Annotated in this window: 56 protein-coding genes, 1 tRNA gene and 1 pseudogene (1 of these 58 only partly in view); 20 read left to right on the top strand and 38 right to left on the bottom strand. The window is 67.2% G+C overall.

Annotation, left to right across the window (positions count from 1 at the left end; translation table 11 throughout):
* Positions 1-772: the 5' portion of a hypothetical protein gene (locus tag ACOOF5_RS10195; RefSeq protein ID WP_420438771.1), read on the bottom strand. The gene continues 98 nt to the left of window position 1, outside the view; 772 of the gene's 870 nt are visible here — the first part of the coding sequence; the start codon lies at positions 770-772; its stop codon lies beyond the left edge, outside the window.
* Between the two features lie 162 nt (positions 773-934).
* Here ACOOF5_RS10195 and ligA point away from each other — a divergent pair, with 162 nt between their 5' ends.
* On the top strand, positions 935-3406 hold the full coding sequence (gene ligA / locus ACOOF5_RS10190) for an NAD-dependent DNA ligase LigA (RefSeq protein ID WP_420438769.1): 2472 nt from the start codon (positions 935-937) through the stop codon (positions 3404-3406).
* 23 nt (positions 3407-3429) lie between these two features.
* Here the strand turns inward: ligA and ACOOF5_RS10185 are convergent, their stop codons facing one another.
* The 3 genes from ACOOF5_RS10185 to ACOOF5_RS10175 are packed head-to-tail and all read right to left on the bottom strand — an operon-like array spanning position 3430 to position 6154.
* A complete protein-coding gene (locus tag ACOOF5_RS10185; protein ID WP_420438767.1) occupies positions 3430-3894 on the bottom strand; it encodes a hypothetical protein in 465 nt (154 codons plus the stop codon).
* Positions 3891-4985 (bottom strand): tRNA 2-thiouridine(34) synthase MnmA, encoded by a 1095-nt coding sequence (gene mnmA, locus ACOOF5_RS10180; RefSeq protein WP_420438765.1) that lies wholly within the window; start codon positions 4983-4985, stop codon positions 3891-3893. Before mnmA ends, ACOOF5_RS10185 begins: the two co-directional genes overlap by 4 nt.
* On the bottom strand, positions 4982-6154 hold the full coding sequence (locus tag ACOOF5_RS10175) for a cysteine desulfurase family protein (protein ID WP_420438763.1): 1173 nt from the start codon (positions 6152-6154) through the stop codon (positions 4982-4984). The genes mnmA and ACOOF5_RS10175 overlap by 4 nt, the downstream gene beginning before the upstream one ends.
* 166 nt (positions 6155-6320) lie before the next feature.
* Here ACOOF5_RS10175 and ACOOF5_RS10170 point away from each other — a divergent pair, with 166 nt between their 5' ends.
* Positions 6321-7445 carry an SRPBCC family protein gene (locus ACOOF5_RS10170; RefSeq protein ID WP_420438761.1) on the top strand — a complete coding sequence of 375 codons (1125 nt, stop codon included), beginning with the start codon at positions 6321-6323 and terminating at the stop codon, positions 7443-7445.
* Between the two features lie 39 nt (positions 7446-7484).
* Here the strand turns inward: ACOOF5_RS10170 and meaB are convergent, their stop codons facing one another.
* On the bottom strand, positions 7485-8450 hold the full coding sequence (gene meaB / locus ACOOF5_RS10165) for a methylmalonyl Co-A mutase-associated GTPase MeaB (RefSeq protein ID WP_420438759.1): 966 nt from the start codon (positions 8448-8450) through the stop codon (positions 7485-7487).
* A gap of 42 nt (positions 8451-8492) precedes the next feature.
* Complete coding sequence (gene murA / locus ACOOF5_RS10160; RefSeq protein ID WP_420438757.1) at positions 8493-9773, bottom strand: UDP-N-acetylglucosamine 1-carboxyvinyltransferase; 1281 nt, start codon at positions 9771-9773, stop codon at positions 8493-8495.
* Positions 9774-9982: 209 nt separating this feature from the next.
* Here murA and ACOOF5_RS10155 point away from each other — a divergent pair, with 209 nt between their 5' ends.
* Both ACOOF5_RS10155 and ACOOF5_RS10150 read left to right on the top strand, forming a co-directional pair.
* Positions 9983-11575, top strand: coding sequence for an MFS transporter (locus tag ACOOF5_RS10155; protein WP_420438755.1), 1593 nt, complete (start codon positions 9983-9985; stop codon positions 11573-11575).
* Positions 11576-11614: 39 nt separating this feature from the next.
* On the top strand, positions 11615-12193 hold the full coding sequence (locus ACOOF5_RS10150; RefSeq protein WP_420438753.1) for an alpha/beta family hydrolase: 579 nt from the start codon (positions 11615-11617) through the stop codon (positions 12191-12193).
* A gap of 13 nt (positions 12194-12206) precedes the next feature.
* On the opposite strand, the gene lhgO is transcribed toward ACOOF5_RS10150, so the two are convergent.
* Positions 12207-13418, bottom strand: coding sequence for an L-2-hydroxyglutarate oxidase (gene lhgO / locus ACOOF5_RS10145; protein ID WP_420438751.1), 1212 nt, complete (start codon positions 13416-13418; stop codon positions 12207-12209).
* 107 nt (positions 13419-13525) lie between these two features.
* Here lhgO and glpX point away from each other — a divergent pair, with 107 nt between their 5' ends.
* Both glpX and ACOOF5_RS10135 read left to right on the top strand, forming a co-directional pair.
* Positions 13526-14566, top strand: a complete 1041-nt coding sequence (glpX, locus tag ACOOF5_RS10140; RefSeq protein ID WP_420438749.1) for a class II fructose-bisphosphatase — start codon at positions 13526-13528, stop codon at positions 14564-14566.
* A 3-nt stretch (positions 14567-14569) separates the two neighbouring features.
* Positions 14570-15037 (top strand): phosphoribosyl-AMP cyclohydrolase, encoded by a 468-nt coding sequence (locus tag ACOOF5_RS10135; protein WP_420438747.1) that lies wholly within the window; start codon positions 14570-14572, stop codon positions 15035-15037.
* Positions 15038-15080: 43 nt separating this feature from the next.
* Here the strand turns inward: ACOOF5_RS10135 and ACOOF5_RS10130 are convergent, their stop codons facing one another.
* The 13 genes from ACOOF5_RS10130 to ACOOF5_RS10070 all read right to left on the bottom strand — a co-directional run bounded on the left by ACOOF5_RS10130 (position 15081) and on the right by ACOOF5_RS10070 (position 25850).
* A complete protein-coding gene (locus tag ACOOF5_RS10130; protein WP_420438745.1) occupies positions 15081-16352 on the bottom strand; it encodes an ammonium transporter in 1272 nt (423 codons plus the stop codon).
* Between the two features lie 137 nt (positions 16353-16489).
* Positions 16490-16873: an ATP synthase F1 subunit epsilon gene (gene atpC / locus ACOOF5_RS10125; RefSeq protein WP_420438743.1), complete on the bottom strand. Its 384-nt coding sequence runs from the start codon at positions 16871-16873 to the stop codon at positions 16490-16492.
* Positions 16874-16917: 44 nt separating this feature from the next.
* Entirely contained in the window at positions 16918-18369 is a 1452-nt protein-coding gene (gene atpD / locus ACOOF5_RS10120; RefSeq protein WP_420440943.1) for a F0F1 ATP synthase subunit beta, read from the bottom strand.
* 45 nt (positions 18370-18414) lie between these two features.
* Positions 18415-19395 carry a F0F1 ATP synthase subunit gamma gene (locus ACOOF5_RS10115; protein WP_420438741.1) on the bottom strand — a complete coding sequence of 327 codons (981 nt, stop codon included), beginning with the start codon at positions 19393-19395 and terminating at the stop codon, positions 18415-18417.
* 18 nt (positions 19396-19413) lie between these two features.
* Positions 19414-20991 carry a F0F1 ATP synthase subunit alpha gene (atpA, locus tag ACOOF5_RS10110; protein ID WP_420438739.1) on the bottom strand — a complete coding sequence of 526 codons (1578 nt, stop codon included), beginning with the start codon at positions 20989-20991 and terminating at the stop codon, positions 19414-19416.
* Positions 20988-21515: an ATP synthase F1 subunit delta gene (atpH, locus tag ACOOF5_RS10105; protein WP_420438737.1), complete on the bottom strand. Its 528-nt coding sequence runs from the start codon at positions 21513-21515 to the stop codon at positions 20988-20990. Before atpH ends, atpA begins: the two co-directional genes overlap by 4 nt.
* Before the next feature lie 88 nt (positions 21516-21603).
* Positions 21604-22143, bottom strand: a complete 540-nt coding sequence (gene atpF / locus ACOOF5_RS10100) for a F0F1 ATP synthase subunit B (RefSeq protein ID WP_420438735.1) — start codon at positions 22141-22143, stop codon at positions 21604-21606.
* Positions 22144-22152: 9 nt separating this feature from the next.
* Positions 22153-22404, bottom strand: coding sequence for an ATP synthase F0 subunit C (gene atpE, locus ACOOF5_RS10095; protein WP_419554093.1), 252 nt, complete (start codon positions 22402-22404; stop codon positions 22153-22155).
* Between the two features lie 107 nt (positions 22405-22511).
* Positions 22512-23303 (bottom strand): F0F1 ATP synthase subunit A, encoded by a 792-nt coding sequence (gene atpB / locus ACOOF5_RS10090; protein ID WP_420438733.1) that lies wholly within the window; start codon positions 23301-23303, stop codon positions 22512-22514.
* Positions 23300-23767 (bottom strand): ATP synthase subunit I, encoded by a 468-nt coding sequence (locus ACOOF5_RS10085; RefSeq protein ID WP_420438731.1) that lies wholly within the window; start codon positions 23765-23767, stop codon positions 23300-23302. The genes atpB and ACOOF5_RS10085 overlap by 4 nt, the downstream gene beginning before the upstream one ends.
* Positions 23768-23775: 8 nt before the next feature.
* Entirely contained in the window at positions 23776-24186 is a 411-nt protein-coding gene (locus ACOOF5_RS10080; protein WP_420438729.1) for a hypothetical protein, read from the bottom strand.
* A gap of 144 nt (positions 24187-24330) precedes the next feature.
* On the bottom strand, positions 24331-24564 hold the full coding sequence (locus ACOOF5_RS10075) for a hypothetical protein (RefSeq protein ID WP_420438727.1): 234 nt from the start codon (positions 24562-24564) through the stop codon (positions 24331-24333).
* A gap of 23 nt (positions 24565-24587) precedes the next feature.
* Positions 24588-25850, bottom strand: a complete 1263-nt coding sequence (locus tag ACOOF5_RS10070; RefSeq protein ID WP_420438725.1) for a hypothetical protein — start codon at positions 25848-25850, stop codon at positions 24588-24590.
* 405 nt (positions 25851-26255) lie between these two features.
* Here ACOOF5_RS10070 and ACOOF5_RS10065 point away from each other — a divergent pair, with 405 nt between their 5' ends.
* Positions 26256-26963 carry a recombinase family protein gene (locus ACOOF5_RS10065; protein WP_420438723.1) on the top strand — a complete coding sequence of 236 codons (708 nt, stop codon included), beginning with the start codon at positions 26256-26258 and terminating at the stop codon, positions 26961-26963.
* Positions 26964-27200: 237 nt separating this feature from the next.
* Positions 27201-27326 (top strand): annotated as a pseudogene (locus ACOOF5_RS10060) (AAA family ATPase); the annotation flags it as partial.
* 77 nt (positions 27327-27403) lie between these two features.
* Here the strand turns inward: ACOOF5_RS10060 and glyA are convergent.
* From glyA to ACOOF5_RS10005, 11 genes are all read right to left on the bottom strand, one after another.
* A complete protein-coding gene (glyA, locus tag ACOOF5_RS10055) occupies positions 27404-28672 on the bottom strand; it encodes a serine hydroxymethyltransferase (protein ID WP_420438721.1) in 1269 nt (422 codons plus the stop codon).
* Positions 28673-28725: 53 nt separating this feature from the next.
* On the bottom strand, positions 28726-29193 hold the full coding sequence (gene rpiB / locus ACOOF5_RS10050) for a ribose 5-phosphate isomerase B (protein WP_420440941.1): 468 nt from the start codon (positions 29191-29193) through the stop codon (positions 28726-28728).
* Positions 29194-29342: 149 nt separating this feature from the next.
* Entirely contained in the window at positions 29343-30875 is a 1533-nt protein-coding gene (gene prmC / locus ACOOF5_RS10045) for a peptide chain release factor N(5)-glutamine methyltransferase (protein ID WP_420438719.1), read from the bottom strand.
* A 34-nt stretch (positions 30876-30909) separates the two neighbouring features.
* Positions 30910-32016 carry a peptide chain release factor 1 gene (gene prfA, locus ACOOF5_RS10040; RefSeq protein ID WP_420438717.1) on the bottom strand — a complete coding sequence of 369 codons (1107 nt, stop codon included), beginning with the start codon at positions 32014-32016 and terminating at the stop codon, positions 30910-30912.
* A 33-nt stretch (positions 32017-32049) separates the two neighbouring features.
* Positions 32050-33123 (bottom strand): hypothetical protein, encoded by a 1074-nt coding sequence (locus ACOOF5_RS10035; RefSeq protein ID WP_420438715.1) that lies wholly within the window; start codon positions 33121-33123, stop codon positions 32050-32052.
* Between the two features lie 97 nt (positions 33124-33220).
* Positions 33221-33478, bottom strand: a complete 258-nt coding sequence (locus tag ACOOF5_RS10030) for a type B 50S ribosomal protein L31 (protein WP_420438713.1) — start codon at positions 33476-33478, stop codon at positions 33221-33223.
* Positions 33479-33570: 92 nt separating this feature from the next.
* Positions 33571-35004, bottom strand: coding sequence for a hypothetical protein (locus ACOOF5_RS10025; RefSeq protein WP_420438711.1), 1434 nt, complete (start codon positions 35002-35004; stop codon positions 33571-33573).
* A gap of 244 nt (positions 35005-35248) precedes the next feature.
* Positions 35249-36649, bottom strand: coding sequence for a threonine synthase (thrC, locus tag ACOOF5_RS10020; protein WP_420438709.1), 1401 nt, complete (start codon positions 36647-36649; stop codon positions 35249-35251).
* 24 nt (positions 36650-36673) lie between these two features.
* Positions 36674-38017, bottom strand: a complete 1344-nt coding sequence (locus ACOOF5_RS10015; RefSeq protein ID WP_420438707.1) for a homoserine dehydrogenase — start codon at positions 38015-38017, stop codon at positions 36674-36676.
* A gap of 89 nt (positions 38018-38106) precedes the next feature.
* On the bottom strand, positions 38107-39495 hold the full coding sequence (gene lysA / locus ACOOF5_RS10010; RefSeq protein ID WP_420438705.1) for a diaminopimelate decarboxylase: 1389 nt from the start codon (positions 39493-39495) through the stop codon (positions 38107-38109).
* Positions 39496-39516: 21 nt separating this feature from the next.
* Positions 39517-41310, bottom strand: coding sequence for an arginine--tRNA ligase (locus ACOOF5_RS10005; RefSeq protein WP_420438703.1), 1794 nt, complete (start codon positions 41308-41310; stop codon positions 39517-39519).
* A gap of 145 nt (positions 41311-41455) precedes the next feature.
* On the opposite strand from ACOOF5_RS10005, the gene ACOOF5_RS10000 reads away from it, so the two are divergent.
* Positions 41456-41527, top strand: a tRNA-Arg gene (locus ACOOF5_RS10000).
* 117 nt (positions 41528-41644) lie between these two features.
* Here the strand turns inward: ACOOF5_RS10000 and ACOOF5_RS09995 are convergent.
* On the bottom strand, positions 41645-42061 hold the full coding sequence (locus ACOOF5_RS09995; protein ID WP_420438701.1) for a TIGR03668 family PPOX class F420-dependent oxidoreductase: 417 nt from the start codon (positions 42059-42061) through the stop codon (positions 41645-41647).
* Positions 42062-42293: 232 nt separating this feature from the next.
* On the opposite strand from ACOOF5_RS09995, the gene ACOOF5_RS09990 reads away from it, so the two are divergent.
* Positions 42294-43478, top strand: a complete 1185-nt coding sequence (locus ACOOF5_RS09990) for a Coenzyme F420 hydrogenase/dehydrogenase, beta subunit C-terminal domain (protein ID WP_420438699.1) — start codon at positions 42294-42296, stop codon at positions 43476-43478.
* 162 nt (positions 43479-43640) lie between these two features.
* Here the strand turns inward: ACOOF5_RS09990 and ACOOF5_RS09985 are convergent, their stop codons facing one another.
* On the bottom strand, positions 43641-44357 hold the full coding sequence (locus ACOOF5_RS09985; protein WP_420438697.1) for a hypothetical protein: 717 nt from the start codon (positions 44355-44357) through the stop codon (positions 43641-43643).
* Positions 44358-44361: 4 nt separating this feature from the next.
* Complete coding sequence (locus tag ACOOF5_RS09980) at positions 44362-45111, bottom strand: uracil-DNA glycosylase (protein WP_420438695.1); 750 nt, start codon at positions 45109-45111, stop codon at positions 44362-44364.
* A gap of 116 nt (positions 45112-45227) precedes the next feature.
* Between ACOOF5_RS09980 and ACOOF5_RS09975 the strand changes: the two genes are divergently transcribed.
* From ACOOF5_RS09975 to ACOOF5_RS09965, 3 genes are read left to right on the top strand one after another with little or no spacing between them, the layout of a single operon-like run.
* A complete protein-coding gene (locus tag ACOOF5_RS09975; RefSeq protein ID WP_420438693.1) occupies positions 45228-45866 on the top strand; it encodes an MSMEG_4193 family putative phosphomutase in 639 nt (212 codons plus the stop codon).
* A complete protein-coding gene (locus tag ACOOF5_RS09970; protein WP_420438691.1) occupies positions 45863-46375 on the top strand; it encodes a DUF3090 family protein in 513 nt (170 codons plus the stop codon). The genes ACOOF5_RS09975 and ACOOF5_RS09970 overlap by 4 nt, the downstream gene beginning before the upstream one ends.
* A 25-nt stretch (positions 46376-46400) precedes the next feature.
* Positions 46401-47174 (top strand): SCO1664 family protein, encoded by a 774-nt coding sequence (locus tag ACOOF5_RS09965; protein ID WP_420438689.1) that lies wholly within the window; start codon positions 46401-46403, stop codon positions 47172-47174.
* A 128-nt stretch (positions 47175-47302) separates the two neighbouring features.
* Here the strand turns inward: ACOOF5_RS09965 and ACOOF5_RS09960 are convergent, their stop codons facing one another.
* Together ACOOF5_RS09960 and ACOOF5_RS09955 are read right to left on the bottom strand one after the other, a co-directional pair.
* Positions 47303-48265: an electron transfer flavoprotein subunit alpha/FixB family protein gene (locus ACOOF5_RS09960; protein ID WP_420438687.1), complete on the bottom strand. Its 963-nt coding sequence runs from the start codon at positions 48263-48265 to the stop codon at positions 47303-47305.
* Positions 48266-48340: 75 nt separating this feature from the next.
* Positions 48341-49120, bottom strand: coding sequence for an electron transfer flavoprotein subunit beta/FixA family protein (locus ACOOF5_RS09955; protein ID WP_420438685.1), 780 nt, complete (start codon positions 49118-49120; stop codon positions 48341-48343).
* Positions 49121-49280: 160 nt separating this feature from the next.
* Here ACOOF5_RS09955 and ACOOF5_RS09950 point away from each other — a divergent pair, with 160 nt between their 5' ends.
* The 5 genes from ACOOF5_RS09950 (at position 49281) to ACOOF5_RS09930 (ending at position 52817) form a co-directional block, all read left to right on the top strand.
* Positions 49281-50219, top strand: coding sequence for a diacylglycerol/lipid kinase family protein (locus tag ACOOF5_RS09950; RefSeq protein ID WP_420438683.1), 939 nt, complete (start codon positions 49281-49283; stop codon positions 50217-50219).
* A 201-nt stretch (positions 50220-50420) separates the two neighbouring features.
* Positions 50421-51455 carry a hypothetical protein gene (locus ACOOF5_RS09945; protein ID WP_420438681.1) on the top strand — a complete coding sequence of 345 codons (1035 nt, stop codon included), beginning with the start codon at positions 50421-50423 and terminating at the stop codon, positions 51453-51455.
* A complete protein-coding gene (locus tag ACOOF5_RS09940; RefSeq protein WP_420438679.1) occupies positions 51407-51856 on the top strand; it encodes a hypothetical protein in 450 nt (149 codons plus the stop codon). The genes ACOOF5_RS09945 and ACOOF5_RS09940 overlap by 49 nt, the downstream gene beginning before the upstream one ends.
* A gap of 20 nt (positions 51857-51876) precedes the next feature.
* On the top strand, positions 51877-52167 hold the full coding sequence (locus tag ACOOF5_RS09935) for a hypothetical protein (protein ID WP_420438677.1): 291 nt from the start codon (positions 51877-51879) through the stop codon (positions 52165-52167).
* Between the two features lie 431 nt (positions 52168-52598).
* Positions 52599-52817: a hypothetical protein gene (locus ACOOF5_RS09930; RefSeq protein WP_420438675.1), complete on the top strand. Its 219-nt coding sequence runs from the start codon at positions 52599-52601 to the stop codon at positions 52815-52817.
* A 175-nt stretch (positions 52818-52992) separates the two neighbouring features.
* Here ACOOF5_RS09930 and ACOOF5_RS09925 read toward each other — a convergent pair whose 3' ends face one another.
* Both ACOOF5_RS09925 and ACOOF5_RS09920 read right to left on the bottom strand, forming a co-directional pair.
* A complete protein-coding gene (locus ACOOF5_RS09925) occupies positions 52993-53301 on the bottom strand; it encodes a hypothetical protein (protein ID WP_420438673.1) in 309 nt (102 codons plus the stop codon).
* A 32-nt stretch (positions 53302-53333) separates the two neighbouring features.
* Positions 53334-54101 carry a recombinase family protein gene (locus tag ACOOF5_RS09920; RefSeq protein WP_420438671.1) on the bottom strand — a complete coding sequence of 256 codons (768 nt, stop codon included), beginning with the start codon at positions 54099-54101 and terminating at the stop codon, positions 53334-53336.
* Between the two features lie 192 nt (positions 54102-54293).
* Between ACOOF5_RS09920 and ACOOF5_RS09915 the strand changes: the two genes are divergently transcribed.
* Entirely contained in the window at positions 54294-54524 is a 231-nt protein-coding gene (locus tag ACOOF5_RS09915; protein WP_420438669.1) for a DUF3107 domain-containing protein, read from the top strand.
* A 7-nt stretch (positions 54525-54531) separates the two neighbouring features.
* Positions 54532-56142 carry a sensor histidine kinase gene (locus ACOOF5_RS09910; RefSeq protein WP_420438667.1) on the top strand — a complete coding sequence of 537 codons (1611 nt, stop codon included), beginning with the start codon at positions 54532-54534 and terminating at the stop codon, positions 56140-56142.
* Positions 56143-56189: the final 47 nt, after the last annotated feature.

The following is a 56189-nucleotide window of genomic DNA, read 5'->3' as shown; positions in this document are numbered from 1 at the left end:
CGGTCGTGCGCGGTACCACCTCAACCTGACCGTCTAGCTCGACGAGCAGTACCGGACCGAGCGCGTTGCTGCTGATGTCGACCAGGTCGTCTGCAGTGAGATCGATATCGGCAGGCGCGGGACCGAGCGAGGCAATGTCGACCCGGCGCAGCAGGAACGGCTCGCGCGTCGCCATGCGATCGTGCAGGACGAAGCCATTGGGGACGAACACCACCCAGCGACGCGCCAATTGATGCAGCGACCGGAAGCCCAGCGCAGCCGAGGTGAGCCCCGTGAGCGTGGCGACAACGGCCCAGATCCATTGCTCAATGGCCCACAGCACCGCCGGCGCTGCGATGCCGACGACGACGGCCGTCCACACCAGCGGGACAGGGGCGATCGCCAACAGGAACGGGGTGCGCAGCAGCAGCCGTCGCTCGTTGCCATAGCTGAGGCCGTCGATCATGGAGTTGCCGGTTTCGGGCAGCAGCGCAATGGCAGTCGCGATGGCGGCACCCGCGATGGCGGTCGCGGCACGCGGGGCGGCCAGGTCGGCGTTCCAAGACACCGCGGCCACAACCGAGCCGATTGCCACGCCGACGCTGGCCGGCGCGGCGATGCGGATGACCGTCAATGCCCACGGCCGGCGCACCAGAGTCGCCGTCAGCACGAGCGCCCAAACGGCCCACAGTTCCGCGCTCACGATGCGTGCCGATGTCTCCGAGCAGGCACCGAGCGCATCCGCTGCCGCGGCGCCCACGCTCCACGGCATCACCAACCACAACAGCCGCATCAACCACAGGGTCGGGTGCGCTCGAAGTGTTGCTCCCACAGCCAGAGTCTCGCCTCTGAACGGCGTGATTCACCGCCCGACGGAGGTGTTTGCGATCACCCACTTCCGATGCGCCGACTGGAGGCATTGCTGTTGCACCCCCTCAGTACTCTCGGCAGTGCGATGTTGAACGACGCCAGCGACCCGGCCATGCAACGCGATCTCGACCGCATGCGGCATGTGGAGCAGCTGCTCAGCCGCTACGACGTCGAGTATCACCGAGACGATGCGCCCTCGGTGCCCGATGGGGAGTACGACGCCCTCAAGCGCGAGCTCATCGAACTCGAGGCCCGCTATCCCGACTTTGTCGACCCGAATTCGCCCAGCCAACGTGTCGGTGCAGAACTGTCGGCGCTGTTCAGCGAAGTCGTCCATGCGAGCCCGATGATGTCGCTCGACAACGCGATGGACTCCGACGAACTGCGGGCCTGGCACGGCCGCGTCATGCGGGGTCTCGCTGCGGCTCAACCGACCCTCTTCGGCGACGCAGAGTCCGATGAGCAGGACGAAAACGGCCCTGAGGTGGCCGTGGCCGAACCGGAGCTGATCTGCGAGCTCAAGTTCGATGGGCTGGCCGTCTCGCTTCGCTACGAGCATGGCCGCCTTGCCCAGGCAGCGACACGGGGGAACGGACGTGTCGGCGAAGACGTCACCGCGAATGTCGTGACCATCGCAGACATCCCCCGGGAACTGAGCACGGCATCGCCGGCGCCCTCGGTCATCGAGGTGCGCGGCGAGATATTCCTGCCGTTGGACAAATTCCGCGAATTGAATGAAGCGCAGGCCCAGGCGCGTCGCGACCTCACCGAGGCCGCAGAGAGCGCCAGGCAGCAGCTTGCAGGCGCTACCGAAGACATGCCGGCAGGCGAGCGACGGAAGCTCGAGTCGCTAGCCAAGCTCACGCCGGTCGATGTGCAGCGCCGCCATCCCGATTATGCAAATGCTCGGAATACGGCTGCGGGCAGCCTGCGCCAGAAGGATCCTTCCATCGTCGCGACGCGAGGCCTGTCGTTCTGGAGCTACGACATCGGCGAATTGGTCGGCGGCCCTGAACTCAGCGACGCAGGCGAGGTCTTCGAGTACTTGGGCCAGCTCGGCATGCCGGTGAACCCGGAGATCAGCACATTCGGCTCACTGGAAGAGGTCGAGCGCTTCTGCAGTCGGTGGGAGCGCGATCGTCACCGACCCGCGTATGAGATCGACGGTGTCGTCGTGAAGGTGTCCGACTTGGCGCTTCGGTCGCAGCTCGGTTCCACCAGTCGGGCACCACGCTGGGCGGTCGCGTACAAGTTTCCGCCCGAGGAACGCACGACGAACCTCATCGACATCATGGTCTCGATCGGGCGAACGGGCCGCGCCACGCCATACGCGCACATGGAGCCAGTGTTCGTCGGCGGGTCCACAGTGGCACTGGCGACGCTGCACAACGAGGACCAAGTGGCCGCCAAGGATGTCCGCCCCGGTGACACGGTGATCGTGCGCAAAGCTGGCGACGTCATCCCCGAAGTGGTCGGCCCCGTGCTCGCCGAGCGCCCCGAGGACTCAAGACAGTGGTTCTTCCCCGCGGTCTGTCCTGCTTGCAGTCGGCCCCTTCAGCGCGAGGGCGATGACGCCAACACCTACTGCGTGAACCGGAAATGTGGGGCGCGTGTCATCGCGGGCATCGAGCACTTCGTCGGCCGCGGAGCCCTTGACATCGAGGGTCTCGGTGAGCAGACGGTCATTGATCTTTATGACGCCGGCTGGGTTCACGACCCCGCCGATTTGTTTCGCCTGAAAGCCGAGGATCTCGCCGCTGACGACGGACTCGTTCACGCTGGGCGTGCCTTCACGCGTCCAAAGCGGAAAGCGTTCCTGGATCGGCTGCGCTCGGCGTCGCCCCCGTACGAAGTTCCAGCGGCCACGCCAGACACGTCGGCGCCAAAACGATTCGACTACGGCGGAGTGCTCATGGGATCCGTCCCAGAGTGCATCGCGGCGGCGTCTCTCTACCCGGCCCTGCTCGACGGCCTAGAAGGCTTCTCGTGGAAATCAGCGCATGATGTGATCGGCAGTATCGGCGATGCTCGTCACGCACCGCTGGAGCGCCTGTTGATCGGACTCGGGATCGAGCACTTGGGGCCGACAGCTAGCGGCATGCTTGCACAGCGTTGCGGCTCGCTCGACGCCGTCATAGCCGCCTCTGCGGAGGAACTCGCCGAGATTGACGGCATCGGGCCGACTATCGCCGATAGCGTCACGGGCTTCTTCTCCGACAAGGACAATCGGGCGCTTGTCGAGCAGTTGCGCGCAGCGCAGGTGCGCTTCGACCGAGTTGACGGCGAGCTGGATGCGCCGCAGGTGCTCGCAGGTAAATCGGTCGTGGTGACGGGCAATCTCGATGGCTGGCATCTCAGCCGCGAGGAAGCCAAGGCTGCGATCACAGCACGAGGCGGCAAGACTCCGGGCAGCGTCAACAAGAGCACGTTTGCTCTGGTGGCAGGAGCGCGTGCCGGACAGACCAAGCTCGACAAGGCCACCGACCTCGGCGTGCCAATCCTTGACGACAACGGCCTGCAAGCGCTGCTGGCCACCGGTGACGTCACCTCCGCGTAGTGGACCCGACGCCGCAATCGAGATCAGAACGTCGAGAAGCACCATTCGTAGGTGAAGTCGGTCGCTTCGGTGTCGATCGTTGGCGTTGCGGTCAACCGGGCGCATGACCGCCCGCTGCGCAGCTTCTCGATGACCTTGCCGTCGCCCGGGGAGAAGAAGTACTCGCCGAGCTGGGTGGTGCCGGCGTCGAGCTGGCCGGCAGGAATCGTCGTCTCGTTGATGACGAGTGTCAGCTTCCAGCCAGCCTCGAGCCGAGCGCCGACGGGGCTCTGGTGCGGCACTTGGGCGCCAGGCACAGGCGTGACCGCCTGCAAGCCGCTCGGATAAGCCGGTCTGGGCTCGCCGCCGCGCGTCAGCCACACTGCCAGCACGACACCGACAGCGGCGACGAGCGCCCCGAGCGTGATGGCCGTCGAGACGCCTCTGCGCAATGCCCAGGGGGTAGGGGGATCATCGCCGGCGCCGTTGGGGGAACCTGTACGCCTCATGTGAAAGGTCCCGCAGCGGTTGCACCGCCGAGCACCTCGTCGCCGTCGTAGAAGACGACGGCCTGACCAGCAGCAACACGGCGCTGGGGTTCCCTCCAGTGCAACTGGCCCTCGGCGTCGAGGCACGCCGGAAGTGCTGCGCTATGCGCACTGGTCTGTGCCAAGACGTCGCCTTCGACGGATCCGCTGGCCCAACGGTGATCGACGAGCCGGACACCTCGTGCCGCTAGCTCAGAGGCCCCGCCCACCGTGACACGGCGGGAGCCGATGTCCACCTCGACCGCATATCGCCGCTGCGGCGCACCGCCGAGATCCAGGCCCTTGCGCTGGCCAACCGTCACCAGCTCCACCGCCGGCGCGGTGCCGACGCGCTGGCCGGACGTGTCGACCAGCTCCGCCGGATGCAGGTCGATGCGCTCAGCCAAGAAGCGCTCCCTGCCGGCGGCGTCGGTGATGAAGCACACGTCTTGGCTCTCTGGCTTTTGGGCCGTTCGCAGCCCGAGTTCAGATGCGAGCGTGCGCAGTTCGTCCTTGCGATAGTCGCCGACCGGAAACCACAGGTCCGCCAGATCTGCTCCCGACAGCATGTACAGCACGTAAGACTGGTCCTTCGCGGCGTCGGTGCCGCGCTGCAGCCGTCGGTTGCCGCTTCGTGCGCTGATGCGAACGTGATGGCCCGTGACGAGACGCTCGAAGCCCAGACGACGGGCACGGTCCAGCAAAACGTCGAACTTGACGTGCCGGTTGCAGGCGATGCACGGGTTCGGCGTGAGACCCCGCCGGTGTGCGTCCACGTACGGATCGACGACATCGCGTTCAAACTCGGCCGCATAATTGAAGACGAAATGGTCGATCCCCAGTTGCTGGCACACCCTGCGGGCGTCGTCCACGTCTGAGACCGCGCAGCAGCCTTGGTCTTGAGGACCCCCCCACAGCTTCAGCGTGACGCCGACGACCTCATGGCCCGCCTCCAAGCACAGAGCGGCGGCGACCGAACTGTCAACGCCGCCGGACATCGCAACGAGCAGCGGGCCGCGGGTCGCTGCTGAGCGCAGCGGTCTGCTCGCAGCCGATCTCTCTCGCTGGGTCATCGCAGCTGCTTCACGCATTGTGGAATCGCCTCGATCGCTCGATCGATCTCCCACGGCTCGGTGCACCAGCCCAGCGACAGGCGCAACGAGCCAGCGGCTGCCTGGCGGTCGACTCCCATGGCGGCCAGCACATGGCTCGGTTCCATTGCGCCCGATGCACAAGAGGCCGCTGCCGACGCCATGACGTCGAACCGGTCGAGAAGCACCAGCAACGCTTCGGTCTCGATGTCCTCGATCAGCAACTGGCAGATTCCGGCGGCCCGGCTCGACCGCGTGACAGTCTCGGCGCAACCGTCGATAGCGCCGAGCAGCCCGACGGCCAGCCGAGCGGCCAAGGCGCCGATACGGCAGACGTCGGCGTCGCGCGTCGCTGTCAGCTCCGCGAGTGCAGCACCCAGCGCAGCGATGCCGGCGGTGTTGTGCGTGCCGCTTCGCCGGTCTGCTTCCTGACCGCCGCCCAGCAGTTGTGCCGACAGCGGCACCTCGGGTCGCACAGCCAGAAGCCCGACGCCCTTGGGTCCGCCGAACTTGTGGGCGCTCAGCGACAGCAGATCGACGGCACTGGCGGCTGCCGCGACATCGACCCAATTGACCCCTTGCACCGCGTCGGTATGGAGCGTCGCGTCGGGTGCGTGACGGCGCACGACTTCGGCGACGGCATCAAGATCGGCAACGACACCGGACTCGTTGTTGACGAGCATCACTGAGACCAATCCCACCGGCGGGCCGGCATCGGGATGCAGCTGAGCTGCCAGATGTTCGAGGTCGACCACACCGCCGGCATCCACCCGCACCTTTCGCCCCCCGACGGCTTCGACCGGATGCAGGACAGCATGGTGCTCAGTCGCCGGGCAGAGAGCCGTTGTGCCGGTGGCAGACGTGACGCCGTGCACCGCGAGATTGTCAGCCTCGGTCCCGCCGCTGGTGAACACGATGCCGTGCGGATCGAAGCCGAGCGCGTGCGCGGCGACTTCGCGAGCGTCGTCGATGGCGGCCCTCGACCGACGCGCCATACGGTGCGCCCCCGACGGATTGGCGAACTGCGTCTCAAGAAACGGCACCATGGCCTCGACTGCACACGGCCGCATCGGTGTTGACGCGGCGCAGTCGAGATAGGCGGGGCGCTGGTCCTGCTGATGCTGGGCCGTCCGGTTCTGCGCGGCGCTCATGCCGTGAGGCTACGGGTGCTGTCCGACGCGAACCGCCCGCCGCAACGCGCGACACACCGCTCAAGCAGTCGGTTCATACACTGGCCGCTCGTCGGCAGCCACGGCGTGCCAAGAGTGCAAATCGCGGCTCGCGACCACGGACGACATCGACAAGGCAATCACGAGCATGGGCATCGAGGTCTCCATTGACATCCCTGCATCGCCGCAGGAGGTTTGGGACTACGCGGCCGACCTCGCCCGCAATGTCGAATGGATGGCCGACGCCGCGTCGATCGCTTTCACCTCCGAGACGACCGAGGGTGTCGGCACGACGCTCGACTGTTTGACCAGGTTCGGCCCGCTGCGCACAACTGACCGTATCGAGGTCATCGAGTGGGACCCGCCGCACACACTCGGCATCTCCCACCAGGGGGCCGTGCGAGGCACCGGACGCTTCACGCTCACCCCGAGCCCTGAAGGCACGCTCTTCACTTGGTCCGAAGATCTCACCTTGCCGTGGTACTTCGGCTCGCGCATCGCACAGCAGCCCGCCTCGATGGTGCTCGAACGCGTCTGGAAGCGGAACCTGCGCGCGCTGCGGGCACGAATCCTCGAACGACAGCAAGGACCGACGGGACATGAGCCGGGTCCCCTGCTGGGCATGGGCCGAGACTCAGAAATGCGTGCCTATGGGCCGCACATCATCCGCGTGAGCTTGCGCGGCAGAGACGTGAGTCATGAAGCCGAGGCAATGCAGCACGTGCGCCACTACGGCTTTCCGGCACCGAAGGTCATCGAACAGCCCGACGACCACTCGGTGGTGATGGAGCGTCTCTCGGGCCCCACGATGCTCGACGAGCTCGCGGCCAAGCCGTGGCTCGTGCCGCGGCACGTCAAGGGCTTGGCACGGCTGCATCGACTGCTGGGCGACGTGCCTGCTCCCAGCGGCTGGGCCAAGGTCTCGGGCGGCAACTCTGTGGTGCATCTGGACTTGCAGCCCGACAACGTCAAGATCACGCCCGAGGGCCCGGTGGTTATCGACTGGTCGAACGCAGCGGCCGGCGACGCTGCGTTCGATGCCGCGTCGACCTATGTCCGGCTGCGGACTGCCTCGCCGGACAACCACGCCGCGGCCCGAGCGGTCATCAACGCTTTCCGGACGCGGTTCGCCCGCGCCTTCCTCAAAGAGTTCGGCGCCGACGAGATCCGAGCGCACCTGCGTGCAGCGGCTGACCTGCGCCTCCTCGACCGCAATCTGCACCCCAACGAGCGCGAGGCGGTCTTCGCCCTTGCCCGCGGCGAACTCGACTGAGCATCCGATCCCGAGGCGGCCCAGGAACTCGACTGCGAACTACTCCGCCTCGTCGAGAAGCATTTCGGCGGCGGTGTAGGGGTCCAACTCTCGAAGAGCGAGCTGCTGGCGCACACGCTGCGCCGCAGGGCCTTGAGCAAGTGCGGCGACGCGCTCGGCGATGCTGGCTCGCAGGATCTCTTCGAGCTCGGTTTGGGTGCGGGCAGCGCGACGCGCCTCGAGCTCGCCAGAGACGGTGCAGTGGTCGCGATGCGCGCGCACGGCATCCCAAAGCTCGGCCGTGCCCTCACCCGTCGTGCCGACCGAAGTCAGAATCGGCGGATCCCAATCTCCGGGGGCAGACAAGTCGAGCATCTGACGGATGTCCCCACAGGTCTCCGACGCACCCGGCCGGTCGGCCTTGTTCACCACGAAGATGTCCGCGATCTCCATCAGGCCCGCCTTGTTGGCCTGGACCGAGTCGCCCCAGCCCGGGTTCACCACCACGACGGTGGTATCGGCCGCGCCCACGATCTCGGTCTCGACCTGGCCGACGCCTACCGTCTCGACCACCACCCATGGCCAGCCGAGCGCGTCGAGCACCCGCACCGCCAACGGTGTCGCCAAGGTGAGACCGCCGAGATGTCCCCGGGTGGCCATCGAGCGGATGTAGACGCCCTCGTCGAAGGTGTGATCGGACATGCGCACCCGGTCCCCCAGAATCGCTCCACCGCTGAACGGCGACGACGGATCAATCGCCAGCACCGCCAGCCGTTCGCCGCGCTCGCGCGCCACTCCGACAACCGCCGAGTTGAGCGTGGACTTGCCGGCGCCAGGCGCGCCGGTGATGCCGACCGTGTGGGCGCTACCAGATTGCGCGAACGTGAGCGCGCCCAGCGCGCGGGCCTGCGGACCGCCGCGCTCGGTATGGGACATCACCCGTGCCAGGGCGCGGCGCTGCCCCGAGCGCGCAGCCTCCAAGAGGTCGGCCATGTCGGCACGGAGCGAATCGTGGACAGGTTCCATCGGCGCGCCGACGGTAGCGAGGCTCACAGAATGCGGCACGCCTCAGTGACGCGAAATCGCCGCGCCCAGACCGGCGAGCTTGCCGACCAGATCCTCATAGCCGCGGTCGATGTGGGCGGCGTCGGCCACCTCGGTCTCACCATCGGCTGCGAGCCCCGCCACCACGAGCGCGGCGCCGGCTCGAATGTCGGGTGCGCGTACCGGCGCTCCCGACAGGCGCTCGGCGCCCCGCACGACGGCATGATGACCCTCGGTGCGGATGTCCGCACCCATGCGCCGCAGCTCGTCGATGTAGCGGAAGCGCCCCATGAAGATGTTCTCGGTGACGATCCCGACGCCGGACGCGGTGGTCAGCATCGTGACAAGAAACGGCTTGCAGTCGGTTGCCAAGCCCGGATAGGGCAGCGTCGAGACATCGGCGGACGAGAGCCGCCCGCCTGCTGTCGCCCTGACGCCGGCGGCGTCCTCGACGATGTGGAGGCCCATCTCGGTGAGCTTGCGAGTGAGCATCGTCATATGGTCGGCCACGGCACCGCGCAAGAGCACCGAGCCACCGCACATGCCGACCGCCGCGAGGAACGTGGCTGCTTCGATGCGGTCCGCAATGACCCGATAACCGTCGTCGGACCTCACGGGCGACATGTGTTCCACGCCGTCGATCGCCAACCGGTCGCCTGCCCAGCCGACCTGTGCCCCCATCTGGTTGAGGAAGTTCATGAGATCGCCGATCTCAGGTTCGCGCGCCGGATTCACGATGAGCGTGCGGCCCTTCGCACGCACGGCGGCCATCAGCACATTCTCGGTCGCTCCCACCGACGGATACTCCAGCACGATCTCTGCCCCGCTGAGCACGCCGGCAGTGCCCGAGATGTCGCCATGAGCGGTGCTGAAGGTTGCGCCCAGGCTCTCCAGCGCCCGCAAGTGCATGTCGATCGGCCGCGGCCCGAAGTCGTCCCCGCCCGGCAGCGCCACGCGGGCTTCGCCGAAACGCGCCAGCAACGGACCCAGCACAACGATGGAAGCCCGCATGCGCTCCACGAGGTGGTAGGGCGCGGAGGTGTTCAATTCGGCCGGCACGTCGATGGCGAGCCGATGGTCGGTGCGCGTCACCGTCACGCCCATCGCCTCGAGCAACTCGCACATGAGCGACACGTCGGAGATGTCCGGCACGTTGGCCAACGAGTGCCGCCCTTCGGCCAGCAGGCAGGCCGCCATCAGCTTGAGCACGCTGTTCTTGGCGCCGGCGATCTGCACCTCGCCTTCGAGCGCGCCGGTGCGCCCGGCCACGATCGTGTCGCTCTGGGCAGGGGCTGCGGCATCCACCGACATAGCGATACCACGACCCGAGCACCCGCGGTGGCAAGCCCGCCTCGGCGCAGCAGCAGCGACTGCGTCTGAGCGAGGTTGGCTTCGCCAGCGGACCGCTGCTGCCATCGCTTCGCCGACCGGCCCCGTCTCTCGGGCGCTGGACGGGGCGCGCTGTCGTCACGCGATGCAAATGTCGGGTCCGCAGGTGTGCTAGGCCCGCCGCCGTGACCCGCTTGGTGCGCACGTTCGCTGCAGATGCCTCCGAGGTGGAAGCGCTGCTGCGCCCTCGCGACGACATCGTGGCTGAGACGGCGGCCACCGCACTCGGCGGCGGTCATCGCTTCGATCTGCAGGAGGGGCCGTTCACCAGCTACTCGCGTCTCGTCCGGGTCTCGCCGGCCGCGCAGCACGAGGCCAGCGGGTCACAAGGCCAGGCCGACGGCATCGCACCCCGTTATGACGTCACCGAGACCGTGGAGTGGCGCCTTGCAGTGCCGTGGTTTGGGCCTGCGGTCAACCTCGCCGTCCGTCATGCCATGCGCAGGGGCAGGACCGGAAATGGAACGCAGCCGGTATGGGCGCCACCCCGGCGCCTCGATGCCCGCTCGGCAACCGTCATGGCCATGCTTGCTGCTGCGGCGATGCTCAGCGGGTACTTGGCGAATGCCCCCTCGGAGCTGCACACCTACGCAGCTGACGAATTCGGGGCCGACCAGACCGCTCAAGGAATCTTGGGTGCGGTGGTGCGCATCGGAACGTTGCTGGCCATCGGCGTGTCGGTGCTCGCCGATCGGTACGGGAGGCGCCGCATCGTGGCCGGCGCCATGGTCGCAGGGGTCGCATGCGCAGCGCTGGCGGCGCTGGCGCCTTCGATGGTGTGGCTGGGTGCCGCGCTGCTGGTCGGTCGCACCGCAAACGCTGCGCTCGGCGCCACGATCGTGGTCATGGCGCTGGAGGAGATCCCGGCGGGCTGCCGGGCGTGGTGCCTGTCGGTGCTGGCCATGGCTGCCGCGCTCGGTGCCGGGGTCGTCGTGTGGCTCCAGCCCTTCTCCGACCTCGCTCCGTGGGCTTGGAGGCTGCTGTTCGGCGTGCCGCTCATCGCCCTGGCGGGCATGCGGCCGCTCTTGCGACGACTTCCCGAGAGCCGTCGATTCGAACGCCGCGGCCGGGACGTGGCTCTCAGCGGCTACTGGCGTCCGATTGCGCTCCTCGGCGGCATCTACCTGGCGTTCGGCCTGTTCTTGGGCCCGATCGATTGGTTCCGCAACGAGTACCTCCGCGACGAGCACGGCTTCAGCGCAGCGCTGGTCTCGCTGTTTGTGCTGGGCACCGCGACGCCTGCCGGTCTTGCCGTCTATGCGGCGGGCCGACTCGCGGACTCCCGTGGCCGGCGCATCATCCTGGCGGTCGCCTCCGTTGCCGGCTTGGGATCGCTCGTAGTGATGTTCAACGTGTCCGGTGCGGCCTTGTGGGTGTTGGGTCTCATCGGGGCGATGCTGTCGGCGGGCTTGCTGCCGTCGCTCGGCGTCTACCGCGGCGAGCTCTTCCCGACTGCTGTGCGAGCACGTGCGGCGACGCTGACCGGCGCGATGGGCGTGGGCGGGGCAGCTGCAGGCGTGCTCATCGCAGGGCGACTGCGAACTGCGTGGGGCAGCTTCGGCGAGGTCATCTCCCTGCTATGGGTCGGGCCATTGGTCGCGGCGTGCATCGCGGTGCTGTGGCTCTCCGAACGCAGCGGGCACAAGCTCGAGGAACTGCATCCCGCCGATGCCGCGACAGACCCCGATGGGTCATCGCCGCCGACACTGCAGCCATGACCGGCACATGAGCGCGTCGAGGATCGTGATGACGCCACCATGAGCGAAGCCCAGGGACTGCTGCTGACGCCAGGCGCAGGCGGCGGCGCGAATCACCGCACCCTCGTCGAGATCGAAGCGGCCTTGGCCGACCGGCTGCCTGTTCGCAGGCACGACTTCGCGTACCGACGCTCCGGTCGGCGCGCGCCGCCGCGGGCAGAGACAGTCACCGCCGAGCTGGTGGGCGACCTGCCACTCATCGCTGCTGAACTCGGCGTGCCGCCCGCGAGCTTGGCGATCGGCGGCCGTTCCTTCGGCGGCCGCGTCTGCTCGATGGCAGTTGCCGCAGGTGCTCCCGCCGCCGGGCTCGTGCTGCTCAGCTACCCGCTCCATCCGCCCGATCGACCCGAGCGCCTGCGCACTGCGCACTTCAGCCAGATTGACGTGCCGTGCCTGTTCGTCTCAGGCACGCGCGACCCATTCGCCACTCCCGACGAACTGAGCGAGCACACCGAGGCGATCGGGGGTCCGGTCACGCTGCGTTTCATCGACGGCGCCCGTCACGACCCCAGCACGATTGCAGCGCGCCGGGCTGTCGTCGAGCACATCGGCGAGTGGCTCGACACGCTCGGGTGCTGAACAGCCGCCCGGTTCAGCGGTCGATCCGGTCGACAATCATCTTGGCGATCTCCAGGCTGGAGGTGGCTGCCGGACTCGGGGCGTTCAGCACGTGGGTGCTGCGGCCCGCGACCGTAACCGCGAAGTCCTCCTCGAGCTCACCCGCCGGATCCATCGCCTGGGCGCGCACACCGGCCTTCGAGCGCACGAGATCATCGGCTTCGATGTCGGGCACGAGCCGCTGCAACGCCCGGGCGAACGCAGCTTTGCTCAATGACCGCCACACCTCTCCCGCGCCGGTGCGCCAGTAGCGGCGAGCGAGTCGCCACAGGCCCCGGTTGGCGACGTGCTCGCGCAGCTGTGCTCGGCTGATGTCGGTCCAGCTGTAGCCCTCGCGGGCCAGTGCGAGCACTGCGTTGGGGCCAGCGTGAATCGTGCCGTCGATCATGCGGGTGAGATGCACTCCCAGGAACGGGAAGCTGGGATCGGGCACCGGGTAGATGAGGTTGTTGACGAGGCAGGACCGCTCGGGCACCAGCTCGTAGTACTCGCCGCGGAACGGGACGATCCGGTAGCCGCCTGCGGCGCCTACGAATGCTGCGACCTGATCACATCGCAGTCCGGCGCAGTTCACGAGCCAATTCGCTTCTACGTCACCGGACGTCGTGGTGATCCGCACACGGTCCGCAGCAGGGACGATCCCGACGACTGCGGCGTTCGTCCGCAGTTCACCGCCCGCGGCCTCGACCTCATCGATCAGCGCGCTGCACACGGCGCTGTAGTCGACAATCCCGGTGCTGGGCACCAACAGCGCCTCCACCCCGGCGCAATGGGGCTCCAGCTCCGCGAGCCGGCGCGCGTCGATCAGCTCCGCCGCAACGCCATTGCTCGCCGCACGCGCGGCGAGAGCTCCGAGCCGCTCGCGCTCAGAGCTGTCCACCGCCACGATCACCTTGCCGCACACCTCGTGCGCGATGCCGCGCTCCTGGCAGAACTTGACCATCGAGGTACACCCTGCGACCGCCAAGGACGCCTTGGCCGACCCCGGCCGGTAGTACACGCCTGAGTGCAGCACACCCGAGTTGCGACCGGTCTGGTGCAGCCCGGGACGCTCCTCGGCCTCACAGATCACCACCCGGCTTCCCGGATTGGCTGTCAGATACCTGTGCGCGGTGGCCAGGCCGATGATGCCCGCCCCCACGACGGCGAGGTCGGCGCGTGCCGATGACATTGAGGCGCTAGTCACCGGAGCGAAGCTAGCGTCGGCGGCTTTCTCGACGGTGACCGCTCCGCGGGGCTGAGCGCCGAATCCAGAAGGCTCACCTGTGCGTGCATCCTCTAGGGTCGGCGGACGTGAATGACAACCGCAGATCCTTCGGCGGCCGAAGCCGCACCGAGAGTCCGGATCTCTCCCGTCAGACCCCCGACCGCAACCTTGCGCTCGAACTGGTCCGCACCACCGAAGCGGCAGCCATGGCGGCCTCGCGCTGGATGGGCCGAGGGGACAAAGACGGCGCCGACGGCGCCGCCGTGGACGCCATGCGGGTCGTGCTGTCCACCGTGCCCATGGACGGCATCGTCGTCATCGGCGAGGGCGAGAAAGACGAAGCGCCGATGCTGTTCAACGGCGAGTTCATCGGCGACGGCACCGGGGCACTGACCGATGTCGCGGTTGATCCCATCGACGGCACAACGCTGACCTCGTTGGGGCGCGGCAACGCCATCGCGGTGATCGCCGTCTCGCCACGCGGCACAATGCTGGACCCTGGACCGTGCGTCTACATGGAGAAGATCGCTGTCGGTCCCGACGCCAAGGGAGTCGTGGACCTCAACCGGTCGCCTGCGGAGAATCTGCGAGCGATAGCAGAGGCCACCGGGCAGGGCCTGCGCGACCTCACCGCCGTGGTGCTCGACCGCGACCGCCACGCCGAGCTGATCGGGGAGATCCGCGAGACCGGCGCCCGCATCAGGCTCATCCCAGACGGCGATGTAGCCGGTGCCATATCTGCCGCTGCGAGCGACTCGACCGATGTGCTCTTCGGCATCGGCGGCACACCCGAGGGCATCATCTCCGCGGCGGCGCTCAAGTGCTTGGGCGGCGAGCTGCAGGGTCGCCTGTGGCCGCGCAACGACCACGAACGCCAGGCGGCTGCAGCGGCCGGCTTCGACCTAGAGCGTGTGCTGCACATCGACGATCTGGTGCAGTCCGACGATGTCTTCTTCGCCGCGACCGGCATCACCGATGGTGAACTGCTGAACGGTGTGAAGTTCTCTGCGCACCGCGCAACTACCGACTCGCTCGTGATGCGCTCGCGCAGCGGCACCGTGCGCCACATCAAAGCCACGCACGACATCGACAAGCTCAGCGCCTACGCCGCAGTGGACTTCACCTGAGCCATGGCTGAGACACACGATCACCGCTCCAGGACCGAGCTATCGCCGGACGCATCCAACGACAACGACCTCGAAGAAGGCACCGTTGCCAGCATCGACTTCGGCAAGGTCGCCCAGATCGGCCGTGACGGCCACCAAGTCGTGCCCGTCGTGCTCCAGGACGCCGACACCGGCGATGTGCTGTTCATCGGCTATGCCAACGACGAGGCGCTGCAACTGACGTTCGAGCGGCGCAGCGCCGTGCTCTACTCCACGTCACGCAACGAGATCTGGCACAAGGGCGCCACCTCAGGCGACACTCTGTCATTAGTCGAGGTGCGGGTGAACTGCGAGCAGAACTCGTTGCTGTACCGGGTCCGGCGCGACGGCGGAGGTGCATGCCACACCCGCGACGCCGACGGCTCGTCCCGGCCGGGCTGCTACTACCGCGCCGTCGAGAGCCTGCAGCAACTGCAACACATCAACGGTTGAGACGGCCGCGCCAGCTCGGCGCAAAGCAGCCGAGCCGATGCAGCTATTCGTCGAAGTCCTCGGGCATCAGCACAAACTCGGGGTAGGCCTCGATGCCGAGTTCTCCGGTGTCCTGACCGAGTTGCTCCACCGTCTTGGAGACTCGCAATCCCATCGTGAGATCCATGGCCTTCCAGACGATGAACGACGCGATGAACACGAAGGCACCGACCGCCACGACGCCCAGCAGCTGGATGTGCAACTGAGCTCCCGCCGCAATTGCCGTTGCCAGGGTTCCCCAGATGCCGCAGACGAGGTGCGCCGGGATGGCGCCGACGACATCGTCGACCTTGGCAAGCTCGAGACCCTTGATGGCTGCGGTGCAGATGACGCCGCCGATGGCACCGATGATGATCGCCCACCAGTGGTCGGTGATGTCGGGGCCTGCCGTGATCGACACCAGGCCGGCGATCGCGCCGTTGAGCCCGGCGAACAGGTCGATGCGTCCGAGCAGGGTGCGCGAGACCGCAATCGCTGCCACCACACCGGCAGCGGCGGCAAGGTTGGTGTTCACCAGCACGTTGCTCATCGCCACGGCATCGAGCACGCTGCCCAGTGCGAGCTGCGATCCGCCGTTGAATCCGAACCAGCCCAGCCACAAGATGAAGACGCCTAGCGTCACGACCAGGACGTTCGACGGCGGCGTGGGTCGGACCGAGCCGTCTTTGCGGAACTTGCCGAGCCGGGGGCCAACCACCAGCACTCCGGCCAGCGCTGCCCAGCCGCCGGTGCTGTGCACGATCGTGGAGCCCGCGAAGTCCTGGAATCCCTGTTGCGCCAGCCAGCCGCCACCCCAGGTCCACGCTCCCACGATCGGGTAGATGATGGCGGTCAAGACCAGCGTGAACGCGAAGAACGACCACATCTTGATGCGCTCGGCGATCGCGCCCGACACCACCGATGCTGCCGTCGCCACGAACACCATCTGGAAGAACCAGTCCGACATGACCGAGTAGCCCTGCGCGGCCACTGCGGCCTCTGCACTTGCGTCGCCGCCGATCAACGCCAACTCATCGGCGCTCGGCCCGTACAAGAACGTGAACTTGCCCCACAGGTCGCCGACATCGACGTACATCAGGTTGTAGCCGACAACGTAAAACGCCAAGCCGGCCACCGAGTAGATGCCGATGTTCTTCAAGCAGATCATCGACGCGTTCTTGGTGCGCACGGCACCGGCTTCGAGCATCGTGAAGCCGGCTGCCATCCACATGATCAGCGCGCCCCACACCAAGAACATGAAGGTGTTGAGGATGAACTGGGTCGAGGGTTCGATCATGAGAAGTCCTTTCAGGGATGAAGCAGGACTCTCATATGTTTGCAGGCACTGCGCCTACACCACGACATTCGCGGCGGAACGGCCCAGCGGCAATCAGCGGCGACGCGTGATTCCTGGTGAAGGCAGGGCGATTGCGCTCAGGCGGCGCCAGCGACCGCGATTCGGGTCTCGGCCCACTCCAAGGCCGCCTTGGCCTCGTCGTTGTCTGCATCGGCCGCCACTGCGACTCGGGCTGCCTCGAGATCTTCTTGAGCCTCGGCAACGTCGATCTCGTCGGCTGCATATGCCGCATCGCTGAGGATCGTCACGACGTTGTTGCTGACCTCGACGAAACCGCGGTTGAGCGCCAGCGTCACGACGCCATCGGTCGCCCACAGCTGAGTCTGGCCGATGTCGAGCGCGCCGATGAAGGCAGCGTGATGGTCCAGGAATGCGATGTCGCCGTCGACCGTGCGAGTCACCACCTGGGTGCACTCGCCGCTGAACAGCACGGCTTCCGGCGAGACGAGTTCAACTTGCATGGGGCTCGACCATCATCGGATCAGTCTCGGTGCGCCGGCGCCGCTCAGGACCCAGCCTGCGCGAGGTCACGGGCCTTGGCCATCGCAGACTCGGCGTTGCCGACATTGAGGAATGCCTGCTCAGGCAGGTCGTCGAGGTCGCCGTTGCACAGCATCTCGAAGGACTCGATGGTCTCCGAGACCGGCACGAAGATGCCCGGCAGTCCGGTGAAGACCTCGGCGACGAAGAACGGCTGGCTCAAGAAGCGCTGGATCTTGCGTGCCCGATCGACGGTGATGCGGTCTTCCTCGGACAGCTCGTCGAGACCCAGGATGGCGATGATGTCCTGCAGCTCCTTGTAGCGCTGGAGGATCTCCTGCGTGCGACGTGCCACGTTGTAGTGCCGGTCGCCCACTACTTCAGGGCTCAGGATGGTGGAGGTGGACGCCAGCGGATCGACTGCGGGGTAGATGCCCAGCGAAGCAATCTGGCGGCTCAGCTCCGTGGTGGCATCGAGGTGGGTGAACGTAGTGAACGGCGCGGGGTCGGTGTAGTCGTCGGCTGGCACATACACCGCCTGCAACGACGTGATGGAGTGGCCCGACGTCGAGGTGATGCGCTCTTGCAGCTCGCCCATCTCGTCGGCCAGGTTGGGCTGGTAGCCCACCGCGGAGGGCATGCGGCCCAGCAGGGTGGACACCTCTGAGCCGGCCTGCACGAATCGGAAGATGTTGTCGACGAACAGCAGCACTTCCTGGCCCTGCACGTCACGGAAGTACTCGGCCATCGTCAGCGCCGACAGTGCCACGCGCAGCCGGACGCCAGGCGGCTCGTCCATCTGGCCGAACACGAGCGCCGTCTTCTCGAGCACGCCCGACTCCTCCATTTCGAGATAGAGGTCGGTGCCCTCGCGGGTGCGCTCCCCCACCCCAGCGAAGACCGACACACCGCCGTGCTGGGAGGCAACACGGTTGATCATCTCGGTGATGAGCACCGTCTTGCCCACGCCGGCGCCGCCGAAGAGGCCGATCTTGCCGCCCTCCACGTAGGGCTCGAGCAGGTCGATCACCTTGATGCCCGATTCGAACATCGTGGCCTTGGGCTCGAGCGTGTCGAAGGCGGGCGCCGGGCGGTGGATCTCCCAGCGGCCCGCGATGCCCTCGGTGACATCCTCGCCGTCGAGCGGTTCGCCGAGCACGTTGAAGATGTGTCCGAGAACCCCGTCGCCCACCGGCACGGAGATGCCCTGTCCGGTGTTGACGACCGCCATGCCGCGTGTCAGACCGTCGGTGGCCTTCATCGACACGATTCGCACACGGTTGTCGCCGATCTGCTGGGCGACCTCGCCGGTGATGGTGACAGGCTGCCCCTCCAGCTCGACGTTCATCTCGACCGCCGTGTTGATCTCAGGGATCTCGCCTGGCGGGAACTCCGCGTCGACGACCGGGCCCGCAATGGCCACAACGCGGCCATCGGCATGCTCGGCCGAGTTTTCGGCGTTTCGGGTCTCGGTCATCGTCATGTCTGTCGCTCCTGTGGGCAAAGCGGAGGTTCGGTGGGGCTACTCGCGTGCGCGGAACAGATTCGCCGTGCGGGCTTCGATGGTGTCTGAGAGCAGGTCGACTTCACCGCCGGCAGTCTGGGACAGGGCCTCGGCACCGCCGACGATCTCCATGATCTCGGTGGTGATGGCGTCCTGACGGGCACGGTTCATGACGCGCGTGAGATTGGTCTTCAGATCCTCGGCATTGTCGGTGGCTGCCTTCATCGCCCGCTGGCGGGCCGCGTGCTCCGATGCCGAAGCCTCCAGCACCGCGGAGTACAGCCGGGCCTCCGCGTAACGCGGCAGCAGGCGCTCGAGGATGACGGCTGGCTCGGGCTCGAACTCGTAGCCGCCTGCGGGACCGCCCGCGGCCGCGCCCCCATCAGGGCCAGGGTCGCCATCGCTGAGCTCGCCCGTGTCGAGCGGCATGAACGGCACAATCGCGACGGACTGGTTGCCCATCGAATGAAATTGCGTGTAGGCCAGCATCACCCGCTGGCAGCCGTTCTCGAAGAGATCCGTCGCTGCTGCGGCAATCTGCTGGGCGTCGGCATAGCTGGGCTGGTCGCTGAAGCCCTCGAAACCGGCGGCGATGCGGTAATCGCGGAAGCGGAAGTAGCCGAGCGCCTTGCGTCCCGACAGCACGAGCTCATAGTCGCGGCCTTCTGCGGCGTCGGCAGCGATCGCGCGCTCGGTCGCCCGCAGGACGTTGTTGTTGTAGCCGCCGCACAGACCTCGGTCTGCGGCAACGACTACGTAGGCCACTTTGGCGACCTCAGCGGGTTCGCGCAGGAGCGGGTGGTCGGCCTCGCCACCGGCAGAGGCCAGGTTGGCGATCACCGCCGTCACCTTGTCGCTGTATGGCCGCGCAGCACGAACTCGCGCTTGCGCACGGACGATGCGTGACGCAGCAATCAGCTCCATGGCGCGCGTGATCTTCTTGGTGGCGTCGATCGACCTGATGCGACGCCGAAGAATGCGCTCCTGACCGCTTGCCATCTGTGCTCAGCCCTCCGCTCAGCCCTCTGCGACGGCGTCGGCGCTCGCAGCGTCGGCGGCATCGGCTGTGCCGTCGCTGCCTTCGGCAGTGCTCACGAACTGGTCGGTGAACGCCTTGACGGCCGCCTGCAGCGCAGCGGAGTCCACGTCGCCGGTGGAGCCGATATCGGACATCAACGCGCTGTGGCGGGTGCTCATGTACGCAAGCAGTTCGTCTTCGTAGCGGTTGACGTCTTCGACCGGAACGCCGTCGACGTAGCCGTTGGTTCCGGCGTAGATGACGACTACCTGCTCGGCGACCGGCATCGGCGAGTTGAGCCCCTGCTTGAGGAGCTCCACCAGCCGGTAGCCACGGCCGAGCTGGGCTGCCGACACGGCGTCGAGCTCGGAGCCGAAGGTGGCGAACGCCTCGAGGTCACGGAACTGGGCCAAGTCGATCTTGAGGGTGCCAGCCACGCTCTTCATGGCCTTGGTCTGCGCTGCAGAACCCACCCGCGATACCGAGATGCCCACGTCGACTGCGGGGCGCACGCCGGATTTGAACAGATCGTCCTGGAGGTAGATCTGCCCGTCGGTGATCGAGATCACATTGGTCGGGATGTACGCGGAGACATCGCCCGCCTTGGTCTCGATGATCGGCAGCGCCGTCAGCGAGCCAGCACCATTCGCATCGGACAGCTTGGCGGCACGTTCGAGAAGACGGCTGTGCAGGTAGAAGACGTCGCCTGGGTAGGCCTCACGACCTGGCGGCCGGCGCAGCAGCAGTGACATCTGGCGGTAGGCCTCGGCCTGCTTGGACAGATCGTCATAGACGATGAGGGCGTGGTCGCCGGTCTCCATCCAATGCTGGCCCATTGCGCAGCCCGCGTAGGGCGCCAAGTACTTGAAGGGTGCAGAGTCTGCCGCCGGCGCAGAGACCACCACGGTGTACTCCATGGCGCCCCGCTCGCGCAGCGTGTTCACCACCTGGGCCACCGTCGAGCCCTTCTGCCCGACGGCCACGTAGATGCACTTCACACCCAAGCCGGCCTGGTTCAGGATCGTGTCGACCGCTACCGATGTCTTGCCGGTCTTGCGGTCGCCGATGATGAGTTCGCGCTGTCCCCGACCGACGGGCGTCATCGAGTCGATGGCCTTGATGCCGGTCTGCAGCGGCTCGTGCACCGGCTTGCGGCCCATCACACCAGGGGCCTGGATCTCCATGCGGCGCTCGATGGCGCCGGCGATCTCGCCTTGGCCGTCGATCGGCTCTCCCAACGCATTGACCACTCGTCCCAGCACGGCGTCGCCGACGGGGACCGACAGGATGCGGCCGGTGGCGCGCACCGCTTGGCCTTCCTCGATGTGCTCGACGCTGCCGAGCACTACGGCGCCGATCGAATCCTCGTCGAGGTTCAGCGCCAAGCCCACATCGCCGCTCGAGAACTCGAGAATCTCGTTCACCGAGCAGCCGGGCAGCCCCGAGACCCGTGCGATGCCGTCGCCGACCTCGAGAATGCGCCCGACGGTGCCCGATTCGATGGCGGGGTCGAAGCCTTCGAGATTTCGGCGAATCGCGGAGGTGATGTCGCCAATGTTGATGCTCAAGTCGGTCACGACAGGCGCTCCTTCATCTTGTCGAGCCGAGTGCGTACCGAACCGTCGAAGACTGTGTCGCCGATCTGGGCGGTAAGTCCTCCGATGATCTCGGGGTCCACTACGACATGGACGGTCACGTTGCGGCCGCTGGCGCGGGTCAGGGCCTCGGCGACCTGTGCGATCTGATGTTCGGTGAGCGCGACAGCCGCGCGGACTTCGGCCACTGCCCCTCCGCGGGTGGCGGCTGCCTGTGTGAGAGCCTCCTCGGCGACGGCATCGATGTCGCCGCCGCGCCCGGCGCCGACCAGCATCGCCACCACGTTGAGCGTGACCGGCGACGCCTGGCTCGCCAACAAGTCTTCGACGATTCCGATGCGGCGTGAAGCCGGGACTGTGCGGTCCGACAGCACGCGGCGCAGTTCCTCGTTCCCCGCAGCGGCGCGACCCACTGCCGACAGTTCCTCGGTCACGCGGTCGAGCGCATCCTCGGCCTGTGCGATGGCCACGACAGCGCTGGCGTAACCCTCGGTTCGCTCGCTCATCGGTCGATCCTGGTCATCTGTTCAACTCCTGTGGGGGCACCACCCGACAACCCTGATGGATCGGCGGTGCGGGCGATGGGCGGGAAGCTCAGTTCCCCACCCGTGCGATGTAGTCCTCGATCAGCTGGGCGTGAGCCGCTTCATCGATGCTGGCGCGCACCACCTGCTCGGCGGCGCCCACGGCAATCGACGTGATGTCGGCACGCACTTCGGCCATCGCCCGGGCTCGCGCAGCCTCGATGTCTGCCTCGGCCTGGGCCCTGCGCTCAGCGATCTCGGGCTCGATAGCCGCGAGCCGTTCCTGGCGGACCGACTCGGCGGCTGCGCGGGCCTCCTCGATGATGCGCGCTGCTTCGGCGTTGGCCTCGGCGAGTCGAGCGTCGTAGGACGCACGCAGCTCCTCGGCCTCGCTGCGAGCGCTCGCTGCCGAGTCCAAGTCTCCCTGGATGCGCTCGGTGCGGGCTTCCATGGCTCGGCGAATAGGCGGCAGCGCCAGCTTCCACATCACCCCGAGCAGGATGAGAAAGGCCGCCGTGCCCCAAATCACCTCATTCCACTCGGGGATGATCGGGTTGGACGTGGCCTCGCCCTCGGTCGCCGCCAGCAATCCGGTTGCCAGAGAGTTCATCTGTGCCTCCTACGCGAAGTTGAGGAGGATGAACACCACGAAACCGATGAGGGCCAAGGCCTCGGTGAACGCGATGCCCAAGAACATGGTCGTGCGGACCATGCCTGCTGATTCGGGCTGGCGAGCCATAGCGGTGATGGCGTTGCCGACGACGAGGCCGATGCCGACGCCCGGGCCGATGGCCGCGAGGCCATAGCCGAGACCGGCGCCGAGCGCCTTGAGGCCGTCGAGTGCGTTGTCCGCTTGTGCGAGCAATTCCATTACTCGTTTTCTCCTGTGTTGTACGGGATCTTGGGGCAGGACCGAAGCGCCGGAGCGCTGTGCGGCCGATAGTCGGTCAGGACGGGTCTATCTGGACTGGGCCGGGCCTAGTGCTCGGGGTGCAACGCACCGCCGATGTAGACGGCCGTGAGGATGGTGAAGATGAATGCCTGCAGGAACGCGACGAGGATCTCGAACCCGGTCAAGCCGATGAGCACCACGAACGGTGCCCACACGATCGCGAACAGCGGGCTCGTGTCCCACAGCGCCGCTGTGAGCACCCCGAAGGTGACCAGCAGCAGATGGCCGGCGAGCATGTTGGCAAAGAGCCGCACCGCCAGAGAGAACGGCCGGACGAAAAACGTCGAGACGAACTCGATGAGGGCCACCAAGGGCAGCAAGGCCTTGGGAACCCCTGGCGGGATCACGACGCTCTTGAGGTAGCCGAACAGACCGTGGTTCTTGATGCCGACCGCGTTAAACACCAGCCACACCAGCACCGCGAGCACCGCGGGCATCGCCATGCGTGCGTTGGCCGGGAAGTGGATGAACGGAAACACCTCGGTGATGTTCGAGAAGAAGATGAACAGGAACAGCGTCATCAGGAACGGCAGGTAGCGCAGGCCGTCTGGTCCGATGGTTTGCATGATGATGTTCTCGCGGATGAACGTCACCGACGTCTCGGCCACCGTCTGGATGCCGCGGGGGGCGGTGATGACCTCTGCCTGTGCGTAACGACGCTTGGCCATTGCGAACATCACCACCGGCGCCACCATGGCGAACAGGTAGATGATGCCGACCTTGTTCAGCGCGAACACCGAGTCGTCAAGCCCCGGCAGGATGTTCGGCCACTCCAAAAGGTGCCCGATGTCGGGGAAGGTCAGCGCTAGCAGGTTCACTTCTGCTCCTTGCCGGGACGTTCGAGATCAAGGCCTGGGGCTGCGAGCCGCAGGGAAACATATCGGATCTCCCACACAAGCAGACCGAGATGGCTCGCGAGGATGGTGATCGCGATGGGCACAGGTGCGAAGAAGCTGAGCTGACCGGCCAGCAGAACAATCCCGGCGAGCACCGCGAGCCGCACGACGAAGCCGCCCAGCGTGACCCCCATGAGCGCGGCCGGGGAAGTGCGCGCACCCCACGCCATCAAGGCAGCTGCCGCTGCGAGATTGCCGATGACCAGCGCATATCCGAGCGCTGACGACAGCGCCCCGCCCATGCCCCAGACGAACCCGCTGACGACGATCCAAGCGGGAAACACCCACAGGCTGCGACGCGCCATGTCGAACGCGATGTCGCGCTCAGGGGCGTGGTCGCACGCGAGAAACGCGCCGTCGTCGGCCTCGGCGCGCTCGTTCGACATCGCCGCCCTCACGCGTGCTGTCGCGCGGTCGCTGAGGGTACGGTCGGGCCGTCGACTGGCTGAGGCGTCGGCGCCATGCCGTCGGGCACGGATGAGTCGGCGTCGAGCGACACGCCGGTCGGCAACGATGCGGGCTCGTCGAGGTCAGTGTCGCGCTGGATGCCCCGCCGCTCCGAGGGCCGGCTTGCGGCCAACTCCTGCTCATGGACCCCCATCCGCTCGGCGTAGCGATACCACTCGACGAGCAGCTTCACGACGAACGCAGTCATGCCGAAGCTGAACGCGAGCCATGGCCCAGTGCCCAACCAGCGGTCCAAGCCGAACCCTGCCGCCGCGAATATCGCCGGCGTCACGACAATCTCGATGGCCTTTGCAAGACCGTCCTCGCTGCCGTTGCCGCCGCCAGCTCCTCGTGCCACGCGAACAGGCTACGAGCGTGAGCGGTCGCCGAGTAGGAAGTCCGCGACGAAACTAGAGGTGCCACCGGTGCCACCGGTGCGCCGAGCCGCCAGCCGCCGAGGTCGAGCACGTCGCCGGCCCAGCCGTCTTACTCCCGCCGACGCTCAGCCTCGGATCGCCGCATCCCTCGCCGCCTCACGGCGGCGCACCAGACGCCTCGTGCCCACCACACTGGCCACGACAAAAAATGTCAAAGCCACGGCCAGCACAACCAGCGGGTGAACGCCAGCATCCATCACGTAAAAGGACGCCATGCCAACAGCGAACATGACCGGAAGGGCGACGACGGGAAACCCGCCAATCGTCCAAGCATCACGCTGAGCCTGTTTCGCGGCCATATTCCTAGGGTAGTCGGGGGTGTTCATTGGCAGTAGCTCCGTAGCCCAGTGTCGCACTTCCACTGCGCTTTTATGCGATCGCGTTCTGCGTCGGTCAACTCGCCGGCAGCGTGCCTTCTCGCCACCTCGTTCATTTCGCTGGTGCTGATCTTGCCGTCACCGTCCGAGTCGGGGTCATAGCTGCCGTCGTTCTCGTCGCCGCTGTCGCTGACGTCGTTCTCGTCGTTCTCGTCGCTGTCGTCGCTGTCGCTGGCGCGCTGGACATAGACGATGGCCGCAGCTACAGCAGCCTCGCATGTGGTACCCACGACCCACTTGCCTGTGGGCGACGCGAGCCACAAGACCCATGCCGGGGTTGCCCCGCCTGCTGTGGCCAAGGTCGTCTTAGCTACCGCCAATGCCAAGGCGGCGCATCCCGCGGTCGCCGCCACCGTGATGATGGCCGCCTTGGCCTCGGCAGGTGACGCGTCCCAGGCATTCGCGAGTTCCCGGCCGAGCGCAATGGCCGCTTGGTTGGCCGCTTCGCCGGGAGTCGGCGCATCTTGCGCTGCCTGGAGCGCCGCGATGATCTTGGCGGCGATTGCATCTTCGGCGTTCTCGAGCGTCTTCTGGAGCTTCCGGAGCTTCTTGAGCGCGTCGATCAGGTCGACAGTGCGTTTGCACTGAGCCGGTGTCGTGGGCAGGTTGTAGGTGCCGTCCGCGTTGGGCCTGTTGAGTGCGTCGATCAGGTCCTCGGCGTAGTCGCCGCAGGGATCGGCCGTCGCGGTGGTCTTGCACGCGGGGAGCCGTATGGGGGTGTGCCCCGCGTGGGGAGCCCAGGTCTTGCCGGTGCCGCATTGGTCGGCTGGCGGAGTGAACCCGTGGATGTGGCAGCCGTTTCCGAAGTGGTGATGGCCGGCGGTGCAAGTGACCGTCTCGGCCTTCTTCTTGGCCTCTTCCTCGGCCTTCTTCTTGGCCTCTTCCTCGGCTTTGCGCTTGGCCTCTTCCTCGGCCGCCTTGCGAGCTTCCTCGGCCCGTTTCTTGGCTTCTTCGTCGCCCGTGTTCTGGCTGTTGTCAGAGGGTGCCGGGTAGCAGTTCGGGTAGGTGCCGGTCATGCCGGTGGCGCAGGTATGGGTGTGGGCGACGGTGACGGTCTCAGTCCAGCACTGGCGGCCTGCGAAGGGGTCATAGGAGCAGCGCTGCTTGGTCGTGGTCTGACTGTGCGCTGCTGCGGGCTGGGCGACCACGGCGAGCGTGGAAGCAGCGACGAGCAGCGCCAGCAGTGCTGCGAGAGTTCTTTTGGGCATGGGCAGGTCTCCGGTCGCGAGAAGGACGAACGTGATCCGCGGCCTGCCGGCCCGCCGGGGGAACCCATGCAACTGATGCCGCCTGGTGGGCCGGCGCGGCCCCGGTGCGGGGCCTCGGTCGCGAATCATTCATTTCCGGTGCACCCCCAAACGGCAGCGACCGCCGTCGAGCGGCACTGCGCGAACGCGCAAGCCCCACGGGCCGCTGACAGAGCCCGAGGCCAGCACTCATGCGGGTCACAGACCCCCGCGAGCCGACACGGCGGCCTGTCAGCGGGCCAGGCGAATCAGCCCGATCAGACTTGTTGACACGCCGCCCGCGGCTGTATAGATTATGAAGGATTTCCGTACACCTAGAAGCTGCGTCTCACTAGCAGCTTCGCGAGCCCGAGGACCGACGCGCCGATGACTGACATGCTTCGCGTCATCTCATACGCGCGGGTATCCACCGGCACACAGGCCCAGTCAGGTCTCGGCGTCGACGCCCAACACCAAGCAGTCGACCGCGAGGCGCGACAACGCGGCTGGAGAGTGGTCGACTACATCACCGACAATGCGATCTCTGGCACGATCCCCACCCGGTGCAGGCCCGAGCTCCGCAGAGCACTCGACCGGCTCGCCCGCGGCGAACTCGACGTGCTCGCGGTCGCCCGCTCGGACCGGCTGGCGCGCTCGGCGATCGAACTGCTCCAGCTCTACGAACGCGCCCAAACCGAGGGATGGACACTCGCAGCTCTCGACGCTCCCGTCGAACTGGCAGACCCCAGTGGGGTGCTCTACATCGGGGTCCGCGCCCTGTTCTCGGAGTTCGAAGCCAGAATGGCAAGCGCCCGCACCCGTGAAGCGCTCGAAATTGCCCGCCGGCGCGGCGTCCGCCTCGGCCGACCCAGCCGACAGTCCGAAGCCGCCAAGACGCTCGCCGCAAAGCTGCGCGCAGAGGGCCGCAGCTACGGCCAGATCGCCGCCGCGCTCACCGAGGCCGGCATCACCACGCCCACCGGCAACACCGAATGGAAGCGCTCCTCAGTGCAATCCCTGCTGCGCACCATCGAACACGACCGACAAGCCCAAGCCCTCGCCGACAGCCACGCCGACCGACAGCCCGAAGACTGACACCACAGCCGTACCCCGCACAGTCCCACGGCGCAGGGCTCCGCGTCCCAGCGGCACCACGACAGAACCCGATTCAGCGGCTATATGGCGGGAACGCCGCGCACAGCTCGGCGGGCATGGACCGTCTCTTCGGCCCCAGCACCACGAGTCTGCACCGAACGGGCCCAGGCCGGCGAGAGGATGCAGCAAAAGTAGCGTTTCTGAGAATTTGTAGTGTTCGTGAGGAAAAGTAGCCTTTTGCGGTGGCTGCGCGACCGTCTGGGCCCCGCACTGCTGGACGCCGTAGTGGTCAACACCGGCGAACAGGCCTACCGCGACAGCGACGGCATCGCCATAGTGCCCGCCGCCCTGCTAGGACCCTGACCCACACAAAGAAGACACTGCCGCCCAGCGTCCTCGTCGCCTCTCGCGCCCCCGGCGGCACCGCGCCAGAACTTGACTCAGCGGTCGTAGGGCGGGAAGGCGGCGCAGAGTTCGGCTACTTCGGCGCGGACGTCGGCGATGACTGCTTCGTCTTCGGGAGTACGCAGCACTCGTGCGGTGAGTTCGGCGATCTTCGCCATCTCGTGAGGTCCCATGCCTTGGGTGGTGACCGACGGGGTGCCCATCCGTAAGCCGCTGGTCACGAACGGCGAACGAGGATCGTCAGGAATGGCGTTGCGGTTCAGCGTGATCCCGGCCGCATCGAGCGCTTCTTGGGCCACCTTGCCCGTCAGCTCGGCGTCGAACGTGCGCAGGTCGATGAGCAGCAGGTGGTTGTCGGTGCCACCCGACACCAGCCGGAAGCCGTGATGACCGAGCGCATCAGCCAACGCAGCCGCGTTTTCCACGATGCGCTCTTGGTACGTAGCAAACTCGGGACGAGCCGCCTCGGCAAAGCCGACTGCTTTGGCAGCGACTGCGTGATCGAGCGGGCCGCCCTGACTGCCGGGAAACACTGCGGAGTCGATGCGCTTGGCGTATTCCTGCGTGCACAGGATCGTCCCGCCACGCGGCCCGCGCATCGTCTTGTGTGTGGTGAACGTGACGATGTCGGCGAACGGCACCGGATTCGGATGCACTCCGCCCACGATGAGCCCCGCGATGTGGGCGGCGTCGAACATGAAGGCCGCGCCGATCTCGTCGCAGATCTCCCTGAACGGGGCTGGGTCGATGCGGCGGGGATAGGCCGTGGCGCCTGCCACGATCAGCTTGGGCCGCTGCTCGCGGGCCAGCTCGGCCATGACCTCGTAGTCGATCCGCTCGTCGCTGCGGGTCAAGCCGTAACTGACGAAGTTGTAGAGCTTGCCGCTGGCATTCACCGGCGAGCCGTGGGTGAGGTGCCCGCCGTGGTCGAGGCTCATGCCCATCACGGTGTCGCCGATATCGAGGAGCGCCAGGTACACCGCGGCGTTGGCCTGCGAGCCCGAATGGGGCTGCACGTTCGCATGCTCGGCGCCGAACAGCGCCTTGACCCGGTCGATGGCCAGCTGCTCGGCGGTGTCGGCGTTGACGTTGCCGCCGTAGTAACGCCGGCGCGGGTAGCCCTCGCTGTACTTGTTGGTGAGCACGCTGCCGGTCGCAGCCATGACAGCCGGCGACGCGAAGTTCTCCGACGCGATCAGCTGCAGCGTGGTCATCTGACGGTCGAGCTCGGCGTCGAGCACCGCGTCGATCTCGGGATCGCCCAAGGGAGACCACCTCGCGGTCATCGGTTGGGTTGGGGCCATGGAGAGCACCTCCTTGCAGTGCTGAACGTGTGCCGTCGTGGAGCTGTGAGATGTCAGACGCCGAGATGGCCGCAGCGCCGCCCTAGCGCGTCGATCTTGTCGACGCGCCGCTGATGCCGCCCGCCTGCAAAGGTCGCAGCGAGGTACGCATCGAGCGTCGCTTCAGCCTCGGGGCGGTCCATGAGGCGCGCACCGAGACAGATCACGTTGGCGTCGTTGTGCTCGCGGGCCAACCGAGCCGAGGTCGGGTCGTGCACCGTGGCGGCTCGTATCCCGTCCACCTTGCCCGCTGCCATCGCGATGCCGATGCCGCTGCCGCACACCGCTACGCCGAGCTCTGCTCGGCCGCTGGCAACCGCCTCGCCGACGGCGGCGCCGAAGTCGGGATAGTCCACCGATTCGGGGCCGTTCGTGCCGAGGTCCAGCACCTCGTACCCGCGGTTGCCGAGATGCCGCGCCAAGCAGTCCTTGAGCTCCCACCCGGCATGGTCTGCCGCGAGCGCAATGACGGCGTCGTTCAGGTCGGACGAGTTGCCGTGATCCACGGCGACAGTCTCGCAGCCGTCGCCGCCCAGCAGATGCACGAACCGGTCGCCGTTGCGAAAGAGGCGCAGGCTGCTGGGCCGCGCGGGGCCCAGCGCCGCCGCTCAGCTTCAGTCCCGAGTCAGCTTTAGTCCAGAGGGAATTCGACCAGCTCAGCGGGCACGGCACCGACACGCAGCACGACGGGATGGGACCCGGTCACGTCGACCACCGTCGACGCGACCCCGCCGGGCGCCTGTCCGTGAATGACGCGACCGAGTCGGGACATCTCACCTGGTCGCGTGGCGAGTCCCGCCGCCGCCTCTGCGGCGCTGGCCGGCGTCTGTGCGCCGTGACGGTTGGCGCTGGTGCCGGTTACCGGTCCGACCTCGTCGATGAGCCACCGCAGCCAGCCCAGCGCCGGCGCCCGCACGCCCAGCGTCTCACGACCGTGCAGCGGATCGGGGCCGCCCCGGCGTTTCGCGACGAGCGTCAGGCCGCCGGGCCAGTGCTGCTGGGCCAGCGCACGGGCGGCGGGGCTCAGCTCCACCAGCTCGTCGGCTTGGGCGAGCCCGGACACCAGGATGGGCATGGGCTCGCTGCGGGGACGTTCCTTCGCCTCGCAGACGCGGGCGACCGCATCGGTATCTGCGTAGGGAGCCATGATCCCGCACAGTGTGTCGGTGGGTGCGACCACGAACTCGCCGGCTCGCAAATGATCGGCCGCCCGGTCGATGACGTGGGCATCGGGTTCGTCGTGCGGACGAACCGCAACGAGCACTCGATCATGGCCAGCGAGATCCGGCTCGATGCGCACTCCCTCATACCCGCGGGCGCCAGCCATGACCTTGACCGCTGAGCCATGATCCGATGCGATCTCCAGCACCAGCAGACCGCCGGGCACCAGCCAGCCACGGGCATCACGCACGATCGTGCGCACTGCACTGAGCCCGTCAGGTCCCGCGTAGAGGGCTGCTTTCGGCTCCCAGCGGTCGATCTCGGCGGGGAGAACATCGCCATTGGCCACATATGGCGGGTTCGCCACGATCGCATCGAGTCGCTCACGCAGCGGCGTCACTTCACCTTCACCGAGGCCGGGATCGGGCGTTCCCTCGAGTGCGTCGAACCAATCTCCCTGATGCAGCGAGACCCGGGTTGCAGCACTCCCCAGGCCGGCCAGGTTGGCGCCCGCGAGTGCCAGCGCATCGGCCGAACGGTCGGTGGCGAACACGCGGGCCTGGGGAACTTCGTGCGCAATCGACAACGCAATCGCTCCGCAGCCCGTGCCGAGATCGGCCACGTGCACCTCGGTGATGCGTCGGCGTCGCACCGTGCGTTTGAGCCAGTCGATGGCAATGCCGGCAACCACCTCGGTCTCGGGGCGGGGGATGAGCGCCCGCTGATCGACTGCGAGGTCGAGCCTGCGGAAGCCCCAGCTGCCCAGCACGTACTGCAACGGCTCGCCCGCCAAGCGGCGGGCGGCCATTGCGTCGGCGTGGGCGACCATGCGCAGCGTCATCGGCGTGGGCGGTGCCAAGGCGACCTCGGCGGCGCTGGCACCGCTGGCCTCTGCCGCGATGCGGCGCGCGCTCACCTCGGGTTCGGTCACGCCGCCAGCTGCGAACTGCTCACGCAGCCCCCGGTACAGGTCGCCCAGCGTCAACCCGTCCTTGCCCGCCATGGCCGGATCCGGTCCCACTCGCCCAGCAGCCGCGTCACTCGCCGGCGCCGGCGAGGGCGGCAGCGAGCTGCTGTGTGCGCTCGGCGCTCGCGAGGGCCTCGATGAACTCGTCCAATTCGCCAGCGAGGACGCGATCCAGCTTGTAGATCGTGAGGCCGACCCGGTGGTCGGTGACCCGATTCTCCTTGAAGTTGTAGGTGCGGATCTTCTCGGAGCGGCCGCCGCCCCGGACCTGATCTCGCTTGTGGGCCGCAACTTCGGCTGCGTGGGCCTCCTGCTGCAGTTGCAAGAGCCGCGAGCGCAACACCCGCATCGCCTTAGCCCGGTTCTGCAGCTGGCTCTTCTCATCCTGCATCGACACCACGACACCGGTTGGCTTGTGGGTGACCCGTACGGCCGAATCGGTGGTGTTGACTGACTGGCCACCGGGTCCCGATGACCGGAACGTGTCGACCACGAGATCGTTCGGGTCGACCTCGACGTCGACCTCTTCGGCTTCGGGCAACACGCTGACCGTCGCCGAGGAGGTGTGGACACGGCCCTGCGATTCGGTCACCGGCACGCGCTGCACTCGATGCGGTCCGCCTTCGTGCTTGAGGAGCCGCCACACATTCGGGCCGCGCACAGCGAACGTCACGTTGGTGAATCCGCCCATGTCGCTGTCCTGGCTGCCGAGCAGCTCCAGCGACCAACCGGATTGTGCCGCCGCGTACGCCCGATACATCTCGAACAGGTTTCGCGCCCAGATGTTGGCTTCCTCACCACCCTCGGCCCCTTGGATCTCGACGATGACATCACGCCCGTCGTTTGGGTCTTGCGGCAGCAGCAAGACCTTCAATTGCTCGTCGAGCTCTGCCGCCCGCGCAGTCGCGACTTCCAACATCTCGGAGACCTCGGCTGCGTCGTCGCCATCGCTGGTGTCGAGGAGATCCTTGGCGGCTTCGGCGTCAGCTAGCGCCTCTTGGGCCTGGTGAGCCACGTCGATGATCTCGCCGATCCGAGCGAGCCTTCGTCCGAGTTCGGCGAATTGAGCGCGATCGCCCCCCGCAGCGCCTTCGCCCAGCTGTCGCTCGAGCTCGGTTCGCTCGGCCTCGAGCGCGTCGAGCCGCTCGGATTCGAAGGCTTCGAAGGTGCCCGACACGCGTTCAGGCTAACTGCGGGGCTAGTGGGCGGATCAGGAGTTCGAGGAGGTGATGGCGCTCCACCGATCGTCAACCTCGACGATCTGCGCAGGCCTGCGAAGTCTGGCCGACATGTTGCTGATGACGTCGTGAGCGTCACGTCGAGGCAGCGCAACCACCAGTTCGGCGTCAGGATCGAGGAACAGCCGGGCGTCGGCTGCGAACGGCACCACATTCAGGTCAATGCCGACGCACACCACCACTACCAGGCGGCGACCGTCGGGCGTCAGGCCGTAGGCCACAGCAGGCGCCGGTTCCTTGGGACCTCCACGAGGCAGCGGCGACGACGACGCTCGCAGGCGGCCTGCGCCGACGAGATCCGGACGCCGTATCAAGAACGCGCGAAGCCAACGGGCTGCCGATAAGCGATTGAGCGGGTGGGGCGACGCGCCGGGCGAGCGGTGCGCCCGCACGACCTCGGCGACTCGACGTATTGCTTCGGGCGTCGGCTCGTCTGCGTGCAGCAACGAGAAGGCCTCCCGATCGTGGGCGCCGACGCCCACCTCGACCTGCCACTCCGTCGAGTCCTCGTCTGTCGCCCCCGCGTGGGCTGCGTCGCCCGGCGCTGTGTCGCCGCCTGTGGCCGCGGCAACGATGCGGGCCACTTCGAGACCTTCCACCTCACCGGTGATCACGCCGTGTTCGACGGTGACCTCGACGCCGGCAGCACCGAGCAGCGCTACCAGCTCGGGCACACGCGGCGGTGGAGGCTCGGTCGGCCTTGCCGCCGCCTCGGCAACGGTGGCATGGGCGCCTTCGATCTGCCACACGACCGGTGCGGGCTCGAAGCAGGCTGCCCGCCGGGCGAGTACGCCGCTGTGGGTCTCGGCGAAGACATGGACGTTGTCACAACCAGCGCGCACCGCCAGCGCCAATGCGCCGCCAAGGGCTCGCTCGGTGCGTTCTTGCGCGAGGCACACGACCGTGGTTTCGGTGCCCGTGACGACGGCCAGAGCGCCGTCATCTGTTCCCGAGACCTCGCCCAGTTCGAACCCGAGCGCATCGCGGGTCAGTGCCCGCAGCTTGGCCGCGTGAAGCGCCCGGAGGCGATCAGCGTCGAGCGCCATAGCGGGTGCCTTCAGGCGTGCAGCGAACCGGGACGGTGTGGCTCGCTCATCGATGATGCTCGCAGCACCCGTCGGCCGCGCCGCACCGTCGGCCCGATCAGCTCCGTCGCCTCCGCTGGCCGTAGCGGCGCTCGAAGCGCTCCACGCGGCCCGCCGTGTCGACGATCTTCATCTGGCCGGTGAAGAACGGGTGGCTGGCGCTGGACAGCTCCACATTGGCCACCGGATAGGTGTTGCCGTCGCTCCACTCGATCGTGTCGTTCGTCTCGATCGTGGACTGGGTGAGAAAGGCAAAGTCGGCACCGGCGTCTCGGAAGACCACGGGCCGGTAGTTCGGATGGATGTCGCTCTTCATCGTGTTCCCTGGTTCGGAGGCACTCATTCGACGGCTCTGGGGCAATGAGCCTAAGAGCGGGCAGCGACAGGCGCACCCGCATCAAGCGACGATCAGCGGTGCTCGCCCAAGCTGAAGCTGAGGTCGCCGTCCAAGGAGACTTCGCCAGCCTCCAGCTCGGCGACGCCGGGCAGTCCCGCGCCGAGCGCAATCTCGAGATTCGCTGCCTCGCGCAGGCGGCCTGCTACGAGATCATCGACTTGGTAGCCCGTCGACGTGCGCGCCGTTGCCACCATCGTGATGGAACCTGCGTCTTCAAGATTGCGGGCACCGCCGAAGAATCTCAGCGTCGAGCTGATGGCCGCACCCACGGCGTCGGTCGGCTGGTGCCTCCCGTTCCCGCCAGCGGCATACGCCCGTGCGAGCCGCGTCAAGCCGTCGAAGAGGATGACGACATCGTCTCCGGCCTCCGCCATGCGCTTGGTGCGTTCCAGCGTGAGCTCGGCCACGGCAAGGTGTTCCTCAGGCGGGCGATCGAATGTCGAGGCCAGTACCTCGCCCGAGGTCTCGAGTCGGCGAGTCATTTCGGTGACGTCCTCGGGCCGCTCGGAGATGAGCAGAACGATCAGGTGTATGTCCGGGTGCTGTTCACCGATGGCGGCGGCCATGGACAAGAGCAGCGGCGACGCCGAGTGTGTCCCGCTCGCAGTGAGCAGGCCGCGCGAGCCCAATCCGATCGGGGCGTGTTCGTCGATAGCTGCAAGAGCGCCCGGGCCCTGCTCGCCGGCCAGCGGCAGGGCGTCGGTGGGCAGCACGGGCGTGAGGACTTCGAAGAGCGGACGATCCGGCTGATCAGGCGGCTGCTCGCCATTGAGCGTGTCGAGACGCAGCAGTGCAGGATTCCGTTCGCTGCGCGCTGCTGGACGGCTGACGCCGGTGATTCGGTCTCCCCGGCGCAAGTCGTACTGGCGCACCTGACGGGCTGCGACATAGACGTCGTCTGCCGAAGGCAAGGGGCCATTCGTGCGGAGGAATCCGTAGCCCTCATCTCGCAGATCGAGCAGGCCGTCGCAATGGACGGTCTCGCCGACGATCTGCGCGTCGTCGCGTGCGCGGCCACGGCGACGGCTGCGACGGTTGCCTTCCTCGGCCACCGGCACATCCGAGCCCGAAGTTTCCGAGCGGGAAGCACCCTGTTGCTCGCGCGCTGCGGACCCGTCTTCGGCTGCAGCTCCCCGGTCGCCAGTCGTGACCGTTGACTCGGCTGTGGCATCCGCTCCGGCTGCGGGTCCGGAGTCGGCCGGTGGCGACGGCGTGCGGGTGCGCTTGGTGACCGCTGGGGTCTCCGAAGGTGTCTGCGACGCCGTCTCGGCGGCAGCGGAGCCTTGGCCATCTTGCCCGCCGGCACCGGCGGCGCCTTCGGGGGCCAAGATGGCGCTGATGATGGTGTTCTTGCGCGCCCGGGGTGCTACCGCGACGCCCAGCGCCGTGGCGATCTGCAGCAGCTCATCTCGCTCCTTGGATTCGAGCAATGCACGATCCGGCATGTCCGACATGGCTACCTCTGAAGCTCCGGCGTGGCCTCGCGACGCCGCCCGGGACGCGATGCGAGTGTGCGGTTCCTGTGACGGGCCTTGGCACCCGACCCAGCGATCCGGTCCCGTGACGCCCGAGCGAGCCCTGCACTGGGGAACCGTCGATCAGCGCCGACGCTACCGCCAGCCGACCGGGACCGCTACCGGCTCTGCGATGAGCGATCCGCGATACAGCGACCTGGCAACGCCGGACGGTTCAACGGGTGCAGCGGGCCGTGACGAAGTCGCGGAGGGTGGCGAGGTCGTTGGGCAGGGCGGTGAGGTGCTCCTCGCGGTCTGCGAGTGCTGCGAGCGCTGGCGGCAGCTCGGGTTGGCGGCCGGTGGCTTCGAGCACGGCGTCGCCGAACTTCGCGGGATGGGCAGTTGACATCACGGCCATTGGGGTGCTCCAGCCGCCGGTGGGGGCGTCGCGGCGCGCGACGGTGAGAGCGACCGCAGTGTGGGGGTCGATGAGCCGGTCGTCGGATTCATTCACTGCGGCGATGGTGGCAGCCACCTCGGGTTCGCTCACTGCGCCGGCATCAAAATCGGCGCGCAGGCCAGCTTGGACATCAGGAGCCAGTATCAGGGAATTCTCGGCCCGGAATTGGGCCATGTCGGCAGCGAGCGCGGCTCCGTGGCGTCCGCCCAATTCGAACAGCAGGCGCTCGAAATTGCTGGACACCTGGATGTCCATGGCGGGGCTGGTTGAAGGCCGCACCTCGCTGATGGACATCTCGCCGCTGCGGTGGGTGCGGGTCAGGATGTCGTTGTGGTTGGTGGCGACCACCAGCCGGTCGATCGGCACACCCATGCGGCGAGCGACGTTGCCGGCAAGCACATTGCCGAAGTTGCCGGTCGGGACGCAGAACGAGACGGCCCACTCGGGAGCGCCCAGCCTGACTGCAGTCGTGACGTAGTAGACGGTCTGGGCTGCCACTCGGGCCCAGTTGATGCTGTTCACTGCGCCCAGTCGCATCCGCTCACGAAACGGCCGATCGGCGAACAGCGCCTTCACCAAGTCTTGACAGTCGTCGAAGGTTCCGTCGATGGCCACGTTGTGGATGTTCGAGCTGTCCACTGTGGTCATCTGGCGTCGCTGGATCTCGGTGACTCTGCCTGCGGGATGCAGCATCACCAGCTCGATGCCCGCCCGGTCCCTGCACGCCTCGATGGCGGCCGAACCAGTGTCTCCCGAGGTGGCTCCTACGACGGTCATGAAGCTGCCGCGTCGGGCCAGCTCGTGCTCGAACAGCCTGCCCAGCAGCTGCAGAGCCACGTCCTTGAACGACAGCGTCGGTCCCCAGAACAGCTCCACCAGGTGCTCGCCGGCATCCAGCCCGCTGACGGGAACGACGTCCGTGTGGGTGAACGTGGAGTAAGCGTCCTGCGCCATCAGCGCCAGTTCGTCGGGACTCAGTGACGGTGCCACGAACGGGGCCAACACTCGTGTCGCCACTTCGTGATATTCCAGCCCCGCGAAGTCGGCCAGGTCGCTCGGGCTGATCGTCGGCAGCCCGTCGGGCACGTAGAGCCCGCCGTCGGAGGCCAGTCCCTCGAGCAGCACGTCACCGAAGTCCAGAATCGGGGCGTCGCCCCGGGTGCTCACGTAGCGCATGGCGCCCTCGGCCGATCCCGGCCGCTATTCGCCGATCACGCGGATCGCGTTGCCAATTCGTCGCACAGCGTCGAGCTCTCGCACATCTCGCAGCGTGGAGGCCACATCGGCCTCGCGCGCTCGGTGAGTGATGAATTCCAGGTGAGCGATGTCGTCGGCTGCCCCGGCCCGGGTGGTCTGCTCGACTGAGCGGATTGACACACCGTGTTCGCCGAAGATTCCGGCCACCGCGGCGAGCACGCCGGGCTTGTCGGTGACGTCGAATTGCAGGTGGTACGCGGTGAAGGTCTCGTCGATGGGCCGCAGACGGGCGGCGGTGAGCGGGCCGAATCCGTCGCACACTCCCCGGTGAAGATTCTGCGACACCGTGATGAGATCGCCCAGCATCGCGCTGGCGGTCGGGAATCCGCCTGCGCCGCGCCCGTACATCATCAGGTCGTCAACGGCTTCTCCCTCGAGGAACACCGCATTGAAGGCGTCGCGCACTGAGGCCAGCGGGTGGCCGACCGGCACCATCGCCGGGTGCACCCGTACGGCGATCTCGCCGTTCTGGCGTTCGGCCACAGCAAGCAGCTTGATCACGTGGTCCATCCGGGCAGCCGCCGCGATGTCGCCCGTGCCGATGCTGCTGATGCCTTCCTGATGGACGTCGCCGGCCACCACCTTGGCCCCGAACGCGGTCATCGCCAGGATCGCCGCCTTGGCACCTGCGTCGAAGCCCTCCACATCGGCGGTCGGATCGGCCTCGGCGTAGCCCAGGCGCTGCGCCTCGCCGAGAACGTCGGCGTAGTCGGCCCCGTCCTCGGTCATGCGGGTGAGGATGTAGTTCGTCGTTCCGTTCACGATGCCCATCACACGCGTGATGCGTTCGCCGATGAGCGAGTTGCGCAGCACGCCGATGAGGGGGATCCCGCCTGCAACGGCCGCCTCGAACGCCAGGTCCACGCCGTTGGTGCTCGCCAAGGCGAACAGCTCCTCGCCGACGTTGGCGATGAGCTCCTTGTTCGCGGTCACGACAGGCTTGCCGGCCCTGAGCGCTGCGGCGACGAGGTGGCGGGCGGGCTCGATACCGCCCATCGCCTCCACGACAACATCCACGTCGTCGGCGACCACCAGCGAGTCGCTGTCGCGGGTCAGGACACCTTCGGCCAGCTCCACCGTTCGCTCGGCGCTGAGATTGCGAACGGCGACTCGGGTGACTTCGAAGTCCAGCGCGGTGCGTCCCGCCAGGTGTGTCCTGTCGCGGTGCAGGATGGCGACGAGCGCAGCTCCGACGTTGCCACAGCCCAAGATGCCGACGCGCAGCGGGCGCGACTCACCGGCTGCATCGGCAGGGGCGTCAACGGTCTCGGCATCAGCGTCGGGCACGGCCGAAACGGTACCGCCAGCGCACCGCTGCCCCGGCGCTGTTTGACCAGTCGCTCGGCCCGGCGCGAATGCCGCAGGGCTGCTGAGGTCTAGAGAACGTCGAGTGCGAGCATGTCGCCGACGGTCTCGCGGCGGATCACCACCCGGGCTTCGCCGTCGGCCACGAAGACGACGGCGGGGCGGCCGATGCGGTTGTAGGGGGCGCCCATCGAATAGCCGTAAGCCCCCGTCACCGGCGTCGCCACCAAGTCGCCCGCTGCCAAACCCGTCGGCATGGGGGCAGAACGCACGATGACGTCGCCCGACTCACAATGCTTGCCCACCAGCCGCACGCGCTCAGGTCGGGGCTCGGTGACCCGGCCAGGCATGAACGCCGTGTAGTCGCTGCCATAGAGCATCGGACGAGGATTGTCGCCGTAGCCGCCGTCCACAGCCGCGTAGGTACGGACCCCGGGCACTTCCTTGACGGCGCCGACCGTGTAAAGCGTCACTGCGGCTGCAGCAGCGATGGCCCGCCCCGGCTCGGCGACGAGCCGCGCTATGAGGCCATGTCGTCGACTGAGCTCAGCCCACCTGCGTGACAGCGCAGCTCCCCATGCGGCGATCGTGGGCGCCCGTTCGGATTCCACATACGCCACGCCAAGGCCGCCGCCGATCGACAACTCCTCCAGACGGCCGACCGCGTTCGGCCAGCCGCCGAAGAGCGGCGCCGCAAATTCGGCAACGACGTCCAGTGCCTTGGCCAGGCTCTCCACGCGGAATACCTGACTGCCGATGTGACAGTGGATGCCCACCAGTTCGACCGACGACATCGCTGCCGCTCGCTCGACGGCGGCGGCTGCCACACCCTGCCCGATGCCGAAGCCGAACTTGGAGTCGGCCTGACCTGTCGAGATGTATTCGTGGGTCTCCGCGCGCACGCCCGGCGTGATCCGCAGCAGCACCGTCGGCACGATGCCGTCAGCACGGTGCAACTCGTCGAGACGGTCCAGTTCGTCGAAGGAATCGACCACGATGCGCCGCACTCCGGCAGTTCGAGCAATCGCGAGCTCCGCCGTGGACTTGTTGTTGCCGTGAAGCACGATGCGACTCGCCACAATTGCGGACACGTCGACGTCGAACGCCCGCAGCACCGTCTGCAGCTCGCCACCGCTCGCTACATCGATGTCCATGCCCTCCGAGAGCGCCAGACGGGCCATGGCGGCGCACAGGAAGGCCTTGGCGGCGTAGGCGGCGCCCCCGTCGAAGGCCCCGACGGCCTCACGGCAGCGGGCGCGCAGGTGCGCCTCGTCGTACACGAACAGGGGCGTGCCGAATTCCGCAGCCAGATCGACCAGGTCGCAGCCGCCGATTCGCAGGTGGCCGTGATCAGAAACCTCAGCGGTGTCGGGCAGCAGCCGGAACGGGATCGGGTCGCTGGGATCGTCTTTGGGCTGGTTGGCGTCAGCGGTGCCGGCGCTGTGGGGCTCAGTCGTCATGGCCAGACCGTCGATTCCTGCTCACATTGCCTCGGGCGCATCCACGCCGAGCAGGTCGAGACCGATCGACAGGCCGACGCGGGTGCCCTCCGTCAAGCACAGCCGTGCGTCTCGCACCTTTTCGGGCACGTCGCTTCGCAGGATCGGGCAGTCGTGGTAGAAGCCGTGGAAGGCGGCCGCCAAGTCGCGCACCCATGTCGTCACCTTGTGCGGCGCACGCTCGCGCAGCGCCAGCTCGACCACCGAGGGCAGCACTTCGAGGGCTCGCAGGACTGCCAGCTCGCGTTCTCCGACAAGCGGCGAGAGATCGGTGCCCGCGGGCGGCGCCGGCACGACCCCGTCGGCTTCGGCTCGCCGGGCCACCGAAGCAATGCGAGCGTGCGCGTACTGCACGTAGAAGACAGGGTTCTCTGAAGCCTGCGCTGACAGCAGGTCGATGTCGATGGTCTGACGTGTGTCGATCGACTGCAGCAAGAAGGCGAAGCGCGCAACATCGGGCCCGACAGCGTCGATGAGCTCGCGCACCTCGACCATCGTGCCGACGCGCTTGGACAGCTTGACGACTGCGCCGTCGCGCATGAGGGTGACGTTCTGGCCGACGATGGCCTCATAGGACTCCGCGGGGTGCCCGAGCATCTGCATCGCGGCCGCCATGCGAGCCACATAGCCATGGTGGTCCGCGCCCAGCACGTCGATGACGAGGTCGATGTCGCGGCCGCCTCGGCTGAACTTGGCATGGTGGTACGCGATGTCGGGCACGAAGTAGGTGGGCTCGCCGTCGCTGCGGTACAGCACCCGATCCTTGTCGTCGCCGAACTCGCTGGTACGCAGCCAGTCAGCACCGTCGGCCTCGTACACCCAGCCGTGGCCGCGCAGACGATCGACGATGCGCTCCATGGCGCCTTCTGCGACCAGTACAGCTTCGCTCTGCCAGTGCTCGAAGCCGACGTTCATCGCGTCCAACGACTCGCGGACATCGAGCAGCGCCCGCTCGCGTCCCCAAGCGGACGCGTAGGCAATACCGCCCCGAGACAGCAGCTCGGACAACAGATCGGTGACTGAATCCGACGATGCGACAATGCTCGATCCGGTCTTTTGCAGGGCCTTGGTGGCCGCCTGCCGCTGCTCATCGGACCGCTCGACGCCTTCGGGCCCGTCGTCAAGCAGCCGTGACTGCCATGCCTGCTCATCGAGCAGAGCGACGGCCAGCTCAGTCGCCCATTCGACCACGTACTGGCCGTGATAGCCATCGTCGGGCACCGGCTCGCCGACCAGCCGAGCCGCAAGCGAACGGCCGAACAACTCCATCTGAGCACCGCGGTCATTGACGTAGTACTCGGTGAACGTCTTGTAGCCGCACCGTCGAAAGAGGCGGGCCAGGCTGTCGCCGTACGCTCCCCAACGGCCGCCGCCCGCGTGCAGCGGGCCGGTCGGATTGGCCGACACGAACTCGAGGTTGACTGTCTGTCCCGCGCCGTGGTCGTGACGCCCGTAGTCCTCGACACCCAAGCGCAGCACCTCGTCGAGCACCTCATGCAGCCAGGTCGGCGCCAGGTGCATGTTCACGAATCCGGGCCCGGCGACCTCGGTCCGCTCGAGATGGGGCAAACCGGCAGCGTCGAGCTCCGCAGCAAGCCGCTGCGCAAGCTCGCGGGGCGCCAGCCCGGCACTCTTGGCGTTCACCAATGCCGCGTTGGTCGACCAGTCGCCGTGATCAGCGCGAGCCGGTCGCTCAAGGCCGATGCGCGACAGGTCGACGTCGACGCCGAGATGCGTCAACGCTTTCGCGATTGCACCAGCCAAGTTTGGTTCCATCACCACAGCTCCATCACCGAAGCGAACCTATCCCTGCGGGGTATCGAACCTCGTGACATTCCTCGGCGGACCCCCGAGAGCGGGGCGCGACAGCGGTCGGTAGCTTGACCGGGCGTGGAAGCCGGGCGGCAGGTCCGGGCCTCCTGCCCTCGTAGCTCAGGGGATAGAGCAGTGGCCTCCGGAGCCATGTGCGCAGGTTCGAATCCTGCCGAGGGCGCTGCGCCGGCACCATGCCGGCCTAGAGCGCTGCGCCGGCACCATGCCGGCCTAGAGCGCTGCGCCGGCACCATGCCGGCCTAGAGCGCTGCGCCGGCACCATGCCGGCCGAGAGCGCTCAGCCGGTGGCGGACCACCCGGTCAGCTCGGTGCGCTGGATGACGATGGCGGCGCCGACCGGCGGCTCGGCGGCGTACTGCGGATAGCGCTTGCACAGCAGCTCGATCGCGTGGCGGTGCTGGGCACCCTCGGTGTGCACCGCGGCGCGCCCTCGCAAGCGCACCCACCAAAGACGCTCCCAGTTGGTGTCGTCGTAGTGCTCAATCAGCATCGTGACTTCGGGAAACCGTCGAACGTTGTCGAGCCGCTTGAGATCCATAGTCGTCTTGGGCTTGTGGTCGACTGCGGTCACCACCACGTCGGCCTCGCAGGCATAGGTGCACGGCACGAGGTCAACGCGCCCGTCAGACCGGATTGTCGCGAGAGTTGCCACCCGTCCTTCGGACAGCAGTGTCAGCAGGTCAGCCTCGGTCACGGCGGGCCACCCTAGAGCCTGCACTGACAAGTGCGCCCCCTCGCTGCCGAACCCGTTGCCTCCCGCTCTTGTTCGCTGCGCTCACGGGCCGCTCGGGCCACGGCTTCGCCTAGCGGCTCAGCCGCTCGGAGCCCTGAGCAGCGGTTTCAGCATTGCTGACGCCCACACCGACGGTGTCGCCCCACGGGGTCGTCGCGGTTCGCTTTCGCAACACCTGCCATAGTCTTGAGCCATGGCAATGACTGGAGCAACGACAGAGGCTCCCCCCGCTTCCAACGGCGCGCCGCAGCGCTGGACGTTCCAGTGGAAGGAGCTCTACGACGAGGTCATCACCTCGGGGCTGTGCACCGGCTGTGCGGGCTGCGTGATCTCCTGCCCGCACGACGTCATCGGCTACGAGCACGTCCAAGGCGGCTTCATTCCATTCCATCTCGAGGAGGAGCTGGGGCTCGAAGACTGCGGCCACGGTCAGAAGGGCTGCACGAGCTGCACCCGTGCGTGCCCCCGCTTTCGCACCTGGGAGGACGAAGCCGACGACTTCATGTTCGGCCGCCACCGCACTGGCGAGGAACCCTCAGGCGTCTTCAAGGACATCATCTTGACGAGGGCCTCCGACGACTTCGTCCACAAGATCGGCCAGGACGGCGGGCTGGTCTCGGCAATCCTCATCTGGGCCCTCGACCACGGTTACATCGACGCCGCCCTGACGTCCTACGTCGGTGAAGGCGACGGCAACCAGTGGACCGCCTCGCCGGGCGTGGCCTTCAACCGTGACGACGTGCTGCGCGGTGCCGGCAGCCGTTACACCTACTCCGCCAACACGCTCGCCTACGACGAGGCAATCGAGGCCGGAGCGCAGAAGATCGCTTTGGTGGGCATGAGCTGCCAGAGCTCGATCGTGCCGGTTGCCAAGTCGCGCAAGGTCGGCAAGGTCGGCAACCGCTTTGTGCTGAACATCGGCCTGCTGTGCTCGAAGTCGTTCGACGAGGCCATCTTCGAAGAGCTGTTCGAGCAGAAATACGGGCTCGACCGCCACCTCATCCGCAAGACCAACATCAAGGGCGTCTTCCAGATCTGGACCCATGACGGCGGCTACTACGAGATCAATCTCAAGGAATGCCACGCCTGGACTCGCGAGGGCTGCAACCACTGCCCCGACTTCGCCGCTGAGCACGCCGACATCTCCACCGGCGGCATCGGCAAGTATCCCGACTGGACCCTCACCATCGTCCGGACCGACATCGGCCGTGAAATCATCATGAAGATGCTCGCCGACGGCTCGCTGATCGGCCGTCCTGGCGACGACGACCCGGGCGCGATCGCGCTCATGCACAAGCTCAGCGAGAAGTCACGTGTCCGCTGGCCGAAGTTCGCCTGGGACAAGCCGGCCCTGCTGCCCGAGCCGACCAAGAAATAGCTGCCAAGGCCACAGCGAGGGTCGTATAGCATCACACGCAGAGGCCAGCCAGCGGGCTCCGGCAGACACCTCGCAATGGGTGGTGAGCCCGAGAGGCTGGCCCAATCGCGACGCTAGGCAGTCGTCGTCTGATGAGACCCATGGTTTTTCGGCCACCCCTGGCTAGAGGCAGAGGTTGATGAACTCGACCACGTCCGGTCGAACTTCGTTGCTCGCCAGAAACTCCGTCAGCCGGTGGGCGGGCACCACGTCTTGCGCGCGGGCCAGCGAGCAAGCGCACAGGCCCTTCATGCGATCCAAGCCTGCAGAGCACGCATCCAGATAGGTCTGCTGCTGCGCGGCAGACCATCCGGGCGGCGGACCTGCCTCTCGGCAGTCGACCAGCGCGGCAGCCAGTTCGGGAGAGAATTGCAAGCCGCCTTCCATGCGGTCCTCGAACACCTCAAGGTCGACAGAGGTGAGGCCGCCCTCGATCCGGTCCGCAGCGCAATGGCAGGGCCCGACGAGCCCCGCATCTGCCACACACGCATCCATAAACGCGATGACCGGCTCGACCCCGAGCAGCCCGGGTTCGCCGGTGCCGCCAGTGCCGCGCACCGTCGGCGGGGCAAGCGTGCCCGGATTGCCGAGCGGCACTTGCGAGCCCGCCGCGCCTTGGTCGCCGATCGCAGGCTCCACCTCGATCACGGTGACCGTGCAGGCCATCAGGCCCACCGCTGCCAGCAAGAGCGTCGCTCGACGCGCCCTGCGAACCAAGCATGTCCAGCGAGCCTCAGTGTCCGCGCCGGCGGGCGAGTCCGACTGTCGGACGGGCCGCGGCCCGCGGGCGAACAAGCGGGCCACGGCGGCGGCGGCGAGACGTCGGACGTGTCGGAGCATCGCCTCAGACCGGCGGCAAGTCTGCCAGCCGCCGCGCCTCGCGCAGTGCTGCGTCGGCCATGTCGGCGGTGAGGCGGCCGGTGAATGTGTTCTGCTGGCTGGGGTGGAACGAGCACACGATGTGGGCGATCCCCCCCAGCGCCCTCGATGTGCCCGCGCCACTTGCGGCGGGCACATCCGCGACGGCGCCGTGCCCGAAGCGTGGTCGTGGCCGCACGCCGCCCAACGTGCACAGCACGCCGTAGGCAAAGGCCCCCAGGGCGATGGCGACTCGCGCGTTGACCAGCAGCGCCAGCTCGCGTTGGAGGAACGGCCGGCAGGCATCCCGTTCGACGGGAGTGGGCTTGTTGGCCGGCGGCGCACAGCGAACCGCCGCGGTGATGTACGCATCGCGCAGCTCGAGCCCGTCCCCGACACGCTCGGAGGTCGGTTGATTGGCAAGCCCGCAGCGGTGGAGGGCCGCATAGAGGAAATCGCCCGAACGGTCGCCGGTGAACATCCGGCCCGTACGGTTCGCGCCGTGCGCGGCGGGCGCCAAACCGACGAGCACGATCGCTGCGCCAGGATCGCCGAAACCAGGCACACCCCGGCCCCAGTAGTCCTCGCCGGCGAATGCAGCCCGCTTGTCGGCCGCCGTCTGCTCGCGCCAAGCCACCAGCCGATCACAACGCCTGCATGCTGCAACCTCGTCGTTCAGCAGTTGCAGTGCCGCGACACTCGGGACCTCGCCGCAGGTACTCGGTGTGGGGCTCACCCTTCGAGTGTGCCAGTCGTCACCACCGCGTGGGCGCCGTGGGTGTTGCATCTGACATCGCGGCGCACGTTCGGCGAAGCCGCTGCGCGGCGGGCCGGACAAGTAGCTTCGGCCGGGTGCCAAACCGTGCCCGACCCACGCTGCTGCTGTTCGTCCGTCACGGCCTGACGCCCACCACCGGTGTCGAGCTGTACGGTCGGCGACCAGGAGTGCACCTGTCGCAGGCGGGAGTCCAGCAGGCGCAGCGTGCCGCCGAGCGCATCGCAGCAGGAGGACGCCGCGTGGCAGCGGTGTACGCCAGCCCGCTCGAGCGAGCCCAGGAAACTGCCGCACCGATTGCTGCGGCCCTCGGTCGACGCGTGCGCACCCACGAGGGCCTCAACGAAGCCGACATGGGCCGCTGGACGGGCCGCAAGCTCAGTCATCTGCGCAAGCTGGCGGCATGGTCGCAGGTTCAGCGCTATCCCAGCGGCTTTCGCTTCCCCGACGGCGAGACGTTCCGCCAGATGCAGGCGCGAATCGCTGCGACTGCCGGCGAGCTGGCGGCGCGTCATCGCGGCGCGACCGTCGTGGCCGTCAGCCATGCCGACCCCATACGGGCGCTGGTGGCCGACGCCATGGGCACCCACCTCGATCTTTTCCAGCGGGTCATGGTGTCGCCGTGCTCGGTGACTGCGATCTTGTATTCCGCGGACGGCCCCGCCGTGCTGGCGACGAACAGCACTTCGGACCTTGCAGCATTGGCGCCGGCATGAGCGACGACTTCGATCTCCGCAATCCCGACACGTTCGTGGCGGGCACCGTCGGCCCGACCGGCCAGCGCATCTTCTTTCTGCAAGCCTCCGAGGCAGGTCACGTGGTCTCGCTCAAGCTGGAGAAAGGGCAGGTCTGGGCGCTGGCGAACCTGCTGAGCGAGCTGCTCGAGGGCGAAGGCTTCGAGGGTCCCGCCGCAGTGTTCGGCGAGCTGGTCGAGCCGGTGACCGCTGCTTGGACAGTCGGACGCCTCGCCACGGGCATGGACACCGAGAACAAGGTCATCGTGGTCATCGCCGACGAGATCGATGACGACGACGGCGATGACCCTGAAGCGGGCGCGGGTGCTTCAGGTGACGTGCCGGCTGATGACGACGAGCGCACCGGTGGTCGCGCCCGGTTCCATCTCGACTATTCGATGGCGCTCGGATTCGCACAACAGGCAATGCTGCTCGTCGAGGAAGGCCGCGACTTCGGCATGCGCAACGGGCACCGTCCGCCCCGCACGTGATGGTCCCAGAACACGACGTTTCGGCGTGAACGAACCGGCCCCACACCACGTGCTGCCCCGCAGCGCAGACGGCGAGCAACTCGAATTGCCAGTCCTCTGGGACGCTCCCGTCACCGACGCTCTCGATGTGCTGCGTGATGGCGAGATCTCCGTGCTGGGACGGATGCCATACAGCAGCAATGCCACGTTCCTGGTGCGAATCGATCACCCCGCCACTCCCACCGCGGCGATCTACAAGCCCGAACGGGGAGAACGCCCGCTGTGGGACTTCCCTGCCGGTTTGTACCGGCGCGAAATCGCTGCGTTCGAGTTGTCGGAGGCCCTGGGTTGGCACGCCATCCCGCCCACGGTGGAACGGGACGGCCCCTTCGGCGTCGGCTCGCTTCAGCTGTTCATTGATGCCAATTTCGAGGAGCACTACTTCACGCTGGTCTCCGAAGAACGCCACCATGACGACCTGCGGCGGATCTGCGCCTTCGATCTCATCGCCAACAACACCGACCGCAAGTCGGGGCACTGTTTGGCGTCGCGGTGGGGGCCGATCTACGGAATCGACCAGGGCCTGTGCTTCGCGAGCGACTTCAAGCTGCGAACCGTCATCTGGGACTTTGGCGGGGAAACCTTCGACGACGAACTCGGCGCCGCTATCAGATCAGCTGCTGAGCCACCGGCCGAACTCGGGCAGTGGCTGCGACCCGACGAGCTCAGCGCGCTGACCGAGCGCGCCCAGTGGCTGGCCGACTTCGGCAAGTTCCCCGATGACGACGGCGGCCGCCGCTGGCCATGGCCGCTGGTCTAACCGGCGCCGAGACGCAGATTCGTTAGCTGCGAAGACGGCGGGAAACTCTGCGACGTTGCGACCTGCCGGATCGCTGGAGCAGAGGGTCCTGCCGCCTTTTCAGCGGGCCCACTACTGACCCTCTGCGATCAACGCGACTTGAGCGCCTCGATCAGAGCCGGCATCACCTTGTGCACGTCGCCCACGATGCCCAAGTCGGCCACGCCGAAGATCGGCGCTTCGGGATCCTTGTTGATGGCAACGATGTTCTTCGAGCCCTTCATGCCCACCAGATGCTGGGTGGCGCCCGAAATGCCGCAGGCGATGTAAACGTTGGGCTTCACCACCTTGCCGGTCTGGCCGACCTGCTTGGCGTAGGGAACCCAGCCTGCGTCCACGATTGCCCGAGAGGCACCCGACGCCGCGCCGAGCAGACCTGCCAGCTCATCGACCATCGAATATGCGTCGGGCTGGCCCAGCCCTCGGCCGCCCGACACCACCACGGCGGCATCGTCGAGTTGCGGGCCTGAGCGCTCCTCGGCATGACGTCCGGTCACCGTCGCTCGGCCCGCTTCGCCAGGATCCACGGCCGAGACGCTCTCGACGGCAGCAGCCCCGCCTCCGCTGGGCTCGGCCTCGAAACTCTTCGGGCGGAACAGCGCGAGGGCTGGCGCCGGCGCGCGGTACGCGGTGTAGATGTTCTGGGTCCCGCCGAAGATCGGCTCCTCGGTGACGAGCGCGCCGTCGACGATCTGCGCGCCCACGTTGTTGGTGGACACGGGACGATCCGCCAGCACGGCCAACCGGGCGGCGGTATCGCGCCCGTCTGTGGTCTGGCCGAAGAACACCGCATCAGGCGAGGCGGCGTCGATGTGAGCGGCAAGCGCGGCTGCGGCGTGAACACCGACCAGCCCGTCGCCGAGTCCTTCGAGTGCATACACGGTGGTCACGCCGTGTGCGCCCAGTTCGGCAGCCATGGCTTCACCGTGTGCGGGGGCGAATGCGGTCACGGTGTCGGCCAGCGACCGAGCCTTGGTGGCGAGCTCGAGCGTGAGGCCAGAGGCGCCGTCGGCATCGCCTTCAGCGAAGAGCAGAATCTGTGCAAGCGTCATGGGGAGTGGTTCCTGTCGGATTCGTAGGTCAGTAGTTCAGGTGGCGGGCTCAACCGGTGTGCATCGACCGTCGGGTCAGATGACTTTGAGCTCGGTGAGGAACTCGACGATGTTGGTGTGAGCGTCGCCTTCGTCGGTGATGATCTCGCCGGCCTCGCGTTCGGGTGCGTCGGTCACATCGACCGTTTCCTGGCGGGCCCCAGCCACGCCGACCGCGCTCGCGTCAATGCCCAGTGCACCGAGATCCTTCGCATCGACCGGCTTCTTCTTGGCCGCCATGATCCCTTTGAATGACGGGTATCGCGGCTCGACCACACCGGCTGTCACCGAGACCACCGCCGGCAGCGCGCACTCCACCTGGTCATAGCCCGCCTCGGTCTGGCGCTGCACGTTCGCGACCCCGTCGGAAATCACGATGTGCTTCGCAAAGGTGATGGACGGCACGCCCATGACGCCGGCCACCATCTCGGGAACGGTGCCGGTGTAACCGTCGCTGGACTCGACGCCGGCCAGTACGAGGTCGGCTTCGAGCTCGCCGATCGCGGCACCGAGCACCTTGGCAGTGCCGAGTGCGTCGCTGCCGGCCAGCGCCTCGTCGCTGATCAATACGGCGTCGTCGGCACCCATCGCCAGCGCCGTCCGCAACCCGCTGGTCTCCGATCGGGGCGCCATGGACACCAGCGACACTTGGCCGCCGCCGGCTGCCTCGACGAGCTGCAGCGCCATCTCGACGCCGTACGAGTCAGATTCATCCAGAATCAGCTTGTCGTCCCGATTCAACGTGTTGGTATCAGGCTCTAGCTGTCCCGGCACTGCCGGGTCGGGGATCTGCTTGACGCACACAACGACCTTCATGACGCGAGAGTCTGCCGACTCAAGGCTTCGTTGCCACACGCCGTGTCTGATGGCGCTCGCAAGCTCGCGTCGGGGCGAGCAACCTGCCAACTCAGAGCCTCGTTGCCACACCAATTGTCTGATGGCGCTCGCAGGCTCGCGTCGGGGCGAGACTTGAGCGGTGCGTGTCCTCCTGCTGGTCAACGACTCCGCCTCGTCGACCACCGCCCGGACGCGCGTGCTGATCCACACGGCGCTCTCGCAGCGTCACGACACCGAGGTGGCTTTCACCAACCGGCGCGGCCACGCCGCCCGCCTCGCACGCGGGGCGGCGACGACCGGCACCGACGCAGTCGTGGTGCTGGGCGGCGACGGCACGCTCAACGAAGCGGCCAACGGTGTCGCCGGCACAGACTGTGTGCTCGCCGCATTGCCAGGCGGTTCCACCAACGTGTTCGCCCGGACGATCGGGACTCCTGACGACCCGCTCGTGGCAACAGAAGCAGTTCTCGATGCGCTCGAGGCCGACAGCATCACCTCGGCAGGGCTGGGTCGCACGTCGGGTCGCTACTTCTTGTTCCACTGCGGTATGGGACTCGACGCAGCGATCGTGGAGCGCGTCGAGCGCCACCCAACGCTCAAGCGATACCTCGGCCACCCGCTGTTCCTGCTCGCCGGCATCGACACGCTGCTGCGCCGCTACGACCGGCAGACCGGGACGCTGAGGGTCGCAACGACGGCACCCGCAATGGCGGCCATTGACGGCTGCTTTCTCGTGGTGGTCGCCAACACCGACCCGTACACGTTCCTAGGCAGCCGCCCGGTTCGAATCGCCCCCGCAGCAACGCTTCGCACCGGGCTGTCCGTCGTCGGGCTGCGGTCGCTTCGAGTCGCCGACTCGCTCGATGTGCTCTCGGCGGTCTTTCGCGCAAAAGGAAACCTGAGCGACACGGATCCGAACGTGGTGCAGCGCATCGACGATGTGCGCGAGCTCACCGTGACAGGTATCAGCCCGTTCGGACACCAGATTGACGGTGATCACCTAGGCGCTGTCGACGAACTCCGGCTCGAGTGGGTGCCCGATGTGCTGCGGCTGGCAATCCCCGCTGTATCTCAGTGAATCTGGCGGCCTGCCCGCAGCCCATCGCGAGCCGTCGGCCCAGATGCTGAGCCTCGACGACACCCGTCAGAGCCGTTCTCAGCCAGCAAAACCGCAGTTCAGAGGCGGTTTCTTGTAGTTCGCTATACGTTCGTATAGCAGCCGTTCCCGAACGGCCTCGCAGCACTGCTGGCGCTGCTCGTCGCCGCGTCCACGCTCGCCGTGGCCGCCCAGCCCGCAGCAGCGCACAGCCAGACCACCACCAAGCAGCGCTGCTCCTATGACCCCTTCGCAGGCCGCCAGTGCTGGACCGAGACCGTCACCGTCGCCCACACCCACAGTTGCGGCGCAGGCATGACCGGCACTTATCCGAACTGCTACCCCATCCCGCCCGCCAACCAGAACTGCGGCGCAGGCACCACCGGCACCTTCCCGGACTGCTACCCCATCCCATCCGACAACAAGAAAACCGGCGACAGCGGCGGCGATGACGACGGCGGAGGGACCGACACCGACACCGACGACACCGACACCGACGACACCGACAGCGACGACGACGGCGGCGGCACCAGCACCAACAACGGCGGCGACGATGACGACGACACCAACAACGGCGGCGACGATGACGACGACGACACCGACGACGAAGGCGGCGAAGGCGGCGGCACCAGCACCAACAACATCAAGCCGTGCTCGTCGTACCAAGGCCCCCTGAGGTCCTACGAGCGCCACAGGCACCCCATAGGCGATAACAAGAGCGAATCCGCTTGCCATCGCCATGACGACTCGCACTGCCCCGAAGGGCAAACAGAGACCGGTGCCCACGGTGCGCAGAATTGCCGCGAGAACGACGCGCCCGACAGTCTGGCCGCCCGCCTGAATCAGATCGGCGATCTGTTCAGTACCGGCACCTCAGCGGCGCTGAGCAAAGCCCGAGCCATGTGGGAAGCGATCAACGAAGCCAACGGCGAGAACGCTGTGGCGCGAGCCGAGATAAGGGCGGCGGGTGGCGAGGAGATCGTCCGAGCAATCGAAGATCTCTGGGGCAAGATCCCCCCCCGGAGGGCCAAGCAGCCATCGAAGTTACGGCGGCAATGCTGGGGTGCGGTATTTTGGTCTACGCAGCCGGTAAGACCACCGTCGCCACAGGCGGCGCGGCAGCAGCGGGTTGGGTCCAGTGGCTCAGAACTCCAGCTGCAAAGAGTTACTTGGATAGAACATGCAACTTTGCGGTCACCGTCACCGCCACGGCCATAGTCGTCCGCCTCATTAGGAACCCCGACGCCAGCGACGAGAACGACGACGGCACCGACGGCAGCTATGACCCCGACACTGACGGTGACGGCAAGATCAGCACCGCCGAGTGGAACGAGGTGGTGAAAAAGAACGAAGCTGGCGACGTGACCGACGCACAACGCAAGCGCATAGAAGCGCAGTGGAAGTGTGACGTAGGGCTGCGGAGCTCCCGCCAGGACACCGACGACAGCGACGACAGCGACGGCACCGACGGCCCGCCGACCCTTGGTGATGTGAGGGATGCCGAGGCTAAGTGGCGGCGCGGTAAGGGCGAGATCACCAAAGACGAGCTGACGAGGATTCAGAACGAGTACGGCTGCGCCCAGGGCTGGGCCAACGCCTGTGCGGCGCTGGGCCGATGAGCCTCAACTACCTTGACACCATGAGCACGGCAGAGCACAGCGACTCGCCCGCCCCGAGGTCTTCCTTGTGGGATGCCTGGGTCGCTCAGGGCGGCTACGGCCCGCCTGGCCCGAGGTCTTCCTTCAAGCTGTTTCTCGCCATCATGGGGCGCGGCGGTGTGACGTCCTTGGCAGCTTTGGGCGCGATGAGCATCGGCGTCCCGGGGTGGGTTCTGCTGGCAGCGTGGGCGGTCTACGGGATCGTGTCGTATACGCGTTTCCGCAGGCAGGAACGCCGTGAGGCGGTACGGGAGGCGGCGATCCGAGGCTGAGCGTCGGCGCTCGACATACGGGAACGCGCTCGGCTGCTGACCTCGACGGCTGGCGGCCGTTGGCTGTTCGGTGTTCGCCGGTGGCTGTTGTGAGCTGCGAAAATCTCCAAGCGTGCCGCCGACCTCGGATGCACGGTCGGCGTCACTTGGATTGATCTTTCCATCGACGACAGCGACTCCGACAGCGACTCCGACGGCCAGCAGCCCAACGACCCGCGGCCAGCGCCCGCCGACGACACCGACGAGGTGCCGACGAAGGGCCAAATGGTCCGCAAGAGCCAAGAGATTCAAGCCAAGAAGGACGCTGGGACGTTGACTGCCGAGGAGCGGGCGGAATGGAAAGAGATGCACCGCCTTTACACGTGCGCGACCAGCCCGCACGTGGCGAACACGGACTGGTGCAAATGATGAGCCGCAGCTACCGTGACACCGTGAGCACCGACACGGGAGCCGAGGCGCCGAAACAAAACAGGCGCGGCTTGCGGTTGGCTGTGGTCTTCACGACTGGCTTTCTGTCGGCCTCCTTGGCCCAAAGGATTGACGGCATGGCGCATGTCGCGGTGCTGTTTCTCTTGGCGGCCTCGGCTCTGGGGATGATGTATTACCAGAGGCGTGAGCTGCGCCGCCGTGAGGCGGTCCTGAACCCATGAACACAGACCATGAGATGACGCCTACACCGAACCCGAAGAAGAAAAACCGTGGTCGGATTTGGACGCCCGGTCTTATAGCGGCGGTCCTGCTGGCCAACGTCGCGCAACAGGCCACGGACTGGTCTTGGTGGGTGCTGTGGGCACCCTCGGCGGCCATTACGGGCTGCATCCTGATTTACGCATTGGTCAACCGTCGCCGCGTGGCGGCGAGGGAAGCTGCGATCCGAGGCTGAGCGTCGGCGCTCAACATACGAGAACGCGCTCGTGTGCTGCATCTGACTTCGCGCGACAGGTTCTGAGAGTCTTCAAGCAGCATCGTGCAGGGTTCGCCGGACTGCTGTATCGGCGCCTCCCAGACGCTGCGGGTGGCTGCGGCGTCGAGCAGGCCGATGTCGTCACGGGAGCATCGCTGGAGGAACGTGGCGAGCGGGCCGCTGAGGAGGTCGTCTTCGAGGTACGGCAGCGCTGCGCCGGCGAGTGCCATGGGATGGCGCCCTCGGCGAAGGTGTGTCGCGGTCAGTTGATTCGTCGCTTGGCTGCGGCGGCCTTGGCGGCTGCCTCGCGGTCGAGCTGCAGGCTGCGCAGCGCTCGACTGACGGCCAGTGCGTTCCAGGGCCGCTGTCGGTCGCCTGTGGCGCGGGGCCAGCCCTCCGCGGTGAGCTCATCCGCGATTGCTCGCAGCGAGCGCCCGTCGGCGGCCAGTTCTTCGACGCGCAGCGCCGCGGCCCGTGTCTCCTTGCTGACGGGGCGGCCCAGCCGTGCCCCAGCTGCGGCTCGCTCTGCCAGAGCTTTGCGGGTACGTTCGGAGGTGTTATCCCGTTCCATGCGGGCTGCGGCAGCCAGCACGGTCGCGGCCAAGCGCCCAATCGGCGTCGTCGTGTCAAGCTTCACGTCGAGCAGCACCACGGACCAGCGTTCCCGCTCCGCCCGATCCAAAAGGCCGAGCACATCAATGGCGTTGCGCCCCAGCCGGTCGAGCCCCGATACCACGAGCGCGCTGGCGGGGTCTTCGGCGTCGGCCAGCCGTTCTAACAGCAGACTGAGAACGGGCCGATCCGCCGGGGCCACCATCCCGCTCGTCCCATCCTCTTCGTGATGCTCGACGGTGACGTCGTGGAGACAGCTCGCGGCCCAGCCGTCGATGGCGGTTCGCTGCGCAGCGATCCCCAGCCCGCTGAGGGCCTGCTCAGCGGTCGAGACGCGCGCGTAGCCCAAGGCGACGCGACCAGAAGACTCCGATCGGGCCCGGGAAGGTCGGGCTTGAGTGTTGGACTCTGTCGACATGTTGTGACCATATATGTCTACATAGCGATGCATCACGATGTCGGCCTGGGTGCGAGAACGCCTGCTAGCGGCTTTGCGGGCAATCTGCGACCTGCTGGCCGCACATCAAGGTCCACCCGAGGCGGATGGCTGAATATCACTGGCTCGGCGGGGCTTGGCGATTGCAGCAAGCACCACCGGTAGCCTGCGGCTATGGACATCCGGATCGGCATCACTCACGGCGGTCGCGAGCTCAGCGTCGAGATCGAAGACGATGCTGCTGAAGATGCAGCGGCATCTCTCGAAGGCGCGCTGGCCGGAGATGCGTCGGTGCTGTGGCTGACCGATCGCAGCGGGCGCCGGGTCGGCGTGCCCATCGACAAGCTCGCCTTCCTTGAGTTGGGTCCGGCTGGCGATCGGCGCATCGGCTTCGCAGCGGACTGATCATCGAATGCGGGCGCCCGCCGACCGGCCGCTGCCCGCAGCCAGCGAGCGCGACAACTCTGCTGACGGTCCGCGCCGCCATCTCCGGCATCTCATGGCGTGGTGGTCGTTGTTGGCTGACCTGTCATTCTCCGACTTGCTGCTGTTCGTGCCTGGCCAGGTGACGGCGCTGGACGAGCTGCCCGACGAGGTCGCTGGCCCTGACTCGAACGATGAGGACGGCGCCCCCCGTCCGTGGCGTCGACTGGGCAAAGAGACTCCGCTGACGGTGATCGGCCAGATCCGGCCGACGACCGGACGCACGCTGTACCGCGACGATCACATCGGGCTGTGTGTTGCTGCGAGCGAACGGCCATTGGTGTCGGAGGCCTTCGCTCGGGGAGTGATCGTCACGGGTGAAGGTTTGCGCGTGCCCGGCGACCGACGTGCGCGCATCACCGCGGTGCCGGTGACATTCGACGGTGTGACGATCGCCGTGATGAGCGGCGAGGTGACGCCGCGCTTCACCGACATCCGAGATCCCGGCGAGCTCGAGCGCACCTACATCGCAACGTTTGGCCGCCTGGCGCGCATGGTCGCCGCAGGTTCGTTTCCGTATCGGGGTGCCGACATCACCAACGAGGAGGCGCCGCGGGTCGGCGACGGGTTGTTCCTCACCGACGAGACGACGCGTATCGGATTCGCGTCGCCGAATGCTGTCAGTGCGCTGCACCGCATCGGCGTCGGCGGCAACGTGCAAGGTCGTCGCGTCCGCGATCTCGAATTGGGACCCGACGTGGTGGGACGGGCGATCAGTGGCGGCATTCCGGTGGTGGGCGAGGTCGAGCACCAGTCGGTGACGGTGCAGCTGCAGGCGCTGCCGCTCACCGACACCCCGGTGCGCAATGCCCTGGTGCTGATGCGCGACGTCACCGAGTTGCGACGCCGCGACCGGTTGCTCCTCTCCAAGGACGCCACCATCCGTGAGATTCACCACCGGGTGACCAACAACCTGCAGACAGTCTCATCGCTGCTGCGCATCCAAGCCCGTCGCTTGGAGTCACGCGAAGCGAACCGGGCCCTCGATGAGGCTGTACGTCGCATCCGGGCCATCGCACTCGTGCATCAGACGCTGTCGGCCGAGACGACCGACGACGTCGATTTCTGCGACGTGGCTGAGACGCTCACCGAGACAATGCGCCAGAGCATCACCTTCCCCGAACGGCCCATCGAATTCGCCGTCTCCTGCGAAGCGGGGATGCTGCGATCGCAGACTGCAACATCGCTGGCAGTAGTGCTCAACGAGCTGTTGCAGAACGCTGTCGACCATGCGTTTCCCCAGCTGTGGGAGATCGAGGACCACGCGCTCGAGGCGGTGCCCGGACTTGCCGAGAGCCCCATCGGCCGCGTCGAGGTCGAGATCTCCCGACCGTCGACCGATCTGCTGTCGATGGTCGTGCGCGACGACGGCGTCGGCATTCCAGAGGGCTACGACTCCCAGCGCTCAGGCGGGCTGGGCACCTCGATTGTCCGCGCGCTGTGCGGGTCTGACCTCGGCGGCACTTTCGAAGTCCGGCGCCGAAGGCCGCCGCCGGGATCCGAGGCCGTCGTGCAGATCCCGCTGCGCACAATCGCCTGACCGCTGTTGCGAACAGCGCATCAACGCCCAAGGGGACGCGACGAACT

The organism is Candidatus Poriferisodalis sp., assembly GCF_965214215.1.
GTDB lineage: Bacteria > Actinomycetota > Acidimicrobiia > Acidimicrobiales > Poriferisodalaceae > Poriferisodalis.
Note: the sequence above shows the minus strand (reverse complement) of the source record. Positions and strands in the feature narration are given on the sequence as shown.

Bases quoted from the DNA above. Each gene is read 5' to 3' on its own strand.
- glyA (WP_420438721.1), bottom strand. From the start codon at position 28,672: ATGGCCCCAACCCAACCGATGACCGCGAGGTGGTCTCCCTTGGGCGAT.
- ligA (WP_420438769.1), top strand. From the start codon at position 935: ATGTTGAACGACGCCAGCGACCCGGCCATGCAACGCGATCTCGACCGC.
- ACOOF5_RS09960 (WP_420438687.1), bottom strand. From the start codon at position 48,265: ATGACGCTTGCACAGATTCTGCTCTTCGCTGAAGGCGATGCCGACGGC.
- ACOOF5_RS09920 (WP_420438671.1), bottom strand. From the start codon at position 54,101: ATGTCGACAGAGTCCAACACTCAAGCCCGACCTTCCCGGGCCCGATCG.
- prmC (WP_420438719.1), bottom strand. From the start codon at position 30,875: ATGGCGGGCAAGGACGGGTTGACGCTGGGCGACCTGTACCGGGGGCTG.
- ACOOF5_RS10175 (WP_420438763.1), bottom strand. From the start codon at position 6,154: ATGAGCGCCGCGCAGAACCGGACGGCCCAGCATCAGCAGGACCAGCGC.
- meaB (WP_420438759.1), bottom strand. From the start codon at position 8,450: ATGGAACCTGTCCACGATTCGCTCCGTGCCGACATGGCCGACCTCTTG.
- thrC (WP_420438709.1), bottom strand. From the start codon at position 36,649: ATGCGCTACGTGAGCACCCGGGGCGACGCCCCGATTCTGGACTTCGGT.
- ACOOF5_RS10035 (WP_420438715.1), bottom strand. From the start codon at position 33,123: ATGGCGCTCGACGCTGATCGCCTCCGGGCGCTTCACGCGGCCAAGCTG.
- ACOOF5_RS10085 (WP_420438731.1), bottom strand. From the start codon at position 23,767: ATGTCGAACGAGCGCGCCGAGGCCGACGACGGCGCGTTTCTCGCGTGC.
- ACOOF5_RS10170 (WP_420438761.1), top strand. From the start codon at position 6,321: ATGGGCATCGAGGTCTCCATTGACATCCCTGCATCGCCGCAGGAGGTT.
- ACOOF5_RS10115 (WP_420438741.1), bottom strand. From the start codon at position 19,395: ATGGCAAGCGGTCAGGAGCGCATTCTTCGGCGTCGCATCAGGTCGATC.
- atpD (WP_420440943.1), bottom strand. From the start codon at position 18,369: ATGACCGAGACCCGAAACGCCGAAAACTCGGCCGAGCATGCCGATGGC.
- ACOOF5_RS10070 (WP_420438725.1), bottom strand. From the start codon at position 25,850: ATGCCCAAAAGAACTCTCGCAGCACTGCTGGCGCTGCTCGTCGCTGCT.
- atpF (WP_420438735.1), bottom strand. From the start codon at position 22,143: ATGAACTCTCTGGCAACCGGATTGCTGGCGGCGACCGAGGGCGAGGCC.
- ACOOF5_RS09935 (WP_420438677.1), top strand. From the start codon at position 51,877: ATGAGCACGGCAGAGCACAGCGACTCGCCCGCCCCGAGGTCTTCCTTG.
- ACOOF5_RS10025 (WP_420438711.1), bottom strand. From the start codon at position 35,004: ATGCCGGATCGTGCATTGCTCGAATCCAAGGAGCGAGATGAGCTGCTG.
- ACOOF5_RS09925 (WP_420438673.1), bottom strand. From the start codon at position 53,301: ATGGCACTCGCCGGCGCAGCGCTGCCGTACCTCGAAGACGACCTCCTC.
- atpH (WP_420438737.1), bottom strand. From the start codon at position 21,515: ATGAGCGAGCGAACCGAGGGTTACGCCAGCGCTGTCGTGGCCATCGCA.
- ACOOF5_RS10030 (WP_420438713.1), bottom strand. From the start codon at position 33,478: ATGAAGAGCGACATCCATCCGAACTACCGGCCCGTGGTCTTCCGAGAC.
- atpC (WP_420438743.1), bottom strand. From the start codon at position 16,873: ATGCAAGTTGAACTCGTCTCGCCGGAAGCCGTGCTGTTCAGCGGCGAG.
- ACOOF5_RS10075 (WP_420438727.1), bottom strand. From the start codon at position 24,564: ATGGCCGCGAAACAGGCTCAGCGTGATGCTTGGACGATTGGCGGGTTT.
- ACOOF5_RS09910 (WP_420438667.1), top strand. From the start codon at position 54,532: ATGCGGGCGCCCGCCGACCGGCCGCTGCCCGCAGCCAGCGAGCGCGAC.
- ACOOF5_RS10065 (WP_420438723.1), top strand. From the start codon at position 26,256: ATGACTGACATGCTTCGCGTCATCTCATACGCGCGGGTATCCACCGGC.
- lysA (WP_420438705.1), bottom strand. From the start codon at position 39,495: ATGACGACTGAGCCCCACAGCGCCGGCACCGCTGACGCCAACCAGCCC.
- ACOOF5_RS09985 (WP_420438697.1), bottom strand. From the start codon at position 44,357: ATGCTCCGACACGTCCGACGTCTCGCCGCCGCCGCCGTGGCCCGCTTG.
- ACOOF5_RS09970 (WP_420438691.1), top strand. From the start codon at position 45,863: ATGAGCGACGACTTCGATCTCCGCAATCCCGACACGTTCGTGGCGGGC.
- ACOOF5_RS10130 (WP_420438745.1), bottom strand. From the start codon at position 16,352: ATGATCGAACCCTCGACCCAGTTCATCCTCAACACCTTCATGTTCTTG.
- ACOOF5_RS09915 (WP_420438669.1), top strand. From the start codon at position 54,294: ATGGACATCCGGATCGGCATCACTCACGGCGGTCGCGAGCTCAGCGTC.
- ACOOF5_RS10150 (WP_420438753.1), top strand. From the start codon at position 11,615: ATGAGCGAAGCCCAGGGACTGCTGCTGACGCCAGGCGCAGGCGGCGGC.
- ACOOF5_RS10135 (WP_420438747.1), top strand. From the start codon at position 14,570: ATGGCTGAGACACACGATCACCGCTCCAGGACCGAGCTATCGCCGGAC.
- ACOOF5_RS10185 (WP_420438767.1), bottom strand. From the start codon at position 3,894: ATGAGGCGTACAGGTTCCCCCAACGGCGCCGGCGATGATCCCCCTACC.
- atpE (WP_419554093.1), bottom strand. From the start codon at position 22,404: ATGGAATTGCTCGCACAAGCGGACAACGCACTCGACGGCCTCAAGGCG.
- mnmA (WP_420438765.1), bottom strand. From the start codon at position 4,985: ATGACCCAGCGAGAGAGATCGGCTGCGAGCAGACCGCTGCGCTCAGCA.
- ACOOF5_RS09990 (WP_420438699.1), top strand. From the start codon at position 42,294: ATGGCAATGACTGGAGCAACGACAGAGGCTCCCCCCGCTTCCAACGGC.
- ACOOF5_RS09955 (WP_420438685.1), bottom strand. From the start codon at position 49,120: ATGAAGGTCGTTGTGTGCGTCAAGCAGATCCCCGACCCGGCAGTGCCG.
- ACOOF5_RS10005 (WP_420438703.1), bottom strand. From the start codon at position 41,310: ATGGAACCAAACTTGGCTGGTGCAATCGCGAAAGCGTTGACGCATCTC.